Annotated in this window: 52 protein-coding genes and 1 pseudogene (2 of these 53 running past the window's edge); 28 read left to right on the top strand and 25 right to left on the bottom strand. The window is 43.2% G+C overall.

What is annotated here, in order from left to right; genetic code table 11:
• The 3 genes from F9Y84_RS01970 to F9Y84_RS01960 form a co-directional block, all read left to right on the top strand.
• Positions 1-101 carry the 3' portion of a DUF4178 domain-containing protein gene (locus tag F9Y84_RS01970; RefSeq protein WP_147391320.1) on the top strand. Its footprint begins 538 nt before the window's first position, so the window shows 101 of its 639 coding nt (coding positions 539-639); its start codon lies beyond the left edge, outside the window; its stop codon occupies positions 99-101.
• A complete protein-coding gene (locus F9Y84_RS01965; protein WP_125250868.1) occupies positions 98-424 on the top strand; it encodes a hypothetical protein in 327 nt (108 codons plus the stop codon). The genes F9Y84_RS01970 and F9Y84_RS01965 overlap by 4 nt, the downstream gene beginning before the upstream one ends.
• 567 nt (positions 425-991) lie before the next feature.
• Positions 992-2,176 carry a cellulase family glycosylhydrolase gene (locus tag F9Y84_RS01960; RefSeq protein WP_147389335.1) on the top strand — a complete coding sequence of 395 codons (1,185 nt, stop codon included), beginning with the start codon at positions 992-994 and terminating at the stop codon, positions 2,174-2,176.
• A 78-nt stretch (positions 2,177-2,254) separates the two neighbouring features.
• Here F9Y84_RS01960 and F9Y84_RS01955 read toward each other — a convergent pair whose 3' ends face one another.
• The 6 genes from F9Y84_RS01955 to F9Y84_RS01930 all read right to left on the bottom strand — a co-directional run bounded on the left by F9Y84_RS01955 (position 2,255) and on the right by F9Y84_RS01930 (position 8,884).
• The gene (locus F9Y84_RS01955; RefSeq protein WP_147389336.1) at positions 2,255-2,734 is read right to left on the bottom strand and encodes an FKBP-type peptidyl-prolyl cis-trans isomerase; all 480 of its coding nucleotides are present in this window, start codon (positions 2,732-2,734) and stop codon (positions 2,255-2,257) included.
• Complete coding sequence (locus tag F9Y84_RS01950) at positions 2,721-5,147, bottom strand: Lon protease family protein (protein WP_147389337.1); 2,427 nt, start codon at positions 5,145-5,147, stop codon at positions 2,721-2,723. The genes F9Y84_RS01955 and F9Y84_RS01950 overlap by 14 nt, the downstream gene beginning before the upstream one ends.
• 71 nt (positions 5,148-5,218) lie before the next feature.
• Positions 5,219-5,677, bottom strand: coding sequence for a zinc ribbon-containing protein (locus F9Y84_RS01945; RefSeq protein WP_125250872.1), 459 nt, complete (start codon positions 5,675-5,677; stop codon positions 5,219-5,221).
• A gap of 301 nt (positions 5,678-5,978) precedes the next feature.
• The gene (locus F9Y84_RS01940) at positions 5,979-7,466 is read right to left on the bottom strand and encodes a methyl-accepting chemotaxis protein (protein WP_167508232.1); all 1,488 of its coding nucleotides are present in this window, start codon (positions 7,464-7,466) and stop codon (positions 5,979-5,981) included.
• 10 nt (positions 7,467-7,476) lie between these two features.
• Positions 7,477-8,202, bottom strand: a complete 726-nt coding sequence (locus F9Y84_RS01935; RefSeq protein WP_147389338.1) for a substrate-binding periplasmic protein — start codon at positions 8,200-8,202, stop codon at positions 7,477-7,479.
• A gap of 10 nt (positions 8,203-8,212) precedes the next feature.
• Positions 8,213-8,884 (bottom strand): TorF family putative porin, encoded by a 672-nt coding sequence (locus tag F9Y84_RS01930; protein ID WP_125250875.1) that lies wholly within the window; start codon positions 8,882-8,884, stop codon positions 8,213-8,215.
• Positions 8,885-9,114: 230 nt separating this feature from the next.
• On the opposite strand from F9Y84_RS01930, the gene leuS reads away from it, so the two are divergent.
• The 15 genes from leuS to F9Y84_RS01855 all read left to right on the top strand — a co-directional run bounded on the left by leuS (position 9,115) and on the right by F9Y84_RS01855 (position 24,120).
• Positions 9,115-11,703, top strand: coding sequence for a leucine--tRNA ligase (leuS, locus tag F9Y84_RS01925; RefSeq protein ID WP_147389339.1), 2,589 nt, complete (start codon positions 9,115-9,117; stop codon positions 11,701-11,703).
• On the top strand, positions 11,687-12,199 hold the full coding sequence (locus F9Y84_RS01920) for an LPS-assembly lipoprotein LptE (protein ID WP_147389340.1): 513 nt from the start codon (positions 11,687-11,689) through the stop codon (positions 12,197-12,199). The genes leuS and F9Y84_RS01920 overlap by 17 nt, the downstream gene beginning before the upstream one ends.
• A complete protein-coding gene (gene holA, locus F9Y84_RS01915) occupies positions 12,199-13,242 on the top strand; it encodes a DNA polymerase III subunit delta (RefSeq protein ID WP_147389341.1) in 1,044 nt (347 codons plus the stop codon). Before F9Y84_RS01920 ends, holA begins: the two co-directional genes overlap by 1 nt.
• Positions 13,239-13,874: a nicotinate-nucleotide adenylyltransferase gene (gene nadD / locus F9Y84_RS01910; protein WP_147389342.1), complete on the top strand. Its 636-nt coding sequence runs from the start codon at positions 13,239-13,241 to the stop codon at positions 13,872-13,874. Before holA ends, nadD begins: the two co-directional genes overlap by 4 nt.
• Before the next feature lie 52 nt (positions 13,875-13,926).
• The gene (rsfS, locus tag F9Y84_RS01905; RefSeq protein ID WP_125250879.1) at positions 13,927-14,244 is read left to right on the top strand and encodes a ribosome silencing factor; all 318 of its coding nucleotides are present in this window, start codon (positions 13,927-13,929) and stop codon (positions 14,242-14,244) included.
• Position 14,245: 1 nt separating this feature from the next.
• A complete protein-coding gene (gene rlmH / locus F9Y84_RS01900; protein ID WP_125250880.1) occupies positions 14,246-14,716 on the top strand; it encodes a 23S rRNA (pseudouridine(1915)-N(3))-methyltransferase RlmH in 471 nt (156 codons plus the stop codon).
• Positions 14,717-14,718: 2 nt separating this feature from the next.
• Entirely contained in the window at positions 14,719-16,587 is a 1,869-nt protein-coding gene (gene mrdA / locus F9Y84_RS01895) for a penicillin-binding protein 2 (protein WP_147389343.1), read from the top strand.
• Positions 16,584-17,690 (top strand): rod shape-determining protein RodA, encoded by a 1,107-nt coding sequence (gene rodA / locus F9Y84_RS01890; protein ID WP_147389344.1) that lies wholly within the window; start codon positions 16,584-16,586, stop codon positions 17,688-17,690. Before mrdA ends, rodA begins: the two co-directional genes overlap by 4 nt.
• A gap of 35 nt (positions 17,691-17,725) precedes the next feature.
• On the top strand, positions 17,726-18,463 hold the full coding sequence (locus tag F9Y84_RS01885) for a septal ring lytic transglycosylase RlpA family protein (RefSeq protein WP_225740680.1): 738 nt from the start codon (positions 17,726-17,728) through the stop codon (positions 18,461-18,463).
• Between the two features lie 41 nt (positions 18,464-18,504).
• Complete coding sequence (locus tag F9Y84_RS01880; RefSeq protein WP_147389346.1) at positions 18,505-19,668, top strand: serine hydrolase; 1,164 nt, start codon at positions 18,505-18,507, stop codon at positions 19,666-19,668.
• A gap of 481 nt (positions 19,669-20,149) precedes the next feature.
• Entirely contained in the window at positions 20,150-20,605 is a 456-nt protein-coding gene (locus tag F9Y84_RS01875) for a hypothetical protein (RefSeq protein WP_225740679.1), read from the top strand.
• 222 nt (positions 20,606-20,827) lie between these two features.
• Positions 20,828-21,106, top strand: a complete 279-nt coding sequence (gene ybeD, locus F9Y84_RS01870; RefSeq protein WP_099641858.1) for a DUF493 family protein YbeD — start codon at positions 20,828-20,830, stop codon at positions 21,104-21,106.
• Between the two features lie 19 nt (positions 21,107-21,125).
• Positions 21,126-21,779: a lipoyl(octanoyl) transferase LipB gene (lipB, locus tag F9Y84_RS01865; RefSeq protein WP_147389348.1), complete on the top strand. Its 654-nt coding sequence runs from the start codon at positions 21,126-21,128 to the stop codon at positions 21,777-21,779.
• Positions 21,776-22,741 carry a lipoyl synthase gene (gene lipA / locus F9Y84_RS01860; RefSeq protein ID WP_125250887.1) on the top strand — a complete coding sequence of 322 codons (966 nt, stop codon included), beginning with the start codon at positions 21,776-21,778 and terminating at the stop codon, positions 22,739-22,741. The genes lipB and lipA overlap by 4 nt, the downstream gene beginning before the upstream one ends.
• 176 nt (positions 22,742-22,917) lie before the next feature.
• Positions 22,918-24,120 (top strand): aromatic amino acid transport family protein, encoded by a 1,203-nt coding sequence (locus F9Y84_RS01855; RefSeq protein ID WP_167508233.1) that lies wholly within the window; start codon positions 22,918-22,920, stop codon positions 24,118-24,120.
• Positions 24,121-24,145: 25 nt separating this feature from the next.
• Here F9Y84_RS01855 and F9Y84_RS01850 read toward each other — a convergent pair whose 3' ends face one another.
• From F9Y84_RS01850 to pomA, 3 genes are all read right to left on the bottom strand, one after another.
• The gene (locus F9Y84_RS01850) at positions 24,146-24,649 is read right to left on the bottom strand and encodes a hypothetical protein (RefSeq protein WP_147389350.1); all 504 of its coding nucleotides are present in this window, start codon (positions 24,647-24,649) and stop codon (positions 24,146-24,148) included.
• 518 nt (positions 24,650-25,167) lie between these two features.
• Positions 25,168-26,097, bottom strand: a complete 930-nt coding sequence (locus F9Y84_RS01845) for a flagellar motor protein MotB (RefSeq protein ID WP_125250890.1) — start codon at positions 26,095-26,097, stop codon at positions 25,168-25,170.
• A 2-nt stretch (positions 26,098-26,099) separates the two neighbouring features.
• The gene (gene pomA, locus F9Y84_RS01840) at positions 26,100-26,867 is read right to left on the bottom strand and encodes a flagellar motor protein PomA (RefSeq protein WP_125250891.1); all 768 of its coding nucleotides are present in this window, start codon (positions 26,865-26,867) and stop codon (positions 26,100-26,102) included.
• 234 nt (positions 26,868-27,101) lie between these two features.
• Here pomA and xseB point away from each other — a divergent pair, with 234 nt between their 5' ends.
• From xseB to dxs, 3 genes are all read left to right on the top strand, one after another.
• Entirely contained in the window at positions 27,102-27,341 is a 240-nt protein-coding gene (gene xseB / locus F9Y84_RS01835) for an exodeoxyribonuclease VII small subunit (protein ID WP_125250892.1), read from the top strand.
• On the top strand, positions 27,341-28,240 hold the full coding sequence (ispA, locus tag F9Y84_RS01830) for a (2E,6E)-farnesyl diphosphate synthase (protein WP_147389351.1): 900 nt from the start codon (positions 27,341-27,343) through the stop codon (positions 28,238-28,240). The genes xseB and ispA overlap by 1 nt, the downstream gene beginning before the upstream one ends.
• Before the next feature lie 165 nt (positions 28,241-28,405).
• On the top strand, positions 28,406-30,268 hold the full coding sequence (gene dxs / locus F9Y84_RS01825; protein ID WP_125250894.1) for a 1-deoxy-D-xylulose-5-phosphate synthase: 1,863 nt from the start codon (positions 28,406-28,408) through the stop codon (positions 30,266-30,268).
• Positions 30,269-30,459: 191 nt separating this feature from the next.
• Here dxs and F9Y84_RS01820 read toward each other — a convergent pair whose 3' ends face one another.
• From F9Y84_RS01820 to F9Y84_RS01755, 14 genes are all read right to left on the bottom strand, one after another.
• Positions 30,460-33,540: a ligand-binding sensor domain-containing diguanylate cyclase gene (locus F9Y84_RS01820; RefSeq protein ID WP_128732741.1), complete on the bottom strand. Its 3,081-nt coding sequence runs from the start codon at positions 33,538-33,540 to the stop codon at positions 30,460-30,462.
• Positions 33,541-33,564: 24 nt separating this feature from the next.
• Positions 33,565-34,047: a phosphatidylglycerophosphatase A family protein gene (locus tag F9Y84_RS01815; RefSeq protein ID WP_125250896.1), complete on the bottom strand. Its 483-nt coding sequence runs from the start codon at positions 34,045-34,047 to the stop codon at positions 33,565-33,567.
• Between the two features lie 8 nt (positions 34,048-34,055).
• Positions 34,056-35,018, bottom strand: coding sequence for a thiamine-phosphate kinase (gene thiL / locus F9Y84_RS01810; protein ID WP_128732742.1), 963 nt, complete (start codon positions 35,016-35,018; stop codon positions 34,056-34,058).
• A gap of 43 nt (positions 35,019-35,061) precedes the next feature.
• Positions 35,062-35,472 (bottom strand): transcription antitermination factor NusB, encoded by a 411-nt coding sequence (nusB, locus tag F9Y84_RS01805; RefSeq protein ID WP_125250898.1) that lies wholly within the window; start codon positions 35,470-35,472, stop codon positions 35,062-35,064.
• Between the two features lie 11 nt (positions 35,473-35,483).
• On the bottom strand, positions 35,484-35,948 hold the full coding sequence (ribH, locus tag F9Y84_RS01800) for a 6,7-dimethyl-8-ribityllumazine synthase (RefSeq protein ID WP_125250899.1): 465 nt from the start codon (positions 35,946-35,948) through the stop codon (positions 35,484-35,486).
• A gap of 116 nt (positions 35,949-36,064) precedes the next feature.
• Positions 36,065-37,177, bottom strand: a complete 1,113-nt coding sequence (gene ribBA, locus F9Y84_RS01795; protein WP_125250900.1) for a bifunctional 3,4-dihydroxy-2-butanone-4-phosphate synthase/GTP cyclohydrolase II — start codon at positions 37,175-37,177, stop codon at positions 36,065-36,067.
• A gap of 28 nt (positions 37,178-37,205) precedes the next feature.
• Entirely contained in the window at positions 37,206-37,862 is a 657-nt protein-coding gene (locus F9Y84_RS01790) for a riboflavin synthase (protein ID WP_147389352.1), read from the bottom strand.
• Position 37,863: 1 nt separating this feature from the next.
• Entirely contained in the window at positions 37,864-38,976 is a 1,113-nt protein-coding gene (gene ribD / locus F9Y84_RS01785) for a bifunctional diaminohydroxyphosphoribosylaminopyrimidine deaminase/5-amino-6-(5-phosphoribosylamino)uracil reductase RibD (RefSeq protein WP_147389353.1), read from the bottom strand.
• Positions 38,973-39,422, bottom strand: a complete 450-nt coding sequence (nrdR, locus tag F9Y84_RS01780) for a transcriptional regulator NrdR (protein WP_010372109.1) — start codon at positions 39,420-39,422, stop codon at positions 38,973-38,975. The genes ribD and nrdR overlap by 4 nt, the downstream gene beginning before the upstream one ends.
• A gap of 85 nt (positions 39,423-39,507) precedes the next feature.
• Positions 39,508-40,764, bottom strand: a complete 1,257-nt coding sequence (gene glyA / locus F9Y84_RS01775; protein ID WP_125250903.1) for a serine hydroxymethyltransferase — start codon at positions 40,762-40,764, stop codon at positions 39,508-39,510.
• 257 nt (positions 40,765-41,021) lie between these two features.
• Positions 41,022-42,305 carry a threonine synthase gene (thrC, locus tag F9Y84_RS01770; RefSeq protein ID WP_147389354.1) on the bottom strand — a complete coding sequence of 428 codons (1,284 nt, stop codon included), beginning with the start codon at positions 42,303-42,305 and terminating at the stop codon, positions 41,022-41,024.
• Complete coding sequence (gene thrB, locus F9Y84_RS01765) at positions 42,305-43,243, bottom strand: homoserine kinase (protein ID WP_147389357.1); 939 nt, start codon at positions 43,241-43,243, stop codon at positions 42,305-42,307. Before thrB ends, thrC begins: the two co-directional genes overlap by 1 nt.
• An 8-nt stretch (positions 43,244-43,251) precedes the next feature.
• Positions 43,252-45,666: a bifunctional aspartate kinase/homoserine dehydrogenase I gene (thrA, locus tag F9Y84_RS01760; protein WP_147389358.1), complete on the bottom strand. Its 2,415-nt coding sequence runs from the start codon at positions 45,664-45,666 to the stop codon at positions 43,252-43,254.
• A 240-nt stretch (positions 45,667-45,906) separates the two neighbouring features.
• A complete protein-coding gene (locus F9Y84_RS01755; RefSeq protein ID WP_125250979.1) occupies positions 45,907-46,272 on the bottom strand; it encodes a response regulator in 366 nt (121 codons plus the stop codon).
• Between the two features lie 193 nt (positions 46,273-46,465).
• Between F9Y84_RS01755 and F9Y84_RS01750 the strand changes: the two genes are divergently transcribed.
• The 4 genes and pseudogenes from F9Y84_RS01750 to F9Y84_RS22035 all read left to right on the top strand — a co-directional run bounded on the left by F9Y84_RS01750 (position 46,466) and on the right by F9Y84_RS22035 (position 50,846).
• On the top strand, positions 46,466-48,226 hold the full coding sequence (locus F9Y84_RS01750; protein WP_147389355.1) for a sensor histidine kinase: 1,761 nt from the start codon (positions 46,466-46,468) through the stop codon (positions 48,224-48,226).
• Positions 48,227-48,685: 459 nt separating this feature from the next.
• On the top strand, positions 48,686-49,600 hold the full coding sequence (gene rdgC / locus F9Y84_RS01745; RefSeq protein WP_147390364.1) for a recombination-associated protein RdgC: 915 nt from the start codon (positions 48,686-48,688) through the stop codon (positions 49,598-49,600).
• A gap of 352 nt (positions 49,601-49,952) precedes the next feature.
• Positions 49,953-50,330, top strand: a pseudogene (locus F9Y84_RS22040) (EamA family transporter); the annotation flags it as partial.
• On the top strand, positions 50,304-50,846 hold the full coding sequence (locus tag F9Y84_RS22035) for an EamA family transporter (RefSeq protein ID WP_404821594.1): 543 nt from the start codon (positions 50,304-50,306) through the stop codon (positions 50,844-50,846). The pseudogene F9Y84_RS22040 and the gene F9Y84_RS22035, both read left to right, overlap by 27 nt.
• 50 nt (positions 50,847-50,896) lie before the next feature.
• On the opposite strand, the gene F9Y84_RS01735 is transcribed toward F9Y84_RS22035, so the two are convergent.
• The gene (locus F9Y84_RS01735; RefSeq protein ID WP_147390365.1) at positions 50,897-51,736 is read right to left on the bottom strand and encodes an HDOD domain-containing protein; all 840 of its coding nucleotides are present in this window, start codon (positions 51,734-51,736) and stop codon (positions 50,897-50,899) included.
• Between the two features lie 715 nt (positions 51,737-52,451).
• Between F9Y84_RS01735 and F9Y84_RS01730 the strand changes: the two genes are divergently transcribed.
• Together F9Y84_RS01730 and F9Y84_RS01725 are read left to right on the top strand one after the other, a co-directional pair.
• A complete protein-coding gene (locus tag F9Y84_RS01730) occupies positions 52,452-54,152 on the top strand; it encodes a dipeptidyl-peptidase 3 family protein (RefSeq protein ID WP_147390379.1) in 1,701 nt (566 codons plus the stop codon).
• Between the two features lie 370 nt (positions 54,153-54,522).
• The gene (locus F9Y84_RS01725) at positions 54,523-54,918 is read left to right on the top strand and encodes a hypothetical protein (RefSeq protein ID WP_147390366.1); all 396 of its coding nucleotides are present in this window, start codon (positions 54,523-54,525) and stop codon (positions 54,916-54,918) included.
• Between the two features lie 128 nt (positions 54,919-55,046).
• Here the strand turns inward: F9Y84_RS01725 and F9Y84_RS01720 are convergent, their stop codons facing one another.
• Positions 55,047-55,439, bottom strand: a complete 393-nt coding sequence (locus tag F9Y84_RS01720; protein WP_147390367.1) for an HIT domain-containing protein — start codon at positions 55,437-55,439, stop codon at positions 55,047-55,049.
• Between the two features lie 112 nt (positions 55,440-55,551).
• Here F9Y84_RS01720 and F9Y84_RS01715 point away from each other — a divergent pair, with 112 nt between their 5' ends.
• Positions 55,552-57,671 carry the 5' portion of a S9 family peptidase gene (locus F9Y84_RS01715; RefSeq protein WP_147390368.1) on the top strand. It continues 112 nt past the right edge of the window, so the window shows 2,120 of its 2,232 coding nt (coding positions 1-2,120); it begins with the start codon at positions 55,552-55,554; its stop codon lies beyond the right edge, outside the window.

Raw genomic sequence — 57,671 nt, 5'->3', positions numbered from 1 at the left:
TCAACATCGAAGTCTGGGATGGTGGTGAAACGGATGTATCACTGACCATGTGCCGACCACTTAGCGATATTATAGATTTGTTTCCTGGAGCCAACTCGTGACTGACAGAGAGAGTAAGTGGAAACGTCAGGAAGTTGCATTAAGGGCCACACAGATGGCCTTTGACTTAACCACTGAAGTGCAAAAAAGTATCAAAAAACAAGCAATAGATGAAGAGCTAACCCCATCGGATATGATAAGGAAGATCCTCGGTTTAGAAGTAAAATCTAAAAAAACGAGGCAACGGTTATCTTTCAATCTAACTGATGACGAAATCATGCTATTAGCTAAACGCTTTGATGTCGACCCTACCGATAAACGGGCCGTGAAGCAGCAAGTGGCCAGTATACTATTGAGTCGCTACACACAGAGCAAAACCAAGTAACTTGAGCTTTAGCGCTAACGGTGTTGGGCTCAGTGTCAATTCCCCGCTGTTGGTGCATAGACTCGCCTTACCTACATAATGCAGGTAAATCGCATTCCCCACTCAGACCTCAGATTAATACCAATTTGACTTAATACTTGCTCAATTTGAAGGAGTAAATCTGACGCTAACAGCGTTAAAAATTTCTCATTTAGAACAACTAAATAGCAAAATTTTTGCCTAGTTATCGACAAGATTTTCTCGCCTCAAAATAGACCTCTTAATTAAGCAAATTGGTATAAATAATGATTCGCGGCACTTTTTATCAAATGCCCCAAAGAAAATAAGTCAGTTGTCTCATTCCCTATCCTAAGCCTAAGATTAGCAAATACTTTATCTCTGTTACTCTCTTTGGCACATATCTATCCAATATTAATACTTTACGATCAGGTTCAGACTAAAGTCTAAGACGTACCTATATTTTCTTAGTTAGATTAGAGTGTGCTGGGCTAGATAATCGGAGCTTCAGATAATCAATGCCTTTCTAGCAGCCAGCAAAACAACAATACACATGTAAAGGACATTATAATGAAATCAGTCAATTTAACTGCAGCCGCTGTGGCGGTAGGCCTTGGTATGAGTCAGGCACAAGCCATCACTTGTGATGGTATCAATACTTACCCTGACTGGCCACAAACAAACTGGCAAGGAGTCCCAACTCATGCCAATACCAATGATAAAATGCAACATCAAAATAAACTCTATCAAGCCAACTGGTGGACGCAGTCAGAGCCAGGAACCAGCTCGGCATGGCAATACTTAGGGCGTTGTGATAGCAATACTCGGATCACGCCTTTTGAACGTCATGGACAGCTTTCAGTTTGTGATACTGGGCTTTGTAACGAGCGCCAAGAAAAAATTCAGTTACGCGGTATGAGTAGTCATGGACTGCAATGGTATGGACTGGGAAAATGCTTAACAGATCTATCATTCGACACACTTGCTGTTGACTGGCAAGCGGATATTATTCGCCTAAGCATGTACGTGCAAGAAGGCGGATATGCTACGAATCCAGAGAAGTTCACGGATGAAATGAATAAACTGATTGATATGGCCAGTCAACGTGGCTTGTATGTATTAGTAGACTGGCACCAACTTACACCTGGCGATCCAAACGCTAATCTTGAGCTTGCAAAGCGATTTTTCACCGATATAGTGACAGCAAACAAACACCGTAAAAATATCATCTATGATATCGCGAACGAACCTAATAACGTCACATGGACTGCGGTACGTGAATATAGCGAACAGATTATTCCTGTGATCCGTGCCATTCAATCAGATGCTATCGTACTTGTTGGCACTCATGGCTGGGCAACCTTTGGTCATTCTAGCGGCGGCAGCGTTGAGGATGTGCTCAATGATCCGGTTCCATTCAATAACATCATGTATACCTTTCACTTTTACGCAGCATCACACCAAGACAGTTATCGCTCAGTCCTTGATAAGGCGTCAGATCTGCTGCCTGTATTTGTTAGTGAGTGGGGCGCACAAAACTATGACGGCGATGGTTCCAATGACCGAATTAGTACGCAAAAGTATATCGATCTGATGAAGCGCAAAAAGATCAGTTGGACCAACTGGAATTATTCTGATGACTTTCGCAGTGGCGCTATTTGGAAAAGAAATACGTGTGCCAATCAAAACTTCGTGGATAGTCAACTAAAAGAGTCCGGTGTCTGGCTTAAAGACTGGATTGGTGAAGGTAGATAATTGCCGCATTAAGTAACTCAGGTATACGCAGTGCTATGCGTATACCTTTATGATTGTACCTTTATGATTGTAACCTTATTACTCTACCGCTAATAATTCGACTTCAAACACCAATAATGAACCGGGTTCGATTTTACCTGCAGCACGGTCACCATAGCCTAAATCAGGGCTAATCCAAAAGCGATATTTATCCCCTTCTGTCATCAGCTGCACCCCTTCTGTCCACCCTGGGATCACTTGATTAAGTCCAAAGCTAATTGGTTGGTCACGCAAAACAGAACTGTCAAATACGGAACCATCAAGTAAGGTGCCATGATAGTGCACTTTCACTTTGCTCGTTGCACTGGGTTGTTTGCCGCCTTCGGTTTGCGTAATGATTTCATACTGAAGACCTGAGTCAGTTTTATGTACTTCAGCACGCTTCTCATTCTCTTTTAAAAAGTCTATGGCTTGAACCCGATTAAGCTGGGCAAGTTGCTTTTGCTTTTGGCCACCTCGAAAAAACATTACCGCAATGACCAACGCTATAATAACAAGGATAATATTAGTTGTTGTCATGGCTTTCTTCTCCTTTGTCATCATCGCCGTTTACCACTTTTGCAATACGCTCTAGCTTCGCCATTGCAACCGCATTGATACTGTCTTCAGGATAGCCTTCTTCACTCAGCTCTCCTGCGGCTTTATTCATTAACAAACTAAGCGCTTCATCCACAGTAGCTACGGCATACACATGGAATAAGCCTTTTTCCACAGCGGCAATCACTTCGTCGTCTAATACTAAATTCACTGTATTTGACTCAGGAATGATAACCCCTTGCTTACCAGTTAGGCCGCGCATTTTGCAGAGTTTAAAAAAGCCCTCGATTTTTTCGTTGACACCACCAATAGCTTGCACTTCACCGTGTTGGTTAATAGACCCAGTTAGCGCCAGAGATTGATCGACCGGTAATTGCGTCACCGCCGATAGCAGCGCACAAAGTTCAGCAAGGGATGCACTATCACCATCGATAAAACCATAGTTTTGCTCAATGGCAATGTTTGCACTAAGCGTTAAACTAAAATCTTGCGCGTATTTATTACCTAGATACCCCGTCAGTAACATTACCCCTTTTGAGTGAATTGATTTACCTAAATCTACCTCACGTTCAACATCAATAACGCCATCTGCACCGGCGTATACCGTAGACGTAATACGAGCGGGAGTACCAAATGCGGTATCGCCAATATGCAGTACAGTTAGCCCGTTAACCTTACCGATAGCCGTACCTTCGGTTGCAATTAACGTATGTCCTTCTTGAATATCACTGAGCATATTTTCACTCAACTGACCTGTTCGATACTCTTTTCCAGCTATCGCCTCATCAATATGATTGGCAGCTATCTGATTGACACCGTCTTGTTTAGCATAAAAACTCGCTTCAGCCACCAGCTCTAAAACATCAGCAAAACGTGCAGAGAGCTTGCTATGATGCTCCGCTTGACGATAACTAAACTTGAGCATTCGTGCCAACGCCGAAGAACTCAGTTCAATCTTCAAAGTCTCATTACAATACTCCATCACTTTGGTGATGAATTGGTACTGCATTTTATCTGAACTCGGTAAATAGTAATCAAAGTCAGCCAATACTCTAAATAGCTCTGCAAACTCTTCATCGTATTCACCTATGGTGTAATACAAATCTCGCGAGCCAAGCAGGATTATTTTTACATCTAATGGTATCAACTGCGGCTTTAAGGTAAAGCTGCTACCAACAGAGTTATCTTGATATGGTAAATCATTTTTAATTTGATGGGTTTTTAGCGAGAGCTTGAGGCCATCCCATACTTGCGCGTTGGCCAACACTTTTTCCGCATCCATGATCAAATAGCCACCATTAGCGCGATGTAAGGCACCAGCCTGTATAGAGCGATAGCTGGTGATCAGGTTACCCTGAGACGTTGCGTACTCTACCTTGCCAAAGATATTGCCAAAGGTAGGGTTTGGCTCGTATACAACAGGAGCAGGATCGTCTTCTTTAAATTCAACCAAAATATTGGGGGCAAAAAAGTCTGTTAGCATCCCTTTTGAATCAAAGTCATCTTTATTTTCATCATTACTACTGTCGTCATCTAACCAGTCTAGTACCGCGTCGACAATTTCAACTTTGAGATCTTTGAGATAACGCAGCACACCGATGTGCGCGGCATACTTGTGCTCAAGGGCTTTTAAAAGTGGCTTGGTCGCCATTTCAATGGTGGTCTTTTTAAGATTACGCAATCGCTCTGAAGATTCACGCTTCCATCTTGGCAACTCAATAAGAGATTCAATTAACGCATCTTCTAACGTTTCTATCGCTGTCAAGAAATGCGCTTGAACGTGCTCATCTAGTGCCGAAAACTCTGTATCGCTGAGCTGCTTACCCTCGACCACAGGCGCAAAGCCCACTGTGCCTGTGTCTTCAATCAGTGCCACGCTCATATTGGTAGCTTGCTGCTCAACAGCAGTGATCGCAGCATCGTATTTTTGCTCAAACTCTTTATCTAATGACTTTTTCTTGCGTTGATAACCTGGATTGTCAAAAGCGGCTGGAAAAGTATCTAAGATTTCATCAATAAATGCGTCTATATCAGCTTCAAGCTGCTTACTCTCACCTGCTTGCATAAATAGTGCAATTGGCTCGCGGTGGTCGTCGTAATTATTAACGTACAACCACTCCTTAGGCGTTGGCTTTGTTTTACTGTGCGCTTCTAATTTATCTTTTACCATAGTAAACCGGCCTAATGCCGCCTCACCCATCACATAGACATTATAACCTGGTAACTCCATACCCAGAGCAAAGTCTAATGCGGTTTGAGCGCGCTGTTGGCCAATAAAAGGAAGTGCCTCTGGATACGGATTTTGGATACAATTTTCAATGTGATTCAACGAAACCGATGGTGCAAGCTGGCTTGCCTGTAATGATTTTTCAGACGACAATTTGGATTTGGTCATTCTAACTTCTTTGTATTGTTCGCATACGTTGGTCTGCTCAGTTCAGGGCAACCAAGCTAAGCGCCTACTTTTTAGGGCGCTAATGCTTTTCTAGTATATTCCCCATGCCCACATTCACTGCACGCTGGGATCTTGATGGCATAATAAACATCTAATTTATAGCCACAATTCTTACACACTAATTGTCCCAATGCTATCCATTCGCCCTCTTTATAAATGCCTTGATGCTCAAAATCTTTTAAAAGGGCAGACCACTCAAGCTGCGTTCTATCTTCTAATTGAGATATTTCGAATAAGATATTGGCTTTGAGCTCACTCCAAGCCGCTTCATCATAGAAGGATTTGTTTTCAAGCAAATGTTCTAGGTCACGCTTTAAATAGTAGCTGTAATCATCAAAGGTCTGCTTGGTGTAATCTTTTAATGCCCGTTGCACCTCCCAAAATCGCTTGGATAAGTCATCCACCTCGTGTTCTTTTACATCTTTTAGCCAATCAGAGAATTGATCTAACCATTTTTGATAATCCGCCATTACTGCGCTCCTGTTTTGCCTTTCACTTAAGTGTAGACCAGATATGCCACGCACCGTATCGTCTATTAGCCCCTTCAGCAGGGCAAGCAATATATTGGTAGCTTATTAACGTAGGCGGTTGTAATTAATCATCTTAATCAGTGGTCTATTTTAAAGCGAGAAAACCCTGTCGATAACACCGCTGCCGCCTCCTGCTCACGCCGATTTAGCTGTTCAAAATAAGAAGTTTTTAGTGCAGTTAGTGTCAGATTTACTCCTTCAAATTGAACCGGTATCAAGGCTAGTTGGTATGATGTTAAGCTTACGTTTTAAAGACCTTCACTAAGGCTTGTAACTTAGAGGCTAACGCCTTCATGTCATCAGAGTATATTTGTACCTGCTGAATTTTAGACATGCCCCCCTGCCCTGCTGTAACGGCTTCATTTATATTTTTACTTAACGCTTCAGCAACCGTACTTTGCTCCGATACAGCGGATGAAATATGGCTAGACATATGCGTTATCGACTCAACAGAGCCTGTTATACTCACCAATGACTCGCTTGCTAAATTAGCAGCCGACATACTTTCAGTGCCTTTCCCTTTACTCTTTTCCATTACCGCAACCGCTGATTGGGAACCGTGTTGTAACTGATTTATTGTATCGTGGATTTCGGCCGTACTGGATTGGGTGCGGCTAGCCAAAGAGCGCACTTCATCTGCAACCACCGCAAACCCTCGCCCCTGCTCGCCCGCTCTTGCAGCTTCTATCGCAGCATTGAGCGCCAGCAAATTAGTTTGTTCTGCAATCGATTGAATCACATCTAAAACTGAAACAATGCCCTGGACACTAGACTCCAGTGAACTTATTACGGTTGCAGCTTCGTCAAGTTGCTCGACAAGCTCTTCAATCGCATGAATCGATTGCTGAAAAGCCTCTCTTACCTTATTAGCTTCGGTATTTGCAGTCTCGGCGGACTCAAGAGTTAATTTTGCATTATTTTCAATCTCCAATGCAGAAGAGGCCATTTGCGTAATTGCGGTCGCTATCTGATCCGTTTCTGCTTGCTGTGACGTCAAAAAGTCAACGCCTTCGGAACTCACACTGTTGATGTTTTCCGATACAACAAAAGAATCATCAACCGACTTTTTAACATGGTTTATCAACTCGGCAATTTTGTGTTCAAATTCATTAAAGGATGAAGCCAGTCGGCCAATTTCGTCATCGCGTTTTACGACTATCTGTTGCGTTAAATCCCCCTCACCGCTGGCGATTGTCGCCATTTTTTCAGCCACTTCATTCAACGGTGAGACAACCAATCGTTGAAAAATGAACGACAGCACGGCAACAAGAATGGCTCCCAGTAATAAGACCTTTATAATCGAACTAAAGGCAAGCCCTCGTAACGCATCATCAATAGAGTTTGAGTCAACATAGACAGTGAGCCAGCCGACTTCATTCTCGCTACCGCCATCATCAAATATCAGTTTGCTTTTCAACACACCGGCCGTTTCTGTACCTTCAGTTTGCGCAAATGTTGCGCCTTCCATATCGCTCACAACAACTTTGGAAATTTTGTCAGACTTTGCCTCTGCCTCTATAAACTTTTTAACTTGCTGCTCTTGAAAGTTCCAAACGGCGTTAGGCAATGCTAAGCCCATTCTCTCTTGCGCTAACGCAACATCAGTATCCAGTTTTTGTTTCAGAACCATACTTTGATTCACATAATCATATACTCCGAATAACAGCAAAACCGTTCCCATTGAAAGCAAGGTTGTCAGGATAAGACGGAACAATATTGATCGAGTCAAAGTAAGCCTCCTAGTTTAAAAACTTAGCCATAATACTCTGCACATCTATTTTCTTTAGGCCAGAGTTATAGATTTGCTGCCACTTTTTACCCTGTTCATCATTTCTAAATGCAATATATAGCTGCTTCTCTTGTAACAAGGTGGCATTCATTTCCACCGCGTCTTTAAAGCGTGCCAATGAGCTGTCTGTTTGCAGCAAATAGCGCAACACATTGGCATCAATCACCGCTGCTGGGATCCGTTTCGCCCCCACTTTTTTGACATTCAATACATCTGACGGCACGGCTTCACCTACAATCGCACCACTGGCTATCATGGCATCTAGCTCTTGTGTATTCACATAATCTTGTACAACGCCTATCTTCATTCCCTTAAGGTCATTTACTCCAGTAAAACTAATTGGCGCGCTTTTGTTTTGTACTAACCCAAGCGGCCCCCAACCCATTGGTTCAGAAAACACAAATTCTTGGGTGTCATAATAATACTCAGGAAAATAGCCGACGTATTTGGAGCCGGACGAGGAAGCCGTTTTAACCGCTCTCGACCATGGAAAAAACTCCACCTCCAACGTGTGTCCTTCAGCCGCAAATGCCGCTTTTGCAACGGCCACTGATGCCCCTTGCTCTTGTAGTGATTTATCTGAATAGGGTGGCCATGATAATGATGTCAGATAGACTGTTTCAGCGGTGGCAAGCCAAGACCAAGTAACGGCAAAAAACGCGATAATTAGCTTCATATTTCATCCCTCAGAAATTAAATGTTCTAGATACGGTCGCCAAAATAGTTGAATCACCCTGTGTATCGAGGTCGGTATCTTCATACCCTAACGACAAGTTCCACCCTTCAATGGCGTAATTAAACGTAGCCCGCCAATGGAGATAATCATCCCCAGACTCCCACTGCCATTTATCTTCATCGTGACTCATTGAGTAATCCACGCCGACACCAAACGATAAGCGCTCTGTTAACGGAAAGTCATGGGTAAGCATCACAATACTGTGCCCGGCTCCTGTTCCAAAGTAGTCCCAAGCATGCCAAAAGTTTAAATTCGTATTGCCGTAGTTAAATTTAGCGTACGCCTCTGCATAATTATAATCATCGCTAATGTCGCCACCATGATAGGTATATTGAGCAATACCTATATCTATATTAATTGACGAAGTTAACGCGGTGTAATAGCCAACGTAGCCATCAAACTCGATATCTGTATCATCACCAAAATCAACGTTAGAAGCCCACACACCTGCGTACAAGCCAGAGTCACCAGCCCAATCAAAGCTCGCTTGAAGCGCAGGGTCTTCACCTGTTTGACTTACCCCGTTAAAGAGATAGTCAGATACTAGTGTTACGGTGGATGAAGTCGCAGCAGATACGCTAAAACAGGTAAACAGAGTTGAGCACAGCAATAGTTTTTTCATATTTCCTCGCACAAAGAGCAATAAAAAATCTTTAAATTAATGCTAGTACAGTTTTTTGTGATGTAAAATTTTTACAATTTCAGCCCTGTTCGAGTGAGCGTCGTTATATCCATTGCTGTAACGGTATAGTGGATAAAAATTAAGGTATTTTGGTGCTGTGATTGCAGGCTAAATTCGGGTATGCTATCGGGCAATTTTCTATTAAATTTGCCAGATGTTTGGAAACCTAGATGCAAGAGCAATATAACCCGCAAGATATCGAAGCCAAAGTACAGTCGTACTGGGAAGAAAACAACACCTTCAAAGTTGTCGAAGACGAAAGTAAAGAGAAGTACTACTGCCTCTCAATGTTCCCATACCCAAGTGGCCGTCTCCACATGGGTCACGTACGTAACTACACCATTGGTGATGTGGTTTCTCGTTTCCAACGCCTTCAAGGCAAAAACGTAATGCAGCCTATGGGTTGGGATGCGTTTGGCTTACCAGCTGAAAATGCGGCAATCAAAAATAACACTGCACCAGCTAAATGGACGTATGAGAATATCGATTACATGCGTAACCAGCTAAAACAGCTTGGCTTTGGTTATGATTGGGATCGTGAAATTGCCACTTGTCACCCAGAATATTACAAATGGGAGCAGTGGTTCTTCACTAAGCTTTATGAGAAAGGCTTGGTGTACAAGAAAATGTCGACAGTAAACTGGGATCCAGTAGACCAAACTGTACTGGCTAACGAGCAAGTTATTGATGGTCGTGGCTGGCGCTCTGGTGCCATTGTTGAGCAAAAAGAAATTCCACAATGGTTCATTAAAATTACTGACTATGCTCAAGAGTTACTTGACGACTTAGACAAGCTTGAGCATTGGCCTGAGCAAGTTAAGACGATGCAGCGCAACTGGATCGGTCGCTCAGAAGGCGTTGAAATCGACTTTAAACGCGCTGATAATAACGAAAGCTTCACGGTATACACCACTCGCCCTGATACATTTATGGGTGTGACTTACGTCGCTGTTGCAGCAGGCCACCCTATCGCTCAGGAAGCTGCGAAAAACAGTGATGCAATTTCTCGCTTTGTTGAAGAGTGCAAAAACACCAAGATTGCTGAAGCAGATATGGCAACAATGGAGAAAAAAGGTATCGCGACAGGCTTTACCGCTATTCACCCACTCACAGGGCAAGAAGTGCCTATTTGGGTTGCTAACTTTGTCTTGATGGATTACGGCTCAGGCGCAGTCATGGCAGTTCCTGGTCACGACCAACGTGACTATGAGTTTGCAACCGCTTACGGTCTTGAGATCAAACAAGTCATTCAGCCACTAGCAGGCGCTGAAGCAGAAGCAAACCTAGCAGAAGCAGCGTTTACTGAAAAAGGCACGCTAATAAACTCCGGTGAGTTTGATGGCTTAGATTTCGAAGCTGCTTTTAATGCTATTGCAACTAAGTTAGAAGCACTAGGTGTTGGTAAACGTAAAGTCAACTTCCGCCTTCGTGATTGGGGTGTGAGTCGTCAGCGTTATTGGGGTTCTCCTATCCCAATGTTAAACAAAGAAGATGGTTCTGAACTTGCTGCACCGGCTGATATGCTACCTGTTCGTCTACCTGAAGACGTGGTGATGAACGGCGTAACCTCTCCAATTAAAGCAGATCCTGAATGGGCAAAAGCCACTGTAAATGGCGAAGCGGTATTCCACGAAACTGACACCTTTGATACCTTTATGGAATCGTCTTGGTATTATGCACGTTACTGTAGTCCGCGCTACGATGAGGGCATGCTTGAGCCTGGCGCTGCAAACTACTGGTTACCAGTCAACCAATACATTGGTGGTATCGAGCACGCTATTTTACATCTACTGTACGCACGCTTCTTCCACAAACTACTGCGTGACTTCGGGTTAGTAAACTCAGATGAGCCATTTGAGCGCCTTCTGTGTCAAGGTATGGTACTTGCCGATACTTACTATCGTAAGGACGAAAAAGGTGGAGACGTATGGATTTCACCAACTGACGTATTAACTGAGACTGACGACAAAGGCCGCATCACTAAAGCATGGCATAAAGAAGACGGCGAGCCAGTATTCTCAGCAGGCATGAGCAAAATGTCTAAGTCGAAGAACAATGGTATTGACCCGCAAACGGTTATCAAACAATACGGCGCTGACACGGTTCGCTTATTCATGATGTTTACGGCACCACCTGAGCAAACACTAGAATGGTCTGACTCAGGCGTTGAAGGTGCGCATCGCTTCCTTCGTCGTATTTGGAAATACGCGGTTGACGTAAAGCAAGCAGGTACTGCCGAGCTTGATTTAAGCAAACTAAATGCAGCGCAAAAGACGCTACGTCGCGACATCCACAAAGCCATTGCAAAAGTGACCGACGATATTGAGCGTCGTCAAACGTTTAATACGGCAATTGCGGCGGTGATGGAGCTTTCAAATAAGCTTATCAAAGCGCCACTTAATGATGAGCAGGACATTGCACTAGCAAACGAAGCACTAGAAGCTATGGTGATCATGCTTGCGCCTATCACACCGCACATGTGTCACGAGCTGTGGACTGAGCTTGGTAAGGCTGGTGATATTCTTGATGCGGCATGGCCCATCGTCGACCAAAGCGCGCTAGTTGAAGATGAAAAGCTTATCGTGGTGCAAGTAAACGGTAAACTTCGCTCTAAAATCACCGTAGCGGCAGACGCAACACAAGAGCAAGTTGAAGCCATTGCATTTAGTGAAGAAAACGTTACTAAGTTTACCGACGGTAAGACCATCCGCAAGGTGATCTACGTCCCAGGTAAACTACTTAATGTGGTTGCAAACTAATATGCGTAGCCTGTTTTGGCAATTCAGTAAGCTAGCAATTTTGCTAGCTTGCTTCTTCGTAGCCAGCTGTGGTTTTCACCTCAAGCAAGCTTCTTATCTGCCTGATGACTTGAAAGAGATCACGTTAAGCGCGGATGATAAACGTTCAGCCTTGTTTGAACAGCTTCACAATGACTTGGTGCGCGCGCAAGTCTCTTTAACACCCAAAGACTCAAAGCAAGCCGCCGAGTTATACTTATATGCCGATGCACTCGAACGTCAAACACTGAGTTTGTTTAAAAATGGCCAAGTTGCGCAATACGAATTAGCCTATCGCGTTTCATATCGTTTAAGTCGACCTGGACAAGCGCCTGTAGATCAAATGTTTGAGTTGTATCGTAATTATCAAGATGACCCTGATAACGCACTGGCAAAAGCCAAGGAACTTGAGCTTATTTTGACTGAAATGCGCCGCATTGCGAGTCAACGGATCATCAGAGAGTTGTCACAGCTGTAATGCGTTGTTATGCCAATCAACTATCCGGTTCTTTAGCAAAAGGGCTCGCTCCTTTTTACTTAGTTTTTGGCGAAGAACCCTTCCAGCAAGGTGAGTGTGTACTTGCTATTCGAAACGCCGCGAAACAGCAAGGCTTTGATGAAGTTATTAAATTTTCATTGTTGCCCGGGTTCGACTGGCAAGAATTGAGTGCACAGTACAACAGTATGTCACTGTTTAGCGCTCGTACCTTGATTGAGTTCGATTTCAATGAGCAAAAAGTCCCAACTCAGGGGCTCTCAGTACTAAAATCACTTGCAGAACAGGTTAACCCTGACGTCATTGTGATTTTTAAAGGACTGAGTGCAGGACAAGATATCCAACGCACAGCTTGGTTCAAAGCAATAGAAGCAAAGGGTTTGTTTGTACCTTGCTATGCGCTGGCTGGTCGACATTTAGAGCGCTGGTTTGACGATGAGTGTAAGCGTTTAAAACTCACTATCTCCCCACAAGCAAAGCGTGCTCTGCTAGTTGCAACTGAAGGTAACCTGCTTGCGACCCATCAAGAACTTGAAAAGCTCTCACTGCTATTTGGTAAAAGTTCTGTTGACGAGCAACAAATATTAAGCGGCCTGTTGAATCAATCTAAATTCGATATTTTTGATTTAAATACGGGGCTGCTAAACGGTAACTCAAAACAAATCATCAAGGTACTAAATAAGCTTGCAAGCGACAATGTAGAGCCTGCTAGCATTTTGTGGACACTACAAAATCAGGCTCGCACTTTATTAGGGGTTAAATCGCTTTGGCAAGCAGGTACAGCACTGCCAGAAGCCTTTAAAAAGTACAATGTCTGGAAAAATCAACAAGCACTTACGCAACGTGCGTTAGATAGGCTAACGATTGAGCAAATTAAGCAACTATTGAGCTTGATGGCCGATTTCGATAGCGCTTATAAAGAAGCAAGGATCACAGCTCCGTACCAAGCGCTTGCTCACATAGCACTGGCTTTTGCGACACCACTTATCATACCCTTGCCAATCAGTCAGAGCGAACATCTATGATAGCACTCTTTGGTGGCACCTTTGATCCGCCTCATTTAGGCCACCTAAATATGGCTGCTCGTTGTATTGATGCGCTGGGCCTTCACCAATTAAAACTGCTCCCTTGTGCTATTCCCGTACACAAACAGCGTCCTAAAATCAGTGATGAACACCGCCTGTCTATGCTTGCTAAAGTTATTTCTGGTCATGAGAAAATGACTATCGATACACGTGAGCTGTTACGCCAAGGGCCTTCATATACGTTATTAACATTGCGTGAGCTTCGCGCAGAGCACCCAAAGGCGGCGATTACCTTTTTAATGGGGATGGATTCGTTCAACAACTTACATACTTGGTTTGAGTGGCGTGAAATTACTACACTGTGCCATCTGGTCGTTTATCAGCGTCCCGGTGAAACATGTGCGCCAAGTGCCGAGGTTGCAGCCTATTTAACCAAGGCAACTACCACGGACACAAGTAAGTTACACAAAACTCTTGCTGGCCATTGCTACTTCCTCTCTGGAGAGCAAAAAGACATTGCCTCAAGCACGGTAAGAGCGGCAATTTCACAACAAAACGTCGCATATTTGGAACAATGGCTACCAAACTCGGTCATAGACTACATAAATAGCCATGGCTTGTATGCTGATTAAGCCTATAAAGCGTGTTAAAATCACAGATTATTTAAATAACAGAGATAGAAATTTGGATTCACAACAGTTAGTAGACTTCGCGCTGGATAAAGTAGACGATATGAAAGCCCGTGACATTGTTAAACTTGATGTTCGCGACACTTCCTCAATTACCGATTACCTCGTTATCTGCACAGGCACTTCAAAGCGTCACGTTCAATCAATTGCTGATCACGTTGCAAAAGAAGCCCGTCACGCAGGTGAGTCGCCACTAGGCCATGAAGGACAAAACGTTGGTGAGTGGGTGCTGGTTGATTTAGGCGATGTTGTAGTCCACGTGATGCAAGATGAAACTCGCGGTTTCTATGATTTAGAAAAGCTGTGGGGTTAACGTGAAAATCCAACTCATCGCAGTAGGTACCAAAATGCCAAAATGGGTTGAGACCGGCTTCACTGAGTATCAAAGGCGCTTTCCTAAAGATATGCCTTTAGAGCTTGTCGAAATAAGTGCAGGCAAACGCGGGAAAAATGCAGATATAAAGCGTATTTTGCAACAAGAAGGGGAAAGAACCCTAGCCGCAATCCCCAAAGGTAACCGCATTGTGACACTCGAAGTGACAGGTAAACCATGGGATACACACCAACTTGCGAGCAATATGGAAAAGTGGCAACTAGATGGCCGCGATGTCAGCCTCCTTATTGGTGGACCTGAAGGTCTTGCTCCTGAATGTATTGCTGCTGCTGAGCAAAAGTGGTCTTTATCAAACTTAACGCTCCCCCACCCTTTAGTACGAATAGTGGTTGCCGAGAGCCTGTATCGCGGCTGGAGTTTAAATAACAACCATCCTTATCACAGAGAATAATAATGATAAAAAAACGGCCGACGATTAGGGATCATTCTGCCGAGGCGAATCTCTTTGCAAGAAGAGCCTTTGTCGGCTTTGTTTTTGTTGTTGTTATCATCGGTATCTTGTTTCACAACGTGTATAAGCTACAAATTGTTGAACACGAAACTTACCGCACTCGCTCCAATGATAATCGTATCAAAGTGATCCCAGTGGCTCCTAATAGGGGCTTGATCTACGATCGAAATGGCGTGCTACTTGCTGAAAATCGCCCCGTGTACAACCTTGAAGTGATCCCTGAAGATGTTGACGATTTAGAGGTAGCACTTGCCACGGTGCGCCAGCTGATTGATATCTCTGATCAACAGATTGAAGACTTCAAAAAAGAGAGCCGTCATAACCGCCGATTCAAAAGTCAAGTATTAAAAGGCAGGCTAAATGAAGAAGAAGTTGCTATCCTCTCCGTAAACCAGCATCGCCTGCCAGGGTTTAGTGTTGAGGCTCGACTCTCTCGTTATTACCCTTATGGCGACACACTAACCCATGCGTTAGGTTATGTTGCTAAACTCAACAAGCAAGAGTTACAACAATTAGAGCTTGATGGTAAAGCCACCAACTACCGTGCAACCCATGACATCGGTAAGCTCGGAATTGAAAAGTTTTACGAAGAGACGCTTCACGGTACCGTAGGCTCTCGTCGTGTTGAAGTAAATAATCGTGGTCGCATCATTCGCACCCTGAGTATGGAAGCACCGCAGCCAGGCAAAGATTTAGTACTTACCTTAGACATTGGCCTGCAACAAATTGTTCAGCACGTCCTAAAAGATACCCGTGGTGCAATTGTGGTAATGGATCCAAGAGATGGGGGCATTTTGGCGCTATACTCAAACCCTAGTTACGATCCTAATCTGTTTGTGCACGGGATCAGCTCAAAAGATTACCGCGCGTTGCTCAACCCTAATAGACCACTTATTAATCGTGCAACTCAAGGTCGATACGCCCCCGCTTCAACAGTTAAACCACACTTAGCTATACTCGCACTAGAAGAAGGCATTGTCACCGAGACGACCAAAATTTGGGATCCAGGCTTTTTTCAAATTCCTAATGTTAAACACAAGTGGCGAGACTGGCGCCCATGGGGACACGAACATGTAGATGTTTACAAAGCCATTGAACAATCATGTGATACCTATTTTTATGAAACAGCCTATAAGCTTGGAATAACCAAGATCAGCGACTTTATGACTCAATTTGGTTTTGGTGAGTTATCTGGGATCGACATTCACGAAGAAACCTCCGCAATTTTACCCTCTGTTGAATGGAAACGGGCACGTTTTAAGGAGGCTTGGTATCCAGGAGATACTATCTCTGTTGGCATTGGCCAAGGTTATTGGACAGCGACCCCAATGCAAATAGCAAACTCACTGAGCATTCTTGTGAACAAAGGCAAGCATAAACAGCCACATCTGGTGCAGATTTCTAAACAAGATAGCGAAGTCGAACAACTGTTTACCGAAGAAAAAGCGCCTGTAGAGCTGCAAAATCCCTACCATTGGGATATTGCGCTAAAAGCCATGCACAATACAGTAAAAATCGGTACTGCAAAAAGCGCCTTTGAAGGCGCGACGTACGACCATGCAGGCAAAACTGGTACAGCTCAGGTCATCAGTATCGCTCAAGGTGAAAAATATGATGCCAAGAAACTAAAAGAAAAACATCGAGATAACGGTATCTATGTTGGCTTTGCTCCTTTTGACGATCCGCAACTTGTGATCACTGTAGTTGTTGAAAACCAAGGTGGTGGTACCGCCATCGCAGCTCCGATGGCACGCCAAGTAATGGACTATTACTTTTCTGCCTATCCTCTCGAACAGGAGGTACAACCATGAGCCCCCTAAACAAACCGCGTTCGCTACTCGAAAAAGTCCATATAGACTTACCATTATTTGCTGCATTAATGACGATGATGATTGCCAGCCTCGCCATTGTCTATAGCGCAAGTGGACAAGATATGGGGATGATGATGCGTCACGCAACCCGAATGTTTGGTGCAGTTATTGCTATGGTATTCGTGGCTCAGTTTTCACCCAGTACGCTAAAACGCGTGGCTATTCCAATCTACTTGGTGGGCCTCGGGATGCTGATAGCCGTACTTTTTGTCGGCGTCAGCAGCAAAGGAGCGCAGCGCTGGTTAGATTTAGGTGTTACCCGCTTTCAGCCCTCAGAAATTATGAAATTAGCTGTACCGATGACTGTCGCTTGGTTTATTGGTCGCTCTCATCTGCCTCCTAGTATACTAAATCTCATCACCGGCTTTGCCATAGTGTTAGTACCAACTATTTTAATTAAAGAGCAACCAGATCTCGGCACCTCTATCCTCATCGCCAGCTCAGGGATTTTCGTACTTTTTTTAGCTGGCCTTAGCTGGCGTCTAATCGGTTCGGGGATACTGTTGGCAGTACCAGGCGTATATGCGTTTTGGCACTACGGGATGCATGCCTATCAAAAGCAGCGAGTGCTGACATTTCTTAATCCAGAGAGCGATCCACTAGGATCGGGTTATCATATTATTCAATCTAAAATCGCCATTGGCTCCGGTGGAGTTGAAGGTAAAGGTTGGTTGCATGGTACTCAGTCGCAGTTAGAGTTTTTACCAGAGCGCCATACTGATTTTATTTTTTCTGTTCTCAGTGAGGAGTTTGGCTTACTTGGTGTAACCATGTTACTCAGCTTGTACTTGTTTATTATTGGCCGAGGTTTATATATTGCAGTGCAAGCGCAAGACGCTTTTAGTAAGTTGCTAGCAGGCGCACTGACATTAACTTTCTTTGTCTACGTTTTTGTTAATATTGGCATGGTGTCTGGTTTACTCCCCGTCGTCGGCGTCCCACTTCCGCTTATTAGTTATGGTGGTACGTCTATGGTGACGCTGATGGCTGGATTTGGCATTATTATGGCAATCGCAACAGATAAGAGGATGCTGTTAAAATAATGACTGCACGTTTTCGCTTTATTTATAGAACCATCATGACCCTAGTCTTGGCTAGTTTATTAACGGCTTGTGGTAGCCGTTATCATATTCGCCATGACAAAGCGCCATTGCGAGAACCAACCGCACTCGAAATGCAAGACGCCATCGTCACTAATGAGAAAAAAAGTGTCAGTGCTAACCGCCCCTATACCGTACTTGGTAAACGCTATACGCCTATTTCTGACGAACGCGGTTACCAAAAAGAAGGGATAGCCTCATGGTATGGCAGAAAGTTCCACGGTTACCATACCTCAAATGGCGAAATATTTAACATGTTTGATATGACGGCTGCACACAAAACTTTGCCACTACCTAGTTTCGCTCGAGTCACCAATCTTGAGAATGGCCGCACAGCAATCGTTAGAATCAACGATCGAGGACCATTTCATGAAGATAGGCTAATTGACCTATCTTATGCAGCCGCCTATAAGCTAGGCTATCATCTCAAAGGTACAGCCCGTGTTAAGGTCGAAGCGATTACTCTGACGCGCGAGTCTCCAAGGCTAACCTATGTACAAGTCGCAGCAGGTAGCAACCTCGAGAACATACAGGTTCTCGCAAACCAGCTACAACAAGAATTAGGACTAGGTACTGCGATCACCTTTGAAGATGACTTGTACAAACTGAGAGTCGGTCCTATTACCGATGACAATCAAGCACAATCTTTGCTAAAAACCTTACAACAGGGTCAATTTAGTCGTGCTTTCTTGCTTTACAGTGAGCAGGAACTTTAGAATAACCGTAATGAATGCCGATAACCAAAAAAGCGAGCATAATGACTTCTATCAAACCAAAAATCGTTAAAAAAGTCCTTGGACTAGTGTGCACTTTCTCTATCATGAGTGCCAGTGCACAAATTATTCCTTCACCGCCTCAAGTCAGTGCAAAAGGCTATTTTCTAATGGACTTTACTACAGGTAAAGTGATAGCTGAAGGAAACGCTGATACAAAGCTTGCTCCAGCAAGCCTGACGAAAATGATGACTAGCTACGTCATTGGTACTGAAATTGAGGCTGGAAATATTTCCCCGACTGACATGGTTACCATTAGCGAAAAAGCCTGGGCTAAGAACTTTCCTGGCTCTTCGGTGATGTTTATTGAAGTCGGCAAACAGGTGAGCGTCGATGACCTTAACCACGGTATAATCATTCAATCGGGTAATGATGCCTGTGTTGCTATGGCTGAACATATTGCTGGCAGTGAGTCTGCATTTGCTGACTTGATGAATGCTCATGCCAAAAAGCTGGGAATGGATAATACTCACTTTGTTAATAGCCATGGCCTTGACACCGATGAGCATTTTACCACACCAAGAGATATGGCAACCCTTGGAGCTGCACTTATCAGCGATGTGCCGGATGAATACGCCCTATACAAGATAAAATCATTTACCTATAACGGTATCAAACAATATAACCGTAACTCTCTTCTTTGGGATGCAAGTCTTGAGGTAGACGGCATTAAAACAGGCCACACCTCGGAAGCGGGCTTTAGCCTTGTTACTTCTGCTATGAAAGACGATATGCGCTTAGTTGCAGTGGTTATGGGTACCGAAAGTGAACGGGCGCGAAAAGTAGAAAGTAAAAAACTACTTAACTATGGTTTCCGCTTCTTTGAAACGATTACTCCGTATCAAGCTGGTGATGCGTTTGCCGATCAGCGCGTATGGATGGGTAATAAAGAAACGGTTTCTCTGGGCATTATGGAAGATACGCCAATTACCATCCCTCGTGGACAAAGTAAAAACCTAAAAGCGAACTTTGAGCTAGACAAAACACTTGAAGCTCCGTTAGCTAAGGGAACAAAAGTGGGCACATTATTTTTGCAGCTTGATGGCGAAGACATTGCACAATATCCACTTGTTACGTTAGAAGAAATTCAAGAAGGTGGCTTCTTTAGTAAGATTTACGACTACCTACGTCTACAGATCTCACAATAATTATCTTATCTGATAAGCTAACCAAAATAGACTGGTTGGCTTATCTTTTCACATCGTTTATTCTTTAGCTTCTCAATCATTTATATCCTTCAGCCTGAAACTCACGCCTTTAAAAATACCAAAAATTTAAAAAACTTTCATTTACAATAAAGAAACATGTTAACGTTAATATGAGTGGAAGAAGTTGAGAGATGTTAGCCTAAGATAAAGCCAATTTGCTTAATTAAGTAATTACTTTGAAGCGAGAGGATCAACTCGATAACAAGAAAAATTTAACATAGTTAGCGTCTGGTTTTCCCCACAAGTTGAATGAGTATTAAAACCAAATGGTACGATGAGTACAGGAGCTTTTTCAATGAACTACATAGATCGTATATACCTAAAACCAAACTTACCAAGGATCAAGCTGCTTGTTGCTGTATTACTGCTTTTCTCTGCAATTTTATACCAGTCAAGTCTACTTCTATATCTTGGTTTTTATATGGCGTTAATTGTACCTGCTTGGGATTTATTATCTGTAGTGGCAAAAGAACAGGGAGCCTGTGCAAAAGTTACGCTTATAGCTTATTGTAAACAACGCTGGATACAGTTACTGCTTATGCTAACTTTTGCTTGTATAGGTATTGCCGGACTACACCTTAAATACCCACTACTTACGCTTTTTAATGTTGCATTCAGTCTGTTATTGGCTGCTCATGTTATTAAAGTTGTGTATAAAATAAGAAAAATGTCGGTTATTGACGCGATAAAAGAGAGATTAAAAACCAAGTCGAGGTTTATTTTTTCCGTTAACCTGCTAATCATTGCTGTTATGTGCTCCATACCATTTCTAACCATGTCTGTAGGAACGTGGGCTGCTAGTTATATGATTATTTTCAGCTGCTACATACAGTACTTAAACCATATCATTAGTGAAAATATTTTTACTGCTGATTAAAGTAGTTTACAGATCTCACAATAACCCCATTTTATGTAAGTGAACGCCCAGGGATGAGGCGTTTTTTTTTGTGCTAAAAATGATAGAATGCGGCAATATCGTAGTGCCCGTAGGGTTTCGGTGTTTTTAGATAACCGAGGAATATCGATGAGTCTTAAATTTAAGCGAATTGGTATAACTCGGCAAAAGCACATGCAAGTAGTTTGTTGTGAGGATGCCGTCATGGTAAAACCAGTAAAAAACACTAAGTTTGATGAATACTTAGAATTTCCTTGCCCATTTACATTCAAAATTATGGGTCTAGCCAATGTCAATTTGACGGATCAAATCCTAGCTAAGTTGCAAGTAATTGCACCAGGTGATTATGCACCTAAAGTAAAGCCAAGTAGTAAGGGTAATTATGAAGCGGTTTCTATTGTTGCTACCGTCACTAGCAAAGAACACATAGAACAGATTTATACCGAGATCGGTGGCATAGAAGACGTCCGTTACATACTGTAACCAGTAAGGATCCCCTATAATGGAACCACGTAAGTTAATCGTGCGTCAATTAGGCCTTCGTGAGTACGAGCCTATCTGGCATAAAATGCAATCTTTTACCGATCAGCGGGACGATAGCACGGCAGATGAACTTTGGCTGGTGGAACATGAACCTGTGTTTACCCAAGGTCAAGCTGGTAAAGAGGAGCACCTGTTAGCACCTGGAGACATTCCCGTTGTTAAAGTTGATCGAGGCGGCCAAGTCACATACCACGGCCCTGGTCAACAAATGCTCTATGTTTTACTGAACTTACGACGCTTGAAAATTGGGGTGCGAGAGCTTGTTACTTGGTTAGAACAGAGCATTATCGACTCACTTAAAGAGTACGGGATAGATGCTTACGCTAAAGCCGATGCGCCAGGCGTATATGTCAACGATAGCAAAATTGCATCATTAGGACTTAGAGTCCGCCGAGGCTGCTCATTTCATGGTCTAGCCCTTAACGTAAATATGGATTTAAGTCCATTTTTACGAATTAACCCATGTGGTTATGCTGGTATGAATATGGTGCAAAGTAGCGAAATCAATGGACCTCAAACCGTCGCTGATGCGGGGGCTGGTCTGGTAAAACACATGCTAGAGCGTATTAAAGCCGAGCATGTTGAATACACTGAAGGGTTTGAAAACGAATGAGTAAACCAGTCAAAATGGAGCCAGGGGTAAAGCTCCGCGATGCTGAAAAAATGGCATTGATCCCTGTAAAAGTCATGCCAACAGAACGCGAAGAGATGCTAAGAAAACCTGAATGGTTAAAGATCCGCTTGCCTAAATCAAGTGAGCGTATAGACGGGATTAAGCAGGCAATGCGTAAGCATGGGTTACATTCTGTATGTGAAGAAGCATCTTGCCCGAACCTGTCTGAATGCTTTAACCACGGTACAGCCACCTTTATGATTTTAGGTGCTATTTGTACTCGTCGCTGCCCTTTCTGTGATGTTGCCCATGGTCGTCCATTAAAGCCAGACGCACAAGAACCTGAAAAGCTCGCGCTGACTATCAAAGACATGAAATTAAGCTATGTCGTTATTACTTCAGTTGACAGAGATGATCTTCGTGACGGCGGCGCGCAACACTTTGCCGACTGTATACGTGAGATCCGTAAGCATAATCCAGGTATTACAATCGAAATTCTGGTGCCAGACTTTCGGGGTCGTATGGACAGAGCACTAGAAATTTTAAGTGAAACACCGCCAGATGTCTTCAACCACAACCTTGAAACTGCTCCAAGGCTATATAAATTAGCGCGTCCTGGCGCCGACTATAAGTGGTCATTAGAATTGCTACGCCGCTTCAAAGAAGCTCACCCTGAAGTGAGAACAAAATCTGGACTCATGGTTGGACTTGGCGAGGAAATCTCTGAGATAGAGGAGGTATTAAGAGACTTACGCGAGCATAATGTAGACATGTTGACGGTAGGCCAATATCTACAGCCATCAAAACACCACTTACCAGTAAAGCGTTATGTCCCGCCAGCAGAGTTTGACGGTTTAAAAGCTTATGCTGATGAGATTGGTTTTAGTCATGCCGCTTGTGGTCCGTTTGTACGCTCAAGCTACCATGCAGATCAGCAAGCTGCAGGAAAAGAGGTAAAATAAATTAGCCTCTGTCGCTGCAACTCAATGCTTGCAGCGACTATCTCCTCATCATTTTACAAGTCATCCCCATACAGTCAGTCATTTCAGTTCTTATCACCATTAACAGCAAAACGGTTTCATTTCCATGCTATTCGTTATATCTTGCCTCACCAGATAATAATAATGAGAGGCTAAACGTGCTTAAGAATAAAACTTTGGGTAGCATGCTAATTGTCGCTGGCACCACCATTGGTGCGGGCATGCTAGCACTTCCTATTGCATCAGCAGGGCTAGGGTTTTCTACCGCTATCGTATTGTTAATGATAACTTGGTTACTCATGACATATACCGCATTACTCATGCTTGAGGTGCATCAATATGCAGACCAAGACGCGACATTAAACACACTGGCAAAAAGCCTACTTGGTAAAACAGGTCAATATGTCGCTAACTTCTCAATGGTGTTTTTGTTCTACGCTTTGTGTGCAGCCTATATTGCAGGGGGAGGCGCACAACTTCAAACAAAACTAGTTGGCGTACTTGGTGAGGAGATCACCCCGCAATTAGGCTCGGTATTACTGGCTGTAATTATTGCCACAATAGTTACTTTAGGTACCAGCACCGTCGATAAACTCAATCAGCTACTGTTTTCAATTAAAGTCATCGTATTGGCAGGCTTATTTTTTATTCTTACCCCTTATGTGCACGGGCAGCACCTAATTGACATGCCAATTGAACAAGGTCTAATTATTGCCGCAATCCCAGTGATTTTCACTTCATTTGGATTTCATGGCTCGATCCCATCTATCGTCAAATATGTGGGTGTAGATATTCATCAATTGCGAAAAGTAATGATGTTTGGTGCATCTTTGCCACTTATTATCTATGTATTTTGGCAGTTATTAAGTCAGGGAGTCATGGGACAAGCAAGCTTAATGGCAAGTGATGGACTACCGGGGTTTGTAGCCAGTATTTCATCGATAGCACACAACGACAACGTTCAGGTATTTGTCACTGTGTTTGCCGACCTTGCACTCGCAACGTCATTTTTAGGTGTCAGCTTGGGCTTATTTGACTTTTTTGCGGATGCGTTAAAACGAAAAGATACCAAGAAAGACCGCATTAAAACGGCATTCATTACGTTTTTACCACCGCTTGGGTTTGCACTATTTTATCCTGAAGGATTTATCATGGCACTTGGTTACGCAGCCATTGCGCTTGTGGTGCTGGCCGTCTTCCTACCGGTTGCAATGGTTTGGAAACAAAGAAAGATGCGAGTGGGTAATGGTTATCAAGTAAAAGGTGGTAAGTTGGCGCTTGGATTAGCAACAGTTTTTGGTGTCATGATAATTACCTCTCAGCTGATGCAAATGGCAGGCCTTATTCCTAGTTTGGGGTGAGTATTTTTCAATAGCTGGCCGAACACTATCGGCTAGCTCCTGCTTTTTCCATATCATCGCTAATGTAATGAAGCTTCCAAAACATAATTATTGGAGCAAAAGCCAAACACAAAGTCACCACATTGGTGATGGGTATGATAGTTGCGTATAAATAAGTCGAATAACTCAAATCCATTAAATGGTAATCAGTTAATCTAAACAGTTGTAAAATAGGCGCGGGTAAAACAACGAGCTGGGCTAATATACTCTGCCACATATACATTTTATCTTTTACAGCCCAATACGCAACAATCCCCATAAATAGGATGTCATTCAAGGCCCAGTATACGTAACGGATGACTTGGTGCTCATCAATAGAGCGAACAAAGTCGCTCGAGAACGTACCCACAATATAAAAAATCGCAACAAGTAGTGAATATCTAAGCGCCTTTTTATCTTTTAACACAAAGCAAAGAAAAACAGAAAGCAAAGCAATCCACACACTGTTATGTGCAAAAAATATACGAATAGGTTCCCAAGCTTCTAACATAGCTAAACGCTACTCTGGCTTCTTTTCTACAGAACCATCATCGGCGTCACCACCATCGCCGTTACCACCTGGCAATCTATAATTTTGGGGTTTTTTTATTGAAATCATTCTATTTCTCCTTTAAGTAGAACCAAACGGAACAATAGCGAATTCACGGATAAAAAGCAACGAACTGTAATGCTAAGTTAACCGAATACGAACTCTATTTAATAAGTAAAATAGCGATAAACATTTGCTTCCAAATAAGCAACTTAACTATGCAACTTATACAAACTGATACTCAATAAAACAAAAAGGGACGCTTTATTGTAGCCTCCCTCTTGTTATGTTTTATGTGCTTTATTAACTAGCGAGTTGGTCTGAAACCCCAGCCCCATGGACGAGAATTCTCATCGCCACCCTCACCATTGCCACCAGGCATTCTTGCATTTAATACAGCCATAGTTTTCTCCTTAGACTTACTTTAATTACTGAGCTTGACTCTAAACAATTTTTTTTAATTTGGCAACAAACTCTCACTAATTTTCCCTCACTCCAATGGGATCAGACTCTTTTGGTTTGCCCTGTAAAATAGAGATTTCAACGCGCCTATTGCGGCGTCTATCGAGGTCACTATCATTCGGTACTAGCGGTCTAGTATCAGCATGCCCTACGACTAACATTCTATTTTTATCGAAGCCTCGTACTTTTTCCATTACAGTCGCCACGGCTACAGCCCGAGTTGCTGACAGATCCCAATTGTTAGAGTAAAGCTCATTCGTTACCCTAAAATCGTCAGTGTGACCGGATACCGTGATCTCTCCTGGCACATCTTTTAACAGCTCTGCTATTTCTTCAATTACAGGCTCAAATTTAGGCTGCAAAAATGCACTACCCGCAGGGAAAGAGCCATTCTCTTGAATGCGAATGATGATTTGTTGTCCTAAAGACTCTAGTTCGATAGCACCGTCCATGATTTGCTTTTCAAGTTGCTGCGCTATTTTTTTGACTAACTCATTTACCTGCTCTTGCTCTGCTGACGCAATTGCTTGAGTCGATGCCATTTCTTGCGCTGTACTGGCTGATTCACCACCGCGCTTATTACCACGCTGCTCCTGCCTTCCCCCCGCAGACGCTTCGTCTCCAGCTTGGAACTCAAGCATTTGTTGTGTCATTTCGACGGTTTGCTGCTGGATTGTTTCAATTGGGGTAGGCTCTGGTTTTCCTGGTGTGAATTCCATTGCAATTACACTCGTACCTTTGGGTATATCTTTGACTTCAATTTTATTTTGTACGCCGAATGCAAACTTCATAGAGCCTGCAATTTGTTTAAATTTGAGTACATCCATCTCGGAAAAGGCGAGCAGCAATACAAAGAAGCACATGAGCAGTGACATCAAGTCAGCAAATGTTCCCATCCAAGCGGGCAAACCTGGCGGGGGACATTTACATTCGTTCTCATCAGACATGATTATTCCTCAGCTTCTGAACCACGTTTTGACTCAGGTAGATAGTTTTTCAAAATGCCCTCGATAACCTTGGGGTTTTGGCCATCTTGAATGCCCAAGATAGCATCAAGTATTAACCGCTGATTACGCTCCTCTTCGTCTTTACGTAATTCGAGTTTTACCTGTATTGGAATAGCCACAACATTCGCTAAGAATGCACCATATAGCGTTGTTAAAAGTGCAACAGCCATCGCTGGCCCTATCGCTTTCGGGTCATCCATATTTGATAGCATGGCTACTAAGCCGATAAGTGTACCTATCATCCCCATTGCAGGGGCAATATCGGCAAGTGATTTGAACAGGCCAGCACCAAGTTCATGGCGAGATGAGGTAAGTGCAATGTCTTTTTGCAAGGTGGCTCTCACAACATCAGCATCATGACCATCAACGAGCATATCCACGCCTTTGCGCATAAATTGATTTGGAATTTCAGCTTCTTCAAGCGCAAGAAAGCCGCCTTTACGCGCTGAATCAGCAAGTTCTACCGCTTTTTCAATCAGTTCTTCAGGTGTTTCAATTTTAAACATGAAGGCCTTTCCGGCCACTTTCCCAATCCCGAAAAATTGTCCAAGTGTAAAGTTAGACAACACAATGAAGATTGAACCACCAAATACGATAACGACGGACGGCGTGTTATAGAACATAGCGATCTGGCCATCACTACTTAATACCATAGACATTACAATCAGACCTATGGCACCCAGGATCCCTATTACCGTTGCTAAATCCACATGTCCTCCGAGGGAAGTTATTTGTGATAAATCACGCAGTTATTGTTGTTTGAGTTATCGGCAAGTTTTTCTACAACTTAACACTATTATATTAAAAAGTGTTTAAAATGCGAGTTTATAGCAGATCTTGCAAAGCTGATACGCTCCGCTATCAAAAACTCGCTGGTTTTTTTGACCTTAGCCCTCAATCCCCCTAAAATTGCGTCACTTTTACTTTTCGAGTCAACGTGACATATGGCAGTAAAAAAACCTGATAACTTAAGCTTTGAAGAAGCAATGCAAGAGTTAGAACAAATCGTAGCAGAGATGGAAAACGGCAGTTTAGCGCTAGATCAAGCCCTTAAGCAATTTGAGCGTGGAATAAAACTTGCCAAAGCATCGAACCAAAAACTTCAGCAAGCTGAGCAACAAGTCGCAATTTTGATGGGCGAAGGTGAGCAAGCACAATTACAGCCATTTGATAACGAAGCCTAATGTCAGCAAAATTAAAAGAACAACTGCAGCATGCTAAAAAACGAGTAGAGGCCACGCTTTTACGCAGCTTTGATAACATGCTAGACACAGAAGAAAATGTCTTAGCGGCAACTCGCTACAGCGTAGAAAATGGTGGCAAGCGCTTACGGCCTTTTCTAGTCTACTGTACCGGAGAACTCTTTGGCGCAGCAGCAGCAGATCTCGATAACGCAGCTGCGGCCATCGAGTGTATTCACAGCTATTCTTTGGTACACGACGATTTACCAGCGATGGATGATGATGAGCTAAGGCGCGGTCGACCTACGTGCCATATTCAATTTGATGAAGCTAGCGCAATATTAGCGGGCGATGCGCTACAGACTCTGGCTTTTGAGCTGCTAAGTACACCAAACTTTACCACCAGCCCACAGTCCCAGTTACAGATGATAAGTGCCCTAGCAAAAGCTTCAGGATTACAAGGGATGGTAGGCGGTCAAGCGCTAGACATTGCCGCAACTGACCGCACCGTAACACTCACAGAGCTTGAGCGTATACATAAGCTCAAAACAGGTGCGCTTTTAAGTTGCGCAATTGAATTAGGTATGTTATGTGCACAACCAGAGCGCCTCACTGATGAAACGCGTCAAGCAATGCGAACTTACGGTCAAGCCATTGGACTTGCATTCCAAGTACGGGATGACATCCTAGATGTCGAAGGCGATACGGCTGTACTTGGCAAACCTCAAGGCTCAGATGTAGAACATAATAAATCGACTTATCCAGCATTACTTGGTTTAACGCAGGCCAAAGAAAAAGCCGAACAGTTAATACATGAGGCGCTCAAGGCGCTAGAAACGATCGATGGTGATACAGAAGTGCTTGCCGATTTAGCAAAATACATCATAGATCGAGAACATTAAGTGTGCGTATAACCTGTATACGCCAAGCTAAGAAAATGTTCACAAGTACTTTGTAAAAACTGGCTAACATAATATTATGACCAGTTAGTAAAGCATTTTAATAATTATGAAGTGAGCTGCGTAACGAACTTACGCTGAGATTCACTTAGGACTCTGATAAATAACATGAAACTTGATAGTAGCAAGTATCCTTTACTCGCGTTAATTGACGAGCCAAGTCAGCTTCGTCAATTACCCCAGCACAAGTTAACCGCCTTTAGTGATGAGCTTCGCGAATATTTGCTGAACTCAGTCTCTCAAAGTAGCGGTCATTTTGCATCTGGCCTAGGCACTGTAGAGCTTACCGTGGCCTTGCATTATGTATATAACACACCGAATGATAGATTGGTGTGGGATGTAGGTCATCAAGCATATCCTCATAAACTACTGACAGGTAGAAGAGAGAGGATGCACACTATTCGTCAAAAAGACGGGTTACACCCTTTCCCGTATCGGGAAGAAAGTGAATACGATACTTTTAGCGTTGGTCACTCAAGCACCTCTATTTCTGCTGCACTTGGTATGGCGATTGCAGCCGAAAAAGAAGGAATTGGGCGTAAAACCGTCGCCGTAATTGGTGATGGCGCAATGACCGCAGGAATGGCATTTGAAGCCATGAACCACGCAGGTGATGTCAACCCTGACATGCTCGTTATTCTCAATGACAACGAGATGTCGATCTCCGAGAATGTAGGTGCACTGAATAACCATTTCGCTAAAATTCTATCTGGAAGTTTTTATACCAATATTCGTGAAGGCAGTAAAAAACTGCTGTCTGGCGTCCCCCCGGTCAAAGAGCTAGCAGGTCGTATGGAAGAGCACCTGAAGGGTATGATAATCCCAGGCACCTTCTTTGAAGAGTTAGGTTTTAACTACATTGGTCCAATTGACGGGCATGACGTAGATACCCTAGTAGATACGCTGCGCAATATGCGCAACTTAAAAGGACCTCAGCTACTTCACGTTAAGACCCAAAAAGGAAAAGGCTATAAACCAGCAGAAGCCGACCCTATCGGTTATCATGCAGTGCCTAAGTTTGACCCTAGCGTACACAGCTTACCTAAATCAAAACCAAGCGCACCGACCTTCTCAAAGGTATTTGGTGATTGGCTATGTGATATGGCAGCACAAGACAATAAACTGATGGCAATCACACCTGCAATGCGTGAAGGCTCAGGTATGGTTCGTTTTTCAAAAGAATATCCAGCTCAGTATTTTGACGTTGCTATTGCTGAACAGCATGCAGTTACATTGGCAGCAGGCTTTGCATGTGAAGACTTAAACCCAGTTGTGGCAATTTATTCAAGCTTCCTACAACGGGCGTATGATCAGCTTATTCATGATGTTGCTTTACAGAATCTACCTGTACTATTTGCAATTGATCGCGCTGGCGTTGTTGGCGCTGATGGTGAAACACATCAAGGCGCTTACGATCTCAGCTTTTTACGTTGTATTCCAAATATGGTGATCATGGCACCAAGCGACCTAAATGAATGCCGTCAAATGCTCTATACCGGTCACCGCCTTAATCAACCAGCAGCGGTCAGATACCCAAGAGGAAGTGCAGGCAGTGCTGAAATTGCAACTGAAATGACCGAGCTAGAAATTGGTAAAGGCAAACTAGTCAGAACAGGTGAAAAGCTTGCCATTTTAAGCTTTGGAACGTTACTTGAGAGCGCTGCAGTGGTTGCTGAGCAGCTTAACGCGACTTTGGTTGATATGCGCTTTGTTAAGCCATTAGATACTGAGTTAATTGAGGAGTTAGTGGTCACTCACGAACGTTTTGTGACGCTTGAAGATAACGCTATTGCTGGTGGTGCAGGCTCGGCCGTTAGTGAGTATTTGGCAGCTCAAGGACACTTGAAGCCGATTAAATTACTTGGTTTACCTGACGAGTTCATTAAGCATGGTTCACAAGCTGAAATCCACGCTGAGCTTGGTCTGAGTAGCGAGGGTATTGCCCAACAAATTAACGACTGGCTTAAATAAACAGCCAGAGGTTACTTCTCAAATTTATGCGTTAATAGCCAATTGCAAACAAATTTAACGCGATAATAAAAAAGGCTTCTATCAAGAAGCCTTTTTTGATCTTATACCAATTACCTTAATTAAGTGGTCTATTTTGAGGCGAGAAAAGCAGTAATAAAGGCGTAAATTATCCTTAACGTAAGGGTTAAGGGTTATCTCATCCACACATTTACTTCAGCCAGTCCATTGCTTTGCAATAACTGTAATTGTGACTCGATATTTGCACTTTGCTCAAACTCGAACGCATCAAGCTGTTCATCAAAAATAATTGTTGCAGCGCCATCACCACCACGCTGTTTAACCTGGTGTAAGGCAATATCGGCCAGATTCACCGATGATTCCCAACCAATCACTTTGCCGCCGAGTAACGGCAATGGATAGTACGACCACCCCATAGACACGGTCAGATTAGTGGTTTTACCGTTAGGTAAGCGATATTCTGTCTCAGCAATTGCTTTACACAAGTCACTCACATACTCTTCAATATAATCCCTGCTGAAGTCTCGCAGCAGCAATAAAAATTCATCTCCACTCCAACGTACAACATAATCAGATCCTTGAGTCCGAGTATTAAGTAACGTGGCCAACTGCTGCAAGCAACTATCACCACCAATTGGGCCGTAGGAGTCATTGATTTTACTGAAGTCATCAATGTTCATTATCATCAACACTAGGCTTTTGTTCTGCGCCTGTAGTGACTGAGCATTACGTTGATAATGCTCTACATCTTTTGGTAGCTGATCAAACAAGAAGCGGCGGCTTCGCAGCCCTGTTAATTCATCAGAGTGACTCACCAACTTCAGCTGTGTATTCACTTGATTGAGTTTTTCATTCGCTTTTCTAAGCTCCGTGGTACGCTCAGCGATGAGACTTTCTAACGCCGCCTGCTTTCTTCTTTCCTGTGCTCTGAACACCCAGAAAATTAAATAAAACATGAAGATAAAGGCACATGTAATAAATAGCCTAAAATAAATTGTCTCATCAAAACGACGCGGTAGTGTAACCGGTAACGCCAGTGTTTTTGCTTGCTCCCAGTCTTGCCCTTGACGTTTCGCTTCTAAAATAAACGTAAAGTTTCCTGGTGGTAAATTAGTATAAATTGCTTCTCGACGAGACTGCGCATCACGCCACTGATTATCATGCCCTTCAAGCATATATCTAAACTCGATGCTTTGCGGTGCATAGAAATCAATGGCCGTATAGTTAATCGTCAAATCTCTTTCTGACGTATCGAGTGAAATAACCTGATTCAATGAGTCAGCACTAAACACTCTATCGTGGGTTGTGAGCGATTCCAAACGAGGCTGTAATCCTCCCCCTCCGAATAGCTGTACATTTTTAGGGATCTCTACCACCCCTTGCAAACTTGGATAAAAAATCGCAGATTCAGTTTCCACCACCGCATCATGCCCAAGCCCAGAGCAGCACTGACTCGGCCTACCATCAAGCTGCTTGTCAAACGGACTTATTACTTGCTCAACTTGCAAACTCTCTATCACATGAGAAAACTGTGCCACAGGCATCCTGTAAACACCTTTCATCGTACTTACCCAAATTAGTTTATTGAGTTTGTCAAAATGTAACGAAAAAATGGAGCCGTATGGCAGGCCGTTGGAGGCATCTAATTGATACCAATCTCCAGCCGATGTTCGATAAAATAGCCCATCATTTAGTGAGCCAACTAACGTCGTCACAGTGTCTAGGTGCAAAATACTCGTGACATAAGCTGAATCGAGAGACGTTTGTGAGCCTATTTTTTCAATGCCCTTGTCATTGTACCTGTAAGCCCCTTTGTTAGTACCAAGAAAGCCATACCTTGGAAAATCTTCAACAAAAGTCACAAATTGGCTGCCTAAGAAGGCATTATACGCAAAGGGTGTAATACCTTTATAATCGAGTCTATACAATCCTCGCCCCGTACCAAACCACATGCCACCTCGGTTTGAAGGGCTGAGCGAAAAAACAGGATTCTGCCTCAGCTCTCGCTCATTAATTTTTTGCAAAGTACCATTTTCGTATAGTAGCGCACCGCGATCGGTGCCCAAAATTAACCTGTCGCCAATAAATTCTAAGTCATGAATCACCGAGCGGTTTAATTGGGCACTGGTTAATACCGGTTGATAGCTATCTTTTAAACTGATAATTCCCAACCCCTCACGGCTAGCCACCCATAATTTTCCGTTAGGCCCTTGAGTAATGGCGGAAATAGCTTGGTTAGTTTTTAAGCCTATATGATGACGCTCAACTTTCCCCGCATGGGCAAGCCATAACCCTTCATTTAGACTAGCAAGCCAGATATTATTATCTTTGTCCAAAAAGATGTCGGCAAACCAAATACTTTGATCTAACTGAATGGGTTCTACAGCCTGCCACACACCATTATTTTGGCGGTACAATAAACGCCCATAGGTAGAAACCCACAGCCCACCTTCCTTATCATTAAGAAACTTATAGACCGCATTGTTTCCTACTTCTTGATAGCGCCGAAGTACTTCATCAAAATCAAGAAAGTAAGCTCCCAACTCTGAGGCTAAATAGAGCTTTCCATCGACCCAAGCTAAATCGTGGATAATCGTTTGAGCCAGTTGCTCTGGCATAGAGACCTTACTGGCCAGTTCAAGCCTTACGCCATCGCCGTTTCGATTACTAGATTCACTGATTTTTAGTAAGTGACGTTCGTTCACTAACCAAATGCCATCAGGAACTAATGCCATTTTGGTAACTGAGCCAACAATCTGATTGATCTGAGTTACATCTAATGTACTTTGCTCGATATGATTTGCTGCAAGCGTAAGCTTTTTGGCGGATACATAGTACAACCCATTTGCTGCAATCCAAATACCACCATCTTTATCTTGTAATATATCTCTTACTGGGCCTTGTAGGTCAAAGCGTCTGGCTTCCAACGTTTTTGGATTAAGTCGAAGTAAGCCACGGCGGGTGCCAACCCAAAGCATGCCAAAACGATCAACGATGAGCTTATTGATGGCATTACTATTTAAAAAGTCAGCATTTTGGGTGTTAAAATTTTGAAATTGGTGACCGTCAAAGCGACTCAAGCCAAATTGTGTACCAAGCCAGATGTAACCTTGATCATCCTGAACCACACTTTTGACACTCTGTGATGGCAATCCACTTTGGATATTCCACTGTTTAACGACGTAATCATCAATTGCCGCATGAGTCATAAACGGTAACAGCAAAGTGAAAATGAAAAACAATAGCCTTGTCATCTTTATTCCATCACATCAGTATTATTAGACTAAGATGCCAGTTTTAAACAAAGCTTGCACGCAAATCAATGAAAAAACACCAGCTAATACATCATCTAACATAATTCCAGACCCACCATGTAAGCGTTTATCTAGCCATCTTATTGGTCCGGGCTTAAAAATATCGAAAAAGCGGAACAATATAAAACCAACAACTAAAGATTGCCAGCTTATCGCCGCACCAATCATTGTGATATAGAAACCTGCGACTTCATCCCAAACGATTGCGGGATGATCATGTACATTAACATCGGTTGCAGTTTTGCCACATAGCCAAATACCAAGCAAAGTCATCACTATTGCCACCAAACACTGCAACCAAACAGGCGCACTTTGGGTGAGCAAAATAAATGGTAATGCGGCAAAAGTCCCTACCGTGCCGGGCGCTTTTTTTGCCAGCCCTAACCCAAAGCCTAACGCCAAAAATTGGTGTGGCTTCTTTAAATTAAATTTGTACTGCTTAGCCAAACCTACTCCTAGCTAAAGTGCTCAAAACCTTGGCCACTTAATTGATAAGGTTGACCTTTATTAACCAATTGAACTTCACCATTATGCGCCGTAATTTGGCCAATACAAACAGGTTCAACACCATATTGTTTTAGCCGAGTTTCAACTGCATTTTTATTGTTATCATTAACGGTAAATAATAACTCGTAATCATCTCCAAAACTGAGCGCTAACCGCAGTCGAGCAGCTTCATCTAGACTAGCACGTAAAGCATTCGACATTGGGACTTTATCAACGTGAATTTTGGCACCGACTAATGAGGCCTTTAAAATATGCTGTAAATCAGCCAATAAGCCGTCGGAAATATCTATTGCTGATGTCGCCAAACCACGCAACACTTGTCCTGCGGCCACACGTGGGGCTGGATAATGAAACTTATCAAGTGCTGCTTTATAATGCAGAGGATCCAGCATCAACTCCTGTTTGCGAGCTTCGATCGCTAAACCCGCATCGCCCAACGATCCGGTGACATATATCCAATCACCAACACGCGCGCTCGAGCGTTTTAAGGCTTTACCATTTGGCACTATCCCTTTTGCACACACAGTAATAGTCAGCGGCCCTTGTGTCGTGTCGCCACCAATTACTTGTACATTGTAGTACTCTGCAATTTCATGCATGCCTTCTGTAAAAGCTTCTAGCCACTCCATATCAGCTGTCGGTAATGTCAGCCCCAAAGAGATCCAGGTTGGTTCCGCTCCCATTGCTGCCAAATCACTAAGATTCACTGCAATGACCCGATGTCCTAATGCTCTTGGAGGAATGTCTTCAAAGAAATGAACGCCAGAAACCAGCGTATCAGTAGTCACTGCTAGTTGGTGACCAGTAGGTACAGATACCAGTGCACAGTCGTCTCCAATGCCAAGTTCCACATCTCGACGAATAATACCACGTCCCTTAAAATAACGATTGATTAGCTCAAATTCTTTCATACACAAAAAAGCCGGCCTAAGCCGGCTATTCCTATCGTAAAACTTATTTACGAATAAACTTAACCGCTTTGTCCAGCACACCATTGACAAACTTGTGGCTCTCTTCTGCGCCAAACATTTTTGCCAACTCTATGCCTTCATTGATCGCCACTTTATATGGTACATCTTCACGGAACTTAAGTTCATAAGCACTAACACGTAGCACAGCCAACTCAACCATATCTAATTCTTCAAGTGGACGTGCTAAATGTGGTTTGACAGCTTCATCAAGCTGCTTTTGATTAACCACTACGCCACGAGCTAAGTCTTTAAAGTACTCAACATCCACTTTAGATACGTCATTTTCGATCAACATCTGCTGTTCGATGTCGGCAATTGGGTTACCACTTAACTGCCAAGAATAAATAGCTTGTAAAGCAAGTACACGTGCTTTGCGTCTAGCTGCTGGTTTCACTGAGATTCCTCTTAAATTTGCTCTAGCACGTTCACCATTTCTAGTGCACCAAGGGCAGCTTCACCGCCTTTGTTACCCATTTTAGTGCCCGCGCGCTCTATAGCTTGCTCAATGCTCTCAGTAGTTAACACCCCAAAAGCAACTGGAATATCATAATCTAATGAAACACAAGCCAAACCTTTGTTTGACTCATTCGCCACTAAATCGAAGTGTGGCGTACCACCACGGATGATCACACCTAAGGCAATGATTGCATCATGCTCTTTTTTCATTGCTATGCGCTTTGCTGCTAGTGGTAGTTCAACCGCTCCCGGTACATACACTACCGTGATGTCCTCATCACTAACACCACCAGTACGCTTTAACTCATCTACCGCACCCTCAAGTAGGCTGCTACCAATGAAATCATTAAAACGTGAAATGACAATGGCAAATTTTTTGCCAGGGGCGTACTTATTACCTTCGATTACTTTCATTAGATGTTCCTAATCTGTATGAGCAATTGCCAAATTGAGGCGCATGATAGCACAGTAATATGGTAATCGCCTACTATCTGACTATAGGCGATTACAATCAATTTGGCTTTTTGAAATTAATTTGGTTCGACGTATTCAACGACTTCTAAATGGAAGCCTGATAGAGCATGGTACTTTTTCGGTAGACTCATTAGGCGCATCTTCTGAATACCTAAATCAGCCAAGATTTGAGAGCCAATACCAACGGTACGTGATGTGCCTTGGAATTTACGATAATTAACTTGCTCTCCAGCATCTTCTGCGGCAAAAGCTTTCACCAAGGCTTCCATATCTTCGCTGCGCTCTTGTTTACCAAGGATCACTAGAACCCCATCATTTTCAGCGATATGCTTCATAGCGCTTTGCAGCGTCCAACTTCTATCCGCGCTGCGATCAGAATGGAGAATATCGTTAAACGTGCTTTGTAGATGCACACGTACCAAGTTTGCATCTTCCGTTTTAATGTCACCTTTGACCATTGCATAATGAAGTTGATTATCAATAGTATCTTTGTAAGTTACTAAATTAAACTCACCAAATTCAGTAGGTAATCGACATTCCGCCACTTTTTCAATGGTAGTTTCATTTAAGTTACGATATTCAATTAAGTCTGCAATTGTACCGATTTTTATATCGTGCTCTTTGGCGAATACTTCTAGTTGTGGGCGACGTGCCATGGTGCCGTCTGGATTTAGAATTTCAACAATCACAGAGGCAGGCTCCAGTCCTGCCAAACGCGCTAAATCACATCCAGCTTCAGTATGACCTGCGCGCGTTAAAACGCCGCCTGGCTGCGCCATAATTGGGAAGATATGACCTGGCTGTACAATATCCTCAGGTACTGCACCTTTAGCGACCGCAGCTTGCACGGTACGAGCACGATCAGCAGCGGAAATACCCGTTGTTACGCCCTTCGCAGCCTCAATAGACAAAGTAAAGTTGGTAGAAAACTGAGCACCGTTAGTTTTCACCATCAATGGTAAGTTAAGCTGCTCACAACGCTCTTGCGTCATGGTCAAACAGATTAGCCCACGACCATACGTTGCCATGAAATTAATTGCATCTGGTGTAATGTGCTCTGCTGCAACGATCAGATCACCTTCATTTTCTCGGTCTTCATCATCCATCAAAATAACCATTTTACCGGCTTTAATATCGGCGATGATTTCCTCAGCACTATTCAAACTCATAGTTTTCCCATTTTTACTTTGTCTGTGGCTACTTTATAAAGCCAGCTTTCGCCAATAGACTTGTTGTGAGAGTGGTCTCGCTGGCAGCGCTTGGCTCCCCCTGAATTAGTCTTTCGAGGTAGCGGGCGATTTGATCGACTTCAAGATTTAATTCTGAGCCAACTTGAAACCCTGCAATCGTAGTTTCTTGCGCCGTATGCGGCACAATCGTTAATTTAAATCGATTTTGTTCAACTGCGTTAACGGTCAAGCTAATACCATCAATGGCAACAGAACCTTTATAAGGTATATATTTCATTAGTGATGCGGGGGCAGATAACCAATAGTCGGTCGCTCTAGCATTCGGGGTTATCTCTACCACTTCAGCTATCCCATCAACATGGCCGGACACTAAATGGCCGCCCAAACGCGATGCCGGTTGTAACGCCTTTTCAAGATTGACCGTTTGCCCTTTTTTATATTCGGCAAAGCGCGTCAAACTTAAGGTTTCATTAGAAACATCAGCTTTAAATCCATCTTGAAACTTCTCAGTTACAGTAAGGCAAACACCATTGGTTGCAATACTGTCCCCTAAGTTTACATCACTCATATCAAGTGACGATGAGCTCACTCGGACAACTAAATCACCACCCTTTGGCTGCAATTGAGTTAGTGTCCCTGTCGCTTCGATAATGCCTGTAAACATGTTACTTCTCTTTAGTCGCAGTAATTTTAAGGTCAGGCCCCACTGGCCTCACATCGTCAAATACCAATTCAGGTATTTGCGCCATCGACTGTAACGGCACGGTATTAAACAACCCGCTCCCTGAGCCAATGATTTTTGGTGCTAAATAGACAATATACTCATCAATCAGCCCCCGCTCGTGCATCACTCCGGCAAGGGTTGCTCCGGCTTCTAACCACACATAATTATGTTGTTTTTCAGCCAATGTGCTAAGCACCGCTCGTAGGTCGAGTTTGCCATTAATTTCAGGTACGACTACTTGTTCTACGAAATAAGGCCAATCTTTTGAATTATCAATAGTACGGCGAAAAATAATCACAGGAGATGTAATGCTAAATAGTGCAAGGTCAGGAGTCAGTCGATTTTGAGAATCAATGATTGCGCGTACAGGTTGACGTAACTCTGATTGCGGGTAATCGCAGTCTTCTAACAGCGCCTCACGCACATTCAGCCTTGCATTATCGACAATTACAGTATCGGCTCCGCTCAGGACAACACAACTTTGCGCGCGATGATGCTGCACATCCAAGCGTGCTGCGTCAGAGGTGATCCACTTGCTTTGACCATTATTTAATGCTGTTTTGCCGTCAATAGAGGCTGCAAGCTTACAGGTTACGAACGGCAATCCCTGTTCCATTCGTTTCAAAAAGCCATTATTTAGCGCTCTAGCTTGTGGTTCTAGCAAACCAAAGGCCGTTTCAATACCCGCAGCTTCTAGCATTGCCAATCCACGCCCTGCAACTTGCGGGTTAGGGTCAACCATAGCTGCAACCACTTTACTGATACCTGCGTCAATCAGACCTTTTGCACATGGTGGCGTTCTACCGTAATGACTACAAGGTTCGAGTGTTACATAAGCCGTGGCACCAGCAGCTTTAGCTCCAGCTTGCTTAAGCGCATGTACTTCAGCATGGCCTTCACCTGCTTTTAAATGCGCGCCTTCACCAACGATTTCACCGTCTTTTACGATCACACAACCTACGTTGGGGTTTGGGGTTGTGGTGTATTTACCGCGCTTTGCGAGCGTGATAGCTCGGCTCATATATTCATGATCTTGTGATTTGAACTGGCTCAATCCCCCAACCTCGCAATCTCTTCACCAAACTCACGAATATCCTCAAACGAGCGATACACTGAGGCAAATCGCACGTAAGCCACTTTATCAAGCTTTTTGAGGGCTTCCATAATACATTCACCAATCATGTCACTTGGAACTTCACGCTCGCCTGTACCACGAATTTGAGATTTAATCTGATGTACTACTTCTTCTATTTGTTCTGTACTAACAGGGCGCTTTTCCAGCGCTCGGTGCATGCCATTAAGCAGTTTGTCTTCGTTGAACGGCTCTCTGGTGCCATCTTGTTTTATTACTCTTGGCATCAGAAGTTCCGCGCCTTCAAAAGTAGTAAAGCGTTCGTGGCATAAAATACACTCACGGCGACGACGGACTTGATGGCCGGAAGCAACCAATCGTGAATCTATCACTTTGGTATCTTTGGCTGTACAAAATGGACAATGCATAGACGCTCTCGTTGAGTTAAAAACAAAAAAGGCCGCTTGAATGCGGCCTTAATCATAACAAAAAACTGCTTTTTTGTGAGCGAAATTATGCGTAAACAGGTAATTTAGCGCAAATTGCTTTTACTTTTTCTTTCACTTGTGCTTGTACAGACTCATCATTGATGTTGTCTAGTACATCACAGATCCAGCCAGCAAGCTCTTTCGATTCAGCTTCTTTAAAGCCACGACGAGTGATCGCAGGAGAACCGATACGAAGACCTGAAGTAACAAACGGTGAACGAGGGTCGTTTGGTACAGAGTTTTTATTTACTGTGATGTTTGCACGGCCAAGCGCAGCATCTGCATCTTTACCTGTGATGTCTTTGTCAATCAGGTCAAGTAGGAACAGGTGGTTTTCAGTTTTGCCAGAAACCACTTTATAACCACGTTCCTGAAGTACCGCAACCATCGCTTGTGCGTTTTTAACCACTTGCTCTTGGTAAGACTTGAACTCTGGCTGTAGTGCTTCTTTGAACGCAACTGCTTTCGCAGCGATAACGTGACATAGAGGACCACCTTGGCCACCGGGGAATACGGCAGAGTTTAGCTTTTTGTAGATCTCTTCATCATCACAAGCAGAGATGATAAGACCACCACGAGGACCCGCTAGCGTTTTGTGCGTTGTTGTTGTTACAACATGTGCATGAGGCACTGGGCTTGGGTAAATACCAGCAGCAACGAGACCTGCAACATGCGCCATATCAACAAGTAGGTAAGCACCTACTTTGTCAGCGATTTCGCGGAACTTAGCCCAGTCAACGATACCTGAATACGCAGAGAAACCGCCGATGATCATTTTTGGTTTGTGCTCAAGTGCTAATGCTTCAACCTGAGCGTAATCAATTTCGCCAGTTTCTTCGTTTAGACCGTACTGGATAGCATTGTACGTTTTACCAGAAAAGTTTACGTGTGAACCGTGTGTTAAGTGACCACCGTGAGCAAGACTCATACCTAGCACTGTATCATGTGGCTGAAGTAGCGCTTGGAATACCGCCGCATTTGCTTGTGAACCAGCATGAGGCTGAACGTTTGCGTAAGTCGAACCAAATAGCTCGTTGGCACGGTCAATGGCAAGCTGCTCAACCACGTCAACGTGCTCACAACCACCATAGTAACGCTTACCTGGGTAACCTTCAGCATACTTGTTTGTTAGCTGAGAACCCTGGGCTTCAAGTACACGTGGGCTACAGTAGTTCTCAGAAGCGATAAGCTCGATGTGCTCTTCTTGACGTGAAGTTTCTGCTTCAATCGCTGCAGACAATTCTGGGTCAAAATCTGCAATATTCATGTTACGTTCTAACATGGTTTCTCCTAGGTAAACGTAAGGGTATTTTTAAAGACAAACTAGCGCCGGTAAGTGGCCAGTGTGTCTATGAAATCAGCATGGGTATATTTAATCAGGGATTGAATTTATTTCACACCCCTATCGCGATGATATTTTTTTATTTAAACATTAATATTTTAAATGAGACAACCTAAGTTGCATTTGAAAAGCTAATATAGTTACGAAATTGAACATACCTAAGTGAGCTATTTACCCACTTAGGTCCCCGTTCTGATCTAGTTCAACTTTGCCAATATCGCCGTCTTCAGGGCGTTATAATCGGCACTAAGTGACTCAGCTAAACAGGTCTTTTTCAGCGCATCAGCCAACGGTTTCGGCATATCAAGCTTATGATTTAAAACATCTTCTACAGACTCTTTGAATTTTGCAGGATGTGCAGTTGCAAGGAAAATCCCGGTTTCATCCGCTTGAGAGTCAAGCGCTAATCCCTCGTAAGCGATCGCTGTATGCGGTTCAGCCAAATAGCCTTTGTCATGTAATTCTTGCATGACTGTTTGAGTGCGCGCTTCCGACACTGAACGTGAATAAAAGTCATGTTTGTTAAAATCACCTCTTTCCAACATGATTTCAACTCGAGGCCAGTTATTAGGTTTGCTCACGTCCATCGCATTAGAGAGTGACTCCAACGTATCGTTTGGCTGCCACTCACCTGATGTAACATAACGAGGCACAGTATCATTCTGGTTTGTCGTCGCACTTAGCTTAGCGATCGGTAATCCTATTGCTGCCGCTATCATCGCTGCGCAAACATTACCAAAGTTACCACTTGGCACTGAAACATGCACTTTATCACGCTGCGACTTAGGTAATTGTGCTAGTGCTTCAAAGTAATAACACACTTGCGCCACTAAACGGCTGATGTTGATTGAGTTTGCCGAATTAAGACCAAGTTTTTGCTTCACCTCGTCATCAAGAAATGCAGACTTCACCATCGCTTGGCAGTCATCAAAGCTACCATCTACAGCATAGCAATGAATGTTTTTCCCAAGTGTTGTAAACAGCTTTTGTTGAGCAAGTGAAATTTTGCCATGGGGATACAAGATCACTACATCAACGTTTTCTTTTTCGTAAAAGGCATGGGCAACGGCAGCACCTGTATCACCACTTGTCGCTGTGAGGATAGTTACACGTTCACCTTGATTAAACATGCTGATACATTCAGCCATAAAGCGACCGCCAAAGTCTTTAAACGCTAACGTTGGACCATGAAATAACTCTAAGCAATACTGGTTGTCAGCAACCTCCACAAGCTTAGCTGGAAAGTTAAATGCGCGCTTTACCATGTCATCTAGTGTGTCTTGTGGTAATTCATCACCGATAAGGTGGTGAAGTACTCTGGCACTGCGCTCAGCAAAAGGTAGTGCAAGTAATGCGTCAATATCCGCAATACGCTCAAAAGATGGTGGAAAGAAAACACCCTGATTGCGACCTAGGCCAATTTTGACCGCTTCGACGAATGAGACGACCTGCTGCTCGTCCTTTAAATTTACTAACTTCATTATTTCTGATCCTTTAATTCTCTTGTACCTTGCGTATCTAGTCGGCAAATATGGCTAAACCCTGCATCATTAATATAGTGTTGCTGCAACCATTGCTGTACGGCATTTGCCTGTTGCTCAGACTTACAAATTGCAAATAATGTAGGTCCTGCTCCGGAAATACTCACCAGCTCGGCTCCTAGGGCTGGTAGCGCCTTTTTCGCTTCGCTAAACCCGGCAATGAGTGGCGCTCTCGCTTCCTCGGCAATACTGTCTTTCATCATCGACAGTGCGTTATCAAATTGCCCTGACTGCATCAGTAAACAAAAACCAGATAGTCGCTGGGCAAATTCCACCGTATCATGCAATGAAAACTGCTGCGGTAGTGCTTGTCTTGCTTTTGCTGTGTTTAGTGCAAAGCCTGGATAAGCAATGACATAAAACCAGTTTTCATCATACGCAACACTGATTGCTTTGCTCGGAATGCAGTCCGCAGTCAGTTGCAGTCCACCAAGGTAGCATGGCGTGATGTTGTCGTAGTGACGACCGCCACTGACCTTAGCTTCAAAGTCGGCCATCAGTTCAATAAGCGCCTCTTGGCTTAATTGCGTATCGGCAAAATCATTAAGTGCAGCAAAAGCAGCAACTACAGAGCATGCGCTTGAACCTAACCCAGAACCAACAGGAAGACCTTTATATAAAGTCATGGCAACCGCTGGCATGTTTGGTGCTACATGCTGCTTGAAGTGCAGTAAACACTGAAACGCCAAATTGTCCTTGGGATCGGCTGAGAGCTTTTCAGCATATGGGCCAATACAATTGAACGTATCATACTCTGCAGCTTCAACACTGACCTGATCACCCAGTAAACTGCCATCAATGGGTTCAAGTGCGGCGCCTAGTGCGTCAAAGCCAACACAAAAGTTTCCCATAGATGCAGGTGCATAAAATGTTTTCATCATTACCCCTACCTCGACAGCGTTTTTAGAATATCTGTAAACACGCCAGCAGAGGTCACTTCCGCACCGGCGCCATACCCTCTGATCACAAAAGGTTTTGGCTGATAGTACTGGCTTAAGATTGCGAGTGCGTTTTCACCATCACGAATATCATACAAAGCGTGCTCCTTATCTACGGCTTCAATACCAACGCGGCATTTGCCATCAACAATTGAACCAACATAGCGTAGCACTTGGTCTTGTGCTTTTGCCGCTGTTATACGGGCTGAAAATGCGTCATCTAATTGAGGTAATTGCGCCATAAATTCATCAACACTGGCACCCTCTGCAAACCCTTCAGGCAACACTGACTCAACTTCAATATCGTCCAGTTCCAATGGCAATCCCGATTCGCGGGCAATGATGAGCAGCTTACGCGCGACATCCGTTCCAGATAAATCATCGCGTGGATCAGGCTCTGTAAAGCCATTTTGTTTGGCTTTCTCTGTTGCTTCCGATAGCGATAAACCATCTGATAATACGCCGAAAATATATGACAGCGAGCCAGACAAAATACCACTGAATGACAGCAGTTCATCTCCTGCGCCAAACAGCAATTTAAGGTTGTCTAGTACAGGTAGACCTGCTCCAACGTTAGTTTCATATAAAAAGTGACGGCGCTTAGCTTGTGCAGCTTGTTGCAGCGACTGATAATACTCATAACTGCCTGTATTTGCTTTTTTGTTAGCCGCAACGACATGAAACCCAGCATTTAGAAAGTTTAAATAGTTGTCTGCGACAAATTGGGCAGCACTACAATCGACAATCACAGGGTTTATTAAATGGTTTTGCTTAACAAACTGGCTAACGTGTTGTAAATCAAAACCCGATTCAGCTTTTTCAAGTGCCAATTCCCAGTTATCAAATGGCACACCTTCAGGGTCTAAATAACATTTACTCGAGTTGGCAATACCATAGAGATTCAAGCGAATATTACGCTTTTCGAGCCATGCTTGCTGTTTATGAAATTGCTTCATTAATTCTTGACCCACTAAACCACAGCCAATCAAGAAAACATCAATGGAAGGTACGTGCGTGAAGAAGTTTTCGTGACACACCTTTACTGCATCTTGGCAAAGCTCACCATCAACCACCGCCGAAATTGAACTTTCTGTTGAGTCCTGCGCGATGGCAACAATATTCACCTGGGCTTGAGCGAGCGAAGCAAAGAATTTGGCAGCAAGACCTTTGTGCGCTCTCATGTTGTCGCCAACCAAAGTAACGATAGCAAGATTACGCTGCACTTCAATTGGGTCGATTAACCCAGCTTGGGTTTCAAGCTCAAATGCCTGTTCCAGCGCAGCCAGCGCGAGACTTAGGTCTTGCTCATGGACACAAAAACTAATACTAAATTCACAAGAAGATTGTGTAATCAGTACGATAGAGACATTGTCTGCTGCCAGTGCAGAAAAAACCCGGGCAGCCATGCCTACCTTGCCTTTCATTCCAGGCCCTGCCACAGTTAACATAGCCAGTTTGTCTAGACTCGAAAGCGCTTTTACTGGAGCCTCGCCACCACCTTGTGCACAAATCAGTGAGCCGGGCACTTCTGGGTCATGAGTATTTTTAATTTCGCACGGCACATCCGCTTTGGCGCAAGGTAAAATGGTTTTTGGGTGCAGCACTTTAGCGCCAAAATAAGACAATTCCATTGCTTCTTTATAAGACAGCACATCAACTTTAGTTGCCTTTTTAATAAGACGAGGATCGGCACTATAAACACCATCAACATCAGTCCAGATTTGGCAGATTTCGGCTTCAAGACAAGCTGCTGCAACTGCCGCAGAATAGTCAGAACCATTACGACCAAGCGTTGTCAGCTCACCCGCTTCATTACTGCCTGTGAAACCCGCCATAATATAAAAACGCGATGCGTTGGCACGAACCATCTCTGCAAAACATAATTTACTCAACCTAAGGTCAACTTCCGCATCAAGGTATCCGCCTTGTGTTTTTACGCACGCTTCAGCACTTAACGAAACCGCATCGGATTGCAGCATGGTATCCATTAGCGCGACACTTATCCGCTCACCAAAGCTAATGACATAAGCTCTGGCTTGACTTGGGCAGTGCCCCAGTAGCTTTGCACCATCTAGTTTATTCTTCAGTAATTCAAAGTCAGGCCAGCCCGAAACACTACCGTACACCGCTTGTACTTCATCGTGTAAGCCTTGGCTACGAGATGCAAATGACTGCCATTGAGTGTCAAATTCAACTCCTTGCCCTGCTAATTCAGCAAGCTCAACTAATTGATCTGTCATGCCACCAGGGGCGGAAAGCACGACGAGTGCTTGTTGTTGCCCATGATCTTTAATGAGCTGTCTTACTCTTTGTAAACAGGCAAAATCTTTGAGGGAAGACCCTCCAAACTTTAGTACTCGCATCATTTTTCCTCATTCCAAAAACAAAAAAGGCCTGTGTTCTTAGTGAACACAGGCCTTTTTTAAACTCGCACTGACCTATGCCACTATCCAGTTAGGATGGTGGTTGTAATAATGGTCGTAGTGATGATATTCGTTTTCATAAAATTAGATTGCCTGAAGTGTAGTCATACTGTCAATACGAAATAGCAAAATAGATTATGCAAATTTCTAATAGTGACATTTGTAATCTGCATAGATAAGTTATCTTATCCCAAATTTATGCAATAGTTCCAAAAGCTGTTCAGCTTTGGCTGGCTTTTCTAGAAACCCCAGCGCGCCCAAGCTTGCAACTCTTTCTTTCATTTGCGCCTGAATATCGGCTGAAATTACCACTACATAACATTCAATTTTATTGGTTTTTATTGCTTCAAGCACACCAATGCCGTCTAATATTGGCATGGTCAGATCAAGACACAACAAATCGATTTGTTGTGCTTGCAGTATCTCCATTGCTTGTTGGCCATCCTTTGCTTGGTGCAACACGATATCTAAATTGCTCTGCAAGTGTTTTATAACTTGCTTTCGGGCTACAGCCGAATCATCGCAAACTAAGACGGAATAACTCATAAAGTGGCCAGTCTTGTACTTAATAAAACGGTCATTGGATAACACTAACTTATAACACATTAAACTTTGCTTAGTAAGGCGCTAAAAAACATATTTAATTAAGATATTTATTTATTTTTAACCATTTATTGGCTAACTTTAAAAGCAGATTATACAAAGGCGATGAACTAACCGTAGGAGCTCAGCTTAATTCATGCTGCAAAAAAGCCTCTCAAAAAAATTGCTCACTAATGTGTTGTCGGTTTACTTCCTTCTAACCTTTGTCGTCACATGCGGTCAAGTGATTGCTGAATACGTCAACACAAAAGACTATATTCGTAATGAGCTGACAATGTTACAAAAAACATTCAGTAGGAGCCTGACTCGCGCTATTTGGGAACTCAACACCAAACAGACAGTCACCACAGCTGAAGGCTTGCTGGCAATTCCCATGATTGAAGGGATCATTGTACGTGATGACAGTGGTGAAATTATTTCTCAGCTTGGACGTTCGCTGGATATTCACGAGCTTTACAGTCAACAGCTTGTTCAAGAAGAAGCAATAATTGAGGACACACCGTCAGGTCTATTCGGTTACACCTTTCCGCTGATATTCGAGTTTTCAGGTCGCGCTACACAGGTTGGAGATGTGACGTTATTTTCAAGCCGAGAAGTCGTGCTTAGTAGGATCATGATATCGATTTACTTCTTAATCGGTAACGCCATGATTAAAACCACCTTTTTGATTATTTTGTTCTTAATTGCATTTAGAAAGCTGCTGACTGAGCCGCTGAGTGAACTTACCGAACAGATAGAAGAGTTCGAAATAGACAATGTTGATGGCCATAGAATAGACATTGGAACGAAGGAGCGTAACGAATTAAAGATAATGGAAGAAGCGTTTAACAAGTTGATCGATAAAATTTCTGAATACCGTAAAAAATTAGACCAAACACAAAAAGAGCTCATCATTAGTAATGAAAAGCTAGATCAACACAACATCCAGCTTGAACAAGAGGTCGCGCGTAAAACTTCTAATCTCAGCCAAGCGATGATGGATTTACAACAACAAAAATACGAATTAGAAAAACAAAAGCTAACACTGACCGAAGAAATTGATCTTAGAAAGCAAACAGAAGAAGAGCTGTTAACGAAACAAAAAGAGCTCGAAAAATATGTTGATGAGCTAAACATGGCGCAAGAGCGCTTAGTGGGTTCGGAAAAAATGGCCGCGCTTGGTGGACTTGTCGCGGGTATTACTCACGACATCAACACCCCAGTGGGAATAGGCGTTACTGCCACCTCGTTTCTACAAGAGCGATTGGATCAGCTAGAGTCTGCTTATAATGCCAAGACCCTTTCTCCTAAAGCATTAGAGGAATTTATTAGCGAAGCCAAACAGAGCGCTAGCCTGCTTACCACCAATTTAGATAGGGCATCTGAGCTCGTTGCAAGCTTTAAACAAATTGCCGTTGACCAAGCCAGTGAAGCGATAAGAACGATTAATATGAAGCAATACCTTGGTGAGGTTATTCGTTCTTTGCACCCAAAACTGAAAAAAACACATCACCAGGTCAATATCGAATGTCCAGAGGACATGACGCTTAACTTACCAGCTGGCGCAATTAGCCAAATTTTTACTAACCTTATTATGAATTCGCTGATCCATGGCTTTGAGAATCAAGATAAAGGTAATATCGATATAAAAATCACCGAAGATAATGGTGCTGTTAATATTGTTTATCAAGATGATGGTAAGGGCGTGACAAAAGCACAACTTGAGCGCCTGTTTGACCCATTTTTCACTACCAAACGTGATCAAGGCGGTAGCGGATTGGGCACACATATTACCTTAAACTTGGTGAAACAAACATTGAATGGCGATATTGAAGTAACAAGCGAAGAAGGAAAAGGCTTGACTTACTATATTAGCTTTCCCAAAGATCTTCAAAAACCAATGGCTATGTTCCACTAGCCATTGGTTTTTGGCCCTTGCCAAGCAGGTACAACAGTTGAACGGCTGCCACCAGTTTTGTTTTTTTAGAGCCTCGTAGAAATGTACACTATCCCCTTGTACAAATACCAAACAAACCAACGTAAAAAAAGATTTTAAGGTAAATGATTTCGACTTATACCAATTACCTTAATGTAAGTGGTCTATTTTGAGGCGAGAAAATTTTGTCAATAACCCCGCTACCGCGTCCTGCTATCGCCACGGTACCCACATTCGTGTAGGCAAGGCAAAAATTTTGCTATTTAGTTGTTCTAAATAAGAAATTTTTAACGCTGTTAGCGTCAGATTTACTCCTTCAAATTGAGCAAGTATTAAGTCAAATTAGTATTATATGAATTGATTAGCGAATATCTTCAGGAATACAAACTTACGCCTTTTTGCTATGATGAGCGCAATTTAATTCCAAATGAGCTTAATTCTATGTGGTTCAGTAACTTAATCTGCTATAAATTCAAACAAGATGTCAACTACACACAAGAGGACTTTGAAAAAGCGCTAGAGCAGGATATTTTCCGCCCATGTGGCAGCCAAGATATGACAACTTTTGGCTGGACAAAAGCTTTTGGTAAACATGGCCAGATGCTTTCGCATTTTTCACAAGACAGCATTTTAGTCTGTGCCAAGCGTGAAGAAAAAGTGCTACCAGCAGCCGTTGTCAATGAAATGGTTGCAGAAAAAATTGAGCAAATAGAACAGCAAGAAAATCGTCCAGTAAAGAAAAAAGAAAAAGACGACATCAAAGAAAATATTCTTGCTACGTTATTACCTCAAGCGTTCAAAAAATCTAGCTTACAGTTTGCTTTTATCGACCAAAAATCAGGTTGGGTGATTGTAAATAGCGCCAGCTTCAACAAAGCAGAAGAGCTACTTGCTCTGCTACGTAAGTCTCTAGGCACACTCCCTGTTGTACCAGCGTTTGCGAACTATGATTTAGACTTACAGCTAACACACTGGCTAACCGAATTTACCGCGCCCGAAGGCTTTGCAATAAGCACCGATGCTGAGTTGCAAGAGCCTGACGACAACGGTGCTCAAGTCAAGTTAAAACAACATGACCTTTCATCAGATGAAATCAAAACGCATTTAGAAAACGGTAAACGTGTAACTAAACTCGCATTAGATTGGCGTGAGCGTGTGAAATTCGTCTTACAAAACGACGGTACATTAAAACGTTTAAGCTATGCAGAGGCACTTAAAGACCAAAATGCGGATATTCCGAAAGAAGATCTAGCCGTTAAACTGGATGCTGACTTTATTTTGGTATCAGAAGAAATCAAAGAGTTGTTAGAAGACCTAACCAAAGGTCTTGGTGACGACGAAGGCCTAGAGTCTTAATTTTAGAGTCATCATCTAGAGCTTGTTGAGCTTTGGATACGAAAAATTGATAGCGGATATGGCTATCAATTTTTCTTTATCCAGTTCAATACTCTATCTTCACAAGGTTACTTTGCGCCAATAGCGAACGGACGGCACGCTCTCAAATGCAAGCGTTTAGTTACTGGCTGGCCACCTTATTTGCACTAACCAACGCATTTGTAGCGCTTTATTTACTCTTCAATGGCATGATAGGAGCTCGGCTTTGGCAGTAACGCTTTGCTAACCTGAATTTCAGGCTTTGAAGACAATTTACATCAGTAGTCCGATACCCGAAGCAGTAATAAGTACAATTAAACGGAGTTTGACGCGCGTGAATGTAAAAAGCATTTCATTGGCTTTAATAGTAGTGATAATTTGGGGGCTTAACTTTTCGGTCATTAAATTTGGCCTAGCAGAGCTGCCTCCTATTTTATTCTCAGGCTTGCGTTTTTTGGTAGTCGCGATCCCTGCAGTATTCTTTATTCCTTTTCCTAAAACGTCGATATAGAACGTACTCAGTGTTGGGCTATTTTTAGGTGTGCTTAAGTTTAGCTTGCTGTTTATTGCGATGGAATCAAATGCGTCAGCTGGCATTGTTTCTTTGCTGCTTCAAGCCCAAGTCATTTTCACGATTTTGCTAAGTGTTTTGTTGTTAAAGGAAACCATGGATCGCTTTCAAGTGGTGGGGATCAGCATCGCAACGTTTGGGTTTAGTTTGTTTTTTATCAACTCGTCTGGGTCAACGACAATATTGGGCGCGGTGCTCATTCTGTTCGCGGCATTATTTTGGTCGTTTTCAAACCTCATCATGAAGCGCCTGCAAAACGTTAATTTACTCCATTTTATTGTTTGGGTAAGTCTAGTGCCGCCATTGCCACTTTTTACACTGTCTTATTTTATTGAAACAGACTCTCCATTGACCTTACTACTGAACACCACAACACAGTCTTGGTTATCCATTGCCTATGTGGGTTATATCTCAACACTGATTGCATTCGCAATATGGGGTTGGCTACTTAAAAATCACAAGGCTGCAGCAGTAACGCCTTTTGCCTTATTAATCCCTATTGTCGGCATTATAGGTTCAGCCTTATTACTTAATGAGCAGTTGATGCGAATGGAAGCTATTGGGGGTGGTTTTATTTTATGTGGCTTAACGGTTTCTGTTACAGGTGCTCGGATAAGCAAAATATTTAGCAAGCCTCGAGCCGATGTTTTGCCATAAACGCCAAAGACCTCGACAGAGGCCTTTGTATTCACGAGAAGCAAAAGGAGCTAAGCAAACATTGTTTTGACGTCTTCGAGTACACTTAAATAAGTGTCATCGGCAAACATACTCACTTCCTTAATTATTCCTTTTTCTTCATATTGTTTTAATGCTGCAGACTTATCAGACACCTGTAAAATACCTTCTACGATTGCACCCACACGAATAAAGTCGACATAACAGACATGTTCTGGTCGGTAATTTGGATTTGCCCAGCTTTCTGCGACTTCAACGAACTCGTCGGTAAATTCCCACTCACGCATTATCGCTCCCCCAATTTTGCCGCCTAATTTCTGGATGGCATGGGCCAAAAAGCTTGGATTGGCAAACACTTCGGGGTGACGCTCGGCCTCTGTCAAAATAGGCAAAACACCGATATTAAACACCAAAGAAGCTAACGTGATTGTATCTCTGTTGAGCGAAGTGTGCTTATTGACGCGAAGATAAAAATCCATCGTTGTTATCGCTTGGCAAGCGACTTTTAACGTCTTCTGCCAAGCTTTGTCCATGTATGTTTTTATGAGCTTATTATTAGAGACAAATAGCTGCTCCATGGCCATCGCAGTTGCAATATTCTTGATTTGTCTTAGACCAATTCGCGTTACCGCTTGGTTTAAGGTATTGACCTTAACCGAACGCCCCATAAAAGCGCTGTTAGCAACTTTAATCATACGCGCTGCAAGGGCTGGGTCATGAGAAATAACGTCTGCCATCTGCATCAAGTTAATTTCAGGGTCATCTGCCGCTTGCCTTACACGCACTGCAATTTCAGGTAATGTCGGCAATACCAAGGTGTCGTTATTGATCCTATCAGTTAGAATCGTGAGCAAAGCATTTTCTGTAGACATGAAACCAAATCCCTTAATAACTGAATAAAAGACCCGACTGCAAACGTAAGTTTTTAATAAAAGTAGGCACTGCGCTTGCTGGTGGTCACACTGCTGATTTTTAGTATCTATGACGTAAGTATTGTCTAACTTTCGGATAAAGTTAAGAAAATCTAGGAAAATAATATTTTATTTATATACCCCCAATAATTAGCAAGTTAGAATTCAAGGTATACCGTACTTTGCGGCTAGCTTTAACATAAAAATATTGGAAAAAGCCCACATCTGGGCATAAATGGTAACCCTTCACATTAACTGCGACTTGAATACCACATATCAATTTAGGTTAACTAGGCACAGTAATACAAAATCGTGTAGGGTAATCTCAACATAATCAGGATCTGTTTATCTTTTACGTTTGTTTTTGGAGTAGTTTGATTGGTATTTATACAAGGCAGAGTCTGCGTAGCATAGTTACTCTATGTCAGTCAGACGATAAAGACTTTGTGCTTCTACAAAGTCACCTTACCCCACATCCTTGTGGGGCAACACTGTTGAAATGCCAACCAAACGCTGCTCTAGGGGTTCACCTAAGTGCGACTTGCTCATTGTTGCTCAACTTTTGCCTAGCTCACTGGGCTGAAAGCCGAGCGTCGCGATCAAAACATACTCAGGAAAACAAAAGTCAAACAGCAAAGGTCAACAGACCCAAGAACACAGACAACAAGGGAGCATTATGAAACACTCTACGATTTCAGTTGCAATCGCGCTTGCAACAGGTCTCACCCTCACTGGCTGCTCTGAGCCATCAACTTCTTCTGAAGAACCTAGTGCACAAACTGAGCAAGCCCAAGCTGATAACAAACAATCAGGCTACAAGCTTGTGAATGCGTCTCAAGACCGACTAAATATTTATACCCCAGTAACGCTAGAAACAGACCTAGGTCACCTAAGTGATAACCAGAAAAAAATGCTGGCTTTACTTATCGACGCTTCCGTTATTATGGATAATTTATTTTGGCAGCAAGCATTTGGCGAAGACAAAACAACCTTCCTAGGCAAAATCTCAGATGAAAAAGTGCGTCAGTTCGCCGACATCAACTATGGGCCTTGGGATCGTTTGAACGGCGACCAAGTTTTTCTTTCTGGTTTTGAAGATAAAGCGCTTGGCGCGGAGTTTTACCCAAGCGACATCACTAAGGATGAGCTAAACAACGCTGAAGTAAAAGACAAAACAGGACTTTATTCTCTTATTCGACGCGATGAAAATGGAAAGCTATACAGTATCCCCTACTCTTCAGCCTACAAAGCCGAGCTAGACCAAGCCGCAGCGCTATTACGCCAAGCAAGTAAACTGGCACAAGACAAAGAGTTTGCGCATTACTTAAACCTACGTGCAGATGCCTTGGTGAACAACAGCTATCAAGCATCTGATTTTGCGTGGATGGACATGAAAAATAATCCAATTGATGTGGTAATCGGCCCGATCGAAACCTATGAAGATCAACTATTTGGCTACCGCACCGCTTTTGAATCTTACGTTCTGGTTAAAGACTTGGCGTGGAGTGAACGCCTCGCTAAGTTTGCCGCTTTCTTACCTGAGCTTCAAACAGGCTTACCTGTTGAGGATAAATACAAGCAAGAAGTGCCAGGCTCTGATGCCGACCTAAACGCATATGACGTCATTTATTATGCCGGTCATTCAAACGCAGGTAGTAAAACCATTGCGATTAACCTGCCAAATGACGAGGAAGTACAACTACAAAAAGGTACCCGTCGCCTGCAACTTAAAAACGCAATGCGTGCAAAATTCGACAAGATCTTAGTGCCAATCGCAGATCAACTTATTGTCCCTGAGCAACGTAAGCACATCACCTTTGATGCTTTCTTTGCTAATACCATGTTCCATGAGGTGGCCCATGGCCTAGGCATTAAAAATACTATTACGGGTAAAGGTACTGTTCGTCAGTCACTACAAGAACACGCCAGTGCGCTTGAAGAAGGTAAAGCCGATATCCTAGGCCTATACATGGTTGAGCAACTACTTAAAAAAGGCGAGATCACCGAAGGTACGCTTGAGGATTATTACATCACCTTTATGGCGGGGATCTTCCGCTCAGTACGCTTTGGTGCATCTAGTGCACACGGTAAGGCGAATATGATCCGATTTAACTTCTTTAAGCAAGAAGGCGCATTCTCTAAAAACACGGACGGCTTATATCAAGTGAATATGGAGAAGATGGGCGCAGCGATGGAGAAACTGTCTAACCTTATCCTAACGCTACAAGGTGACGGTGACTATCAAAAAGTCGATCAACTAATCGCAACGCACGGCGATATCAAAGCGGAACTACAAAAAGACCTAGATAAGCTCTCTGAAGCGAACATTCCTGTTGATGTTACCTTTAAGCAAGGTAAACAAGTACTTGGACTCTAGTACGAACTAGAACACCATGCCATAGTGACTGAAGCGACAAGCTGAAAGCCTATGGCATGACTTACCGCATCACACAACTGGTTGAATAAAAGTCGCGAAATCACCTAAGGTAAATCAAAAGCAAGGCCGATACATATTAAACATTGTGTTGAAACAAAAAGGAGTTTTTATAACAATGAATTTTCGTATCCACTCTGACTCACTGATTTTCACACCTGTGAAAACACCATCTTAAGCAGACAACCCCAAGAGAGATGACTTACAACAACAGCCCGACGAATCAACAACTATCGCGGCGTATATTGGTGATACGCGTAACAGCTCACCACACAGTGCGCTACTAAATCCCGATGGCTTCGACTTTGATAACATGTCTATTAACGAATTTACCGGTATTGTCGATGCTATTCGAACTTTAGAATCGGATATGGCTCGCGCTAGCGGATATTCGGGTAGCTTGCGTGACACTTTTTGGGATGATGTGATGGGCGTTAAAGGAGCACTAGATAATACTGACTTTTCTGAGCTTGATTACCGCGCTGATGATAAGATAGAGATCAGCGATTTTTTTGCCGAAAGTGTAGAGAGAACAGCCAAGATGGAGCAAGAAAATTATCGCGCATTTCATGGTTCACATGGCATCGCCCAGCAAAAACAACAAACAGTAGCCAAAATCACTTCCGAACCCTTCCTTCGAGAGTACCAAGAAAAAGCGGTAGCATTTTTAAAAACTCGTGAAACCCAACTAATTGATAGGCAGGCTTAAGTGACCTGCGCAATATTGAGTACCTATTGAATTAATTCTTTCGGTATTCGTAACGTACACCACCGCAAGTGGTAACCTCGCCTCCATGATTCATTAACGCTACGGGGTAGCTATCACGGAGTAAATATCTACACAAAATTTGCTTTTATTTTTGCAATTTCTTTATCTTCATAAGGCTTTGCAGAAAACAGCCCCCAAACAGGTTTCGGCCAAGCAATATCAGTTTTAAATCGTGCGATGTGGTGCACATGTAATTGCGGCACCATATTACCAAGCGCTGCTACATTCAATTTATCTGGCATAAAGGTGTCTTGTAACAAACGACTCAGCTTGGCCGACTCTTGCCAAAACTGGATTTGCTGTGGCTCAGGTAAATCAATAACTTCTTTTGCTCCCGCTACTCTTGGCACTAAGATAAACCAAGGATATTGTGAGTCATTCATCAATAATACAGTACAAAGCGGCCATTCTGCCATTAGAATACAGTCTCGCTGTAATTCTTTCGCTAATTCAAACATCATAATGCACTTCTTTAGATCCGATTTACTCGGCACTCTATCCGAATTTGTTGCTATTGCAAAGTAGCTTCATTACCATCCGCAAAGACTTTAAAAATACAACAAGGTGGCTACCGTGCATTCTCGCATTAAACACTACACAATAGCCCTTCCGTTAGCATTTGCATCTGTTGCCGCTAACGCAGAGCAGCTAACTCTTGAGCGACTTTTTGACGACCCATCCCTATCAGGTAAAGCGCCTGTAAAACTGCAATTTTCTCCTGACGGTTCTCGTGTTACTTACCTTCAAGGAAAAAAAGAAGACTATAACCGTTACGACCTTTGGGAATACAATCTAAAAGACAATACCAACCGTTTATTGGTAGACTCAGCAGCGCTATTTTCTGGCCCAGAGAACCTCTCAGATGAAGAAAAAGCACGACGTGAGCGTCAACGTATTTTTGGCCGTGGTATTTTAGAATACAAATGGTCAAAAGATGGCAAAGCGCTACTTTTCCCACTCAATGGCGACTTGTACTACTATGAAATCGCTTCAGGTAAGAGCAAAAAGCTAACAGAAACCGAGGCATTCGAAACCGATGCTCGCTTCTCACCAAAAGGTAACTTTGTTTCATTTATTCGTGAGCAAAACCTCTATACCATCAATCTCAAGTCAGGCAAAGAAACGCAATTAACTAAAGACGGCGGTGGCGTAATTAAAAACGGCATGGCTGAGTTTGTTGCCCAAGAAGAGATGAGCCGCATGACGGGCTACTGGTGGTCGGGTGATGAGCAACAAATTGCTTTTACTCGCATTGATGAAAGTCCAGTTCAAGAAGCCATTCGTAACGAAATCTATGCCGAAGAAGTCAAGCTATTCAATCAACGATACCCATACACCGGGACTGCCAACGTTGAGATTGAATTAGGTGTTGTAAAAATCAATGACCAAAAGGTGGATTGGATTGATCTAGGCGAAGATAAAGACATTTACATCGCCCGTGCAAACTGGTTGAAAGACAACAAAACATTGTCATATCAGTGGCAAAATCGCTCGCAGCAAAAACTAGAACTGCGCTTTTACGATACCAAAAGCAAAAAACAGCAAGTTGCCCTAACCGAAACCAGTGATACCTGGATTAACCTGCATTTTGACCTTGAGTTCTTAAAAGACAAAAAACACTTTGTATGGGCTTCTGAGCGCGATGGCTTTAAACACCTTTACCTATACAGAACCAATGGCCAACTTGTGCGCCAAATCACTAAAGGCGAGTGGATTGTTGAAAGCCTTCAAGGCGTTGACGAAAAAAAGGGTATTGTATACTTTTCAGGTCGCAAAGACACGCCGCTTGAGAGCCACCTATACAGCGTGCCACTTTTCAAAGAAGGCGATGCAAAACGTATTACCGAAAAAGGTAGCTTCCATAAAGTAGTACTTGCAAAAGATAACCGTACTTTTATTGATAAAGCGTCTTCAGTCAATCGTCCACCAGCTGTTGCACTGCGCAAAGTAAACGGCGAATTTGTCACTTGGCTTGAAGAAAATGCTTTAGACAACCAGCACCCGCTTACACCGTACTTGAGCAATCTAGCCACGCCAGAGTACGGCACACTGAAAGCTGAAGATGGTCAAACCATGTATTACCGTTTATTTAAGCCAGCAAAGCTTGAAAGTGGTAAGAAATACCCTGTGATTGTAAACGTTTACGGTGGCCCTCACGCGCAGCGTGTTACCAACAGCTGGCGTAGTAAAAACTTGTACTTCCAATATCTAGCACAGCAGGGTTATGTGATTTTCCAGCTTGATAACCGCGGCTCCTACAACCGAGGTAAAAAGTTTGAAGACCCTATCTACAAACACTTAGGTGAAGTAGAGGTGGCCGACCAAATTACAGGCGTTGAATTCTTACGTACACTGGACTACGTAGATCCTGAGCGTATCGGTATTTACGGTCACAGCTATGGTGGTTATATGGCGCTGATGACAATGTTTAAAGCAGGCGACTACTTTAAAGCCGGTGTTTCTGGTGCGCCAGTAACCGATTGGGCACTGTATGACACCCATTACACTGAGCGTTACCTGGGTCATCCAGATACAAATGCCAAGGGCTATGAACAAAGTGCTGTCTTCCCTTATGCCGATGGCCTAAAAGGCCCGCTGATGATCTATCACGGTATGGCCGATGACAACGTACTATTTACCCATGCAACTAAGTTATTTAAGCAGTTGCAGGACGAAGTTAAGCCATTTGAAAT

The sequence above is a fragment of the Pseudoalteromonas peptidolytica genome (assembly GCF_012641745.1).
GTDB lineage: Bacteria > Pseudomonadota > Gammaproteobacteria > Enterobacterales > Alteromonadaceae > Pseudoalteromonas > Pseudoalteromonas peptidolytica.
The sequence above is the reverse complement of the archived record's forward strand: the minus strand, read 5'-3'. Positions and strand labels throughout refer to the sequence as shown.

Coding starts and splice junctions, on each gene's coding strand:
- F9Y84_RS01885 (WP_225740680.1), top strand. CDS start 17,726: ATGACCCTAGTCTTGGCTAGTTTATTAACGGCTTGTGGTAGCCGTTAT.
- F9Y84_RS01920 (WP_147389340.1), top strand. CDS start 11,687: ATGTGGTTGCAAACTAATATGCGTAGCCTGTTTTGGCAATTCAGTAAG.
- nadD (WP_147389342.1), top strand. CDS start 13,239: ATGATAGCACTCTTTGGTGGCACCTTTGATCCGCCTCATTTAGGCCAC.
- F9Y84_RS01820 (WP_128732741.1), bottom strand. CDS start 33,540: ATGACAAGGCTATTGTTTTTCATTTTCACTTTGCTGTTACCGTTTATG.
- F9Y84_RS01845 (WP_125250890.1), bottom strand. CDS start 26,097: ATGTCTGATGAGAACGAATGTAAATGTCCCCCGCCAGGTTTGCCCGCT.
- F9Y84_RS01790 (WP_147389352.1), bottom strand. CDS start 37,862: ATGTTTACAGGCATTATCGAAGCGACAGGGACACTAACTCAATTGCAG.
- thrA (WP_147389358.1), bottom strand. CDS start 45,666: ATGCGAGTACTAAAGTTTGGAGGGTCTTCCCTCAAAGATTTTGCCTGT.
- F9Y84_RS01960 (WP_147389335.1), top strand. CDS start 992: ATGAAATCAGTCAATTTAACTGCAGCCGCTGTGGCGGTAGGCCTTGGT.
- leuS (WP_147389339.1), top strand. CDS start 9,115: ATGCAAGAGCAATATAACCCGCAAGATATCGAAGCCAAAGTACAGTCG.
- thrC (WP_147389354.1), bottom strand. CDS start 42,305: ATGAAGTTAGTAAATTTAAAGGACGAGCAGCAGGTCGTCTCATTCGTC.
- F9Y84_RS01725 (WP_147390366.1), top strand. CDS start 54,523: ATGTCTATTAACGAATTTACCGGTATTGTCGATGCTATTCGAACTTTA.
- F9Y84_RS01950 (WP_147389337.1), bottom strand. CDS start 5,147: ATGACCAAATCCAAATTGTCGTCTGAAAAATCATTACAGGCAAGCCAG.
- F9Y84_RS01880 (WP_147389346.1), top strand. CDS start 18,505: ATGACTTCTATCAAACCAAAAATCGTTAAAAAAGTCCTTGGACTAGTG.
- thrB (WP_147389357.1), bottom strand. CDS start 43,243: ATGAAAACATTTTATGCACCTGCATCTATGGGAAACTTTTGTGTTGGC.
- F9Y84_RS01730 (WP_147390379.1), top strand. CDS start 52,452: ATGAAACACTCTACGATTTCAGTTGCAATCGCGCTTGCAACAGGTCTC.
- mrdA (WP_147389343.1), top strand. CDS start 14,719: ATGATAAAAAAACGGCCGACGATTAGGGATCATTCTGCCGAGGCGAAT.
- nrdR (WP_010372109.1), bottom strand. CDS start 39,422: ATGCATTGTCCATTTTGTACAGCCAAAGATACCAAAGTGATAGATTCA.
- lipA (WP_125250887.1), top strand. CDS start 21,776: ATGAGTAAACCAGTCAAAATGGAGCCAGGGGTAAAGCTCCGCGATGCT.
- F9Y84_RS01875 (WP_225740679.1), top strand. CDS start 20,150: ATGGCGTTAATTGTACCTGCTTGGGATTTATTATCTGTAGTGGCAAAA.
- glyA (WP_125250903.1), bottom strand. CDS start 40,764: ATGTTAGAACGTAACATGAATATTGCAGATTTTGACCCAGAATTGTCT.
- lipB (WP_147389348.1), top strand. CDS start 21,126: ATGGAACCACGTAAGTTAATCGTGCGTCAATTAGGCCTTCGTGAGTAC.
- xseB (WP_125250892.1), top strand. CDS start 27,102: ATGGCAGTAAAAAAACCTGATAACTTAAGCTTTGAAGAAGCAATGCAA.
- F9Y84_RS01935 (WP_147389338.1), bottom strand. CDS start 8,202: ATGAAGCTAATTATCGCGTTTTTTGCCGTTACTTGGTCTTGGCTTGCC.
- F9Y84_RS01945 (WP_125250872.1), bottom strand. CDS start 5,677: ATGGCGGATTATCAAAAATGGTTAGATCAATTCTCTGATTGGCTAAAA.
- ybeD (WP_099641858.1), top strand. CDS start 20,828: ATGGTAAAACCAGTAAAAAACACTAAGTTTGATGAATACTTAGAATTT.
- F9Y84_RS01955 (WP_147389336.1), bottom strand. CDS start 2,734: ATGACAACAACTAATATTATCCTTGTTATTATAGCGTTGGTCATTGCG.
- holA (WP_147389341.1), top strand. CDS start 12,199: ATGCGTTGTTATGCCAATCAACTATCCGGTTCTTTAGCAAAAGGGCTC.
- rdgC (WP_147390364.1), top strand. CDS start 48,686: ATGTGGTTCAGTAACTTAATCTGCTATAAATTCAAACAAGATGTCAAC.
- ribBA (WP_125250900.1), bottom strand. CDS start 37,177: ATGAGTTTGAATAGTGCTGAGGAAATCATCGCCGATATTAAAGCCGGT.
- F9Y84_RS01930 (WP_125250875.1), bottom strand. CDS start 8,884: ATGAAAAAACTATTGCTGTGCTCAACTCTGTTTACCTGTTTTAGCGTA.
- thiL (WP_128732742.1), bottom strand. CDS start 35,018: ATGAAAGAATTTGAGCTAATCAATCGTTATTTTAAGGGACGTGGTATT.
- ispA (WP_147389351.1), top strand. CDS start 27,341: ATGTCAGCAAAATTAAAAGAACAACTGCAGCATGCTAAAAAACGAGTA.
- dxs (WP_125250894.1), top strand. CDS start 28,406: ATGAAACTTGATAGTAGCAAGTATCCTTTACTCGCGTTAATTGACGAG.
- F9Y84_RS01720 (WP_147390367.1), bottom strand. CDS start 55,439: ATGATGTTTGAATTAGCGAAAGAATTACAGCGAGACTGTATTCTAATG.
- ribH (WP_125250899.1), bottom strand. CDS start 35,948: ATGAAAGTAATCGAAGGTAATAAGTACGCCCCTGGCAAAAAATTTGCC.
- F9Y84_RS01735 (WP_147390365.1), bottom strand. CDS start 51,736: ATGTCTACAGAAAATGCTTTGCTCACGATTCTAACTGATAGGATCAAT.
- F9Y84_RS01850 (WP_147389350.1), bottom strand. CDS start 24,649: ATGTTAGAAGCTTGGGAACCTATTCGTATATTTTTTGCACATAACAGT.
- F9Y84_RS01755 (WP_125250979.1), bottom strand. CDS start 46,272: ATGAGTTATTCCGTCTTAGTTTGCGATGATTCGGCTGTAGCCCGAAAG.
- rodA (WP_147389344.1), top strand. CDS start 16,584: ATGAGCCCCCTAAACAAACCGCGTTCGCTACTCGAAAAAGTCCATATA.
- F9Y84_RS01750 (WP_147389355.1), top strand. CDS start 46,466: ATGCTGCAAAAAAGCCTCTCAAAAAAATTGCTCACTAATGTGTTGTCG.